This window comes from Thalassospira lucentensis MCCC 1A00383 = DSM 14000 (assembly GCF_000421265.1).
GTDB lineage: Bacteria > Pseudomonadota > Alphaproteobacteria > Rhodospirillales > Thalassospiraceae > Thalassospira > Thalassospira lucentensis.
The window spans coordinates 54018-105639 of sequence record NZ_ATWN01000013.1; the positions used below are offsets into that span (position 1 = coordinate 54018).

A 51622-nucleotide genomic window follows, 5' to 3' on the forward strand; every position below is an offset into this window, starting at 1 on the left:
AAAGCCAGAATTGACCCTTCATGTTACGGAACTCCATATGTTGCGCTCCAGATCATTGAATCTAATAAATGTTAATGAGTTTTGACCCTAGGGCCAATCGACATTTAATTGATGGGATTCCCAAAGCGTCCCAATTTTGATTCACTGTCACCGCTTTAGCGGTTAGTGGAGAATAAATGAAACGCTACGAACTGAGTCCTGATCAATGGCGGAGAATTGACCCCCTCATTCCCGGTAAGGAAGGGGACCGGGCCGGGGCCGCAGCGGCAAGAACAACCTTCAATTTGTCAATGGCGTGCTTTGGGTTTTGCGCAGTGGTGCCCACTGGCATGACTTGCCGGAGCGGTACGGCAAGTGGAAAACAGTCCATAAGCGTTTTACGCGATGGGCCAAGGCTGGGGTGTGGGAAGAGATTTTCGATGCTCTCGTCGAAGCGCCCGATAATGAATATCTCATGATCGATTCAACAATTGTTCGGGCCCATCAGCAGGCTGCGACGGGAAAGGGGGGCAGAACGAGGCTTTGGGGCGTTCCCGAGGAGGACTGAGCACCAAAATCCACATGTGTGTCGATGCTCTTGGACGTCCTTTGCGTTTGATTCTGAGCGGTGGACAGCGTAACGACTGTACAAAAGCTCTTGAACTGATCGACGGGTTCCCTCCCTCGCATGTGCTGGCGGACAAGGGCTATGACACTCAGGAAATACTGGATGCCATCACCGCCATGGAGGCTGTTGCAGTTATTCCACCAAGATCCAATCGCAAGCAGCAGCGGGAATACGACAAGGAAATCTATAAGCACAGAAATGTTGTCGAGCGCACGTTTAACAAGCTCAAGCACTGGAGAAGGCTGGCCACACGATATGACCGCAAGGCCTGCCATTATCTCTCTTTCGTCTATATTGCCGCAGCTACTCTATGGATGTAAATGTCGATTCAGCCTAGGGCTATCTAAAATTACTAAAGATGAAAGACATTTGGATGTAACATTCGCGATATTATAATGGTGAATACTTCGCTTGTTTTTTTTCTGGCGATTTATAATATCAATTATATTTTAATTTTACGTTTAATCCAGTTCAAAAGCGCTTTTGTAGTCTAGCTTGAGGTTTTCATCTTGATCTTCTTTGCGTAAAAAACAGTTTCCGATAACTAAATTATCAAGTTCCGTTCCCATGAAACAACGAAAGGCATCTTCTGGGGTACATACTATTGGCTCTCCGCGAACGTTGAAGCTCGTATTTACCAGCACTGAGCATTCTGTAATTTTTTTAAACTCTGAAATAAGTGCGTGATAACTTGAATTAGTCTGTGCGTGCACCGTCTGGATCCTTGCGGAGTAGTCTACGTGAGTTACCGCAGGAATATCCGAACGTGGAATGTTTAGTTTTTCTATTCCAAATAGAGACCGTTCATCGTCGGACATTTGTCGCTGACGTTTTGTTACGATATCTGCGACAAATAGCATATAAGGGCTGGTGCAATCAATATCGAACCAATCACTTACGTCTTCGGCTAGAACCGACGGGGCGAAGGGGCGGAATGATTCTCGATATTTAACTTTGAGGTTCAAGGTTTTCTGCATACGGGCGGAACGTGGGTCTGCAATGATCGATCTTCCGCCTAATGCGCGAGGTCCAAATTCCATGCGACCTTGCATCCACCCAATAGCTCGTTCATTTGACAGAGCATCAGCTGTTTTCTGAATTACTTCTGTGATATCAAACGTTTCAAATTTTGCGCCAACTTTTTTTAACCGTTCTTCAATGTCATTTTGATCGAACGATGGCCCCAAATACGAGCCTTGCATCGCATCATTGCCAGCTTGTGTCGTTCGTGGCATGCCGAGATGATGAAAATAGGCTGTTTGTGCCGCTCCGAGAGCCCCGCCTGCGTCACCGGAAGCTGGTTGAACCCAAATATTCTTAAATGAGCCGTCTTTTACAATTTTACCGTTTGCTACGCAGTTAAGTGCAACTCCTCCGGCTAGGCATAGGTTTTTGATGTCAAATTCGTTTGCCAGCGAGCGAGTGAGTTTGAGTACAATTTCTTCGGTGACGGCTTGAACAGATGCTGCGATGTCCATGTGGAATTGTTCAAGCTCATCGTCTTCTTTAGTACGTGCAGGTCTTCCAAACAGAGATGCAAATTTATTGTTTGTCATCGTCAGGCCGGTACAGTAGTCGAAATAGCTCATATCCATGCGGAACGAACCGTCATCTTTAATATCAATTATGTATTTTTTTATTATGTCGGCATACTTTGGTGAGCCATAAGGGGCTAGGCCCATTACCTTGTACTCACCAGAATTAACTTTGAATCCGGTGTAGTATGTGAACGCTGAATATAATAGGCCTAAGCTATGGGGGAAGTGAATCTCTCTTATCATTTCTAGCTTGTTGCCACGACCAATAGCTAAAGAGGTGGTGGCCCACTCGCCAACACCATCCATGGTCAAGACTACAGCCTCGTCGAAAGGCGATGGATAATAGGCTGATGCAGCATGACTTTGATGATGTTCACCAAATAATAGTTTATTTTGCCAATCGAAGTTTTCATCGTAGCGCTTCAGCAGTTTGCGCAACATATCTTTCTGGAACAGTTTTTCTTTTAACCAGATAGGTAACGCTTTTTGAAACGACCTAAATCCCTTTGGCGCAAAGGCAAGATAGGTTTCGAGAAGGCGTTCAAATTTCAGAAAGGGTTTGTCATAAAATGCGACATAATCAACATCAGCTAGACTTATTCCAGCTTCTTCGAGGCAGTAACTGATAGCTTGAACAGGAAAGCCTTCGTCATGCTTCTTGCGTGAGAATCTTTCTTCTTGAGCCGCGGCCACGATATGACCGTCAACGATAAGCGCGGCGGCGCTGTCATGATAAAAGGCTGAGATGCCAAGTATGCGCATTCAAAGCTCCTGTTGCTTAAAATAGCGTGTAGATGAATGGAGCAACAGCGGAACCCTGAGCGACTATGAGAAGTCCACCAAACATAATCATCACGATGATGACCGGGAAAAGCCAGAATTTTTTGCGCGCTTTAAGAAACGACCATAATTCGATTAAGAAGCTCATTTGTCTAAATTTCTCTAATTAAAACTGGTTCTTCATAGTTTCAGGCGAGGGGCCTTTCGGCGAGCGCGCAATCCAATAGGTCTTTGCATCTTTATCAAATTTGAGGTTTAGAGGATCTTTACCAAAAGCCCGCATTGCTAAGCCTGTTGTGCAAATCGTCACAACATACAGCAGTAACATCACTACTGGGTTTACAATTTTATGGAGTATCAAGCCAAGTTTCATCCATCCACGATTTAGTGGTGTAAGAATTCGCGGATATAGCACTCCGAGAGTTAACAGCGGCAATGATACGGTCAATAGTATGACGCCTGCGATATCGACAATATTGCTCTGCCAAAATCGATAAGTCTCAATCAAGAGAAAAATGCCGCCGACCGTAAGCCCAAAGCTTCTATTGGTTGGGCTATCAAGCGGTGAATGTTTTGAATTCTTATTTTTCATAGGCTTTGCACCAAAGATTATGTTCGTCTGTATATACGCAATCATACTAAGGGTCGCAACAATGGTATTATCTTCTCATCGAAAAGTTTTCATAACACCTAAAGTTTAAAGTCTATATCGAACTTTTAAACTATAATCGCGTGATGCAACGGCTTGGCCAAAGCGCCGCCCGATGAAGGTGACGCAGGATTTAAACACACATGGCCGGACTGAAAATTCGCAAAGCACGCATCGGCGATGTCGGGGCAATTTTTGCCATCCGAAGCCGCGTGCGCGAAAACCACCTGTCGGCCAGCCAGCTTGCCGAACGCGGCGTGACCAAATCGGCCTTTGGCAAATGGCTGTCTGATGGCTATGGCATCTGGATTGCCGATCTGGATGGGTCGGCAGCAGGCTTTGCCATCGCCATCCCGACAGAGGCCACCCTTTGGGCCTTGTTCGTTGATCCCGATTTTGAAGGACGTGGCGTTGGCGCAGCCCTTTTGCGTATGGCCGAAGAATGGCTGTTTGCCCAAGGATGCGATGACATATCCCTGACAACCGGGGCCGATCCCAAAAACCGTGCGCATGGATTTTATGACATGCATGGTTGGCACAGTACCGGGGATCAGGAAAGCAACGAGGTGGAATATATCAAATCCAACCCGTCGCTCTCGCTGTTTGATTTTACCTGATTGCAAAAATTTACTTCACGGCGGGCAGCATTTGTACCGGTGTGACATCCATGAAACTGTAATATTGATAGATGTGCGTGGCATAGATCAGATTACCGATTTGACTGGCTGGAATCTTTAAATCGGCATCATAATCTGGGTTCGTGACCGTTATCGGATTTTCAAGGGTAAAGGTAGGCCATTCCTGCCATTCCGGATCTATATTGATCACATAGTTCGTGTTTTCCAAAGGATGGGACCAATTGAATTTTCCCCAGTTCTGCGAAAAGTCTTCGGCACCGTGTTTGTTATGCGTGATATTGGCATATCCGACCCCATCAGGTCGGCCTTTCAGTGTGGCTACCATTGCTGTCATCGCTTCTCCGACACCAGAGTAGGTTTTGGATGCCCTGATAACCCCGAAAATGCTGTCGTAATATTCTTCACCTTTTGCAATCCCTGAACCATTGTCAGTCAAGGCGGTTTTGCGTTCCGAGATGATGACGTCAATCTCGTTCCAGCCATGCGGTACGACGTCATGGATATTCATGTAATCTTGAACTGAGGGATATGCACTTTCAAACTTGGTCAGCCATGCTGCGTTACCCGGGGTTGGCCCGGCATAAGGGTAGATTTCGATATTGGCCCATTTTTCTGGCGGGGAAGGATAGAGATGAAATGCCAGACTAGGGGCCAAAGCACCACCCAGGCTGTGACCGGTAAAGACCAACGTGTCAGCAGATGAAGCACTTTGTTCCAGAAATGTATCAACTGTCAGACCTGTGGTCGGGTCTTTCATTTTCGTAAGCAGATTACTGATACCAAACGCGGTGCTTCCTGATACTTGCGGATCTTCTGTTGAATAGTCCTTATGCTTCACGTCAGGGTCGAACGGTAATTGCAGGGGCCATTTCGCCGTCTTGTTTACCTGAACATCAAGGTCTTCCTCGGTCCAATCCGACAGGTTTTTCGGATTGGTTCCCGCAATTGCCAGAACATAGGTTGACCGAGCCGCGCTATAGGCGACATACATTGAATTGGCGGCATATCCGCGAAGACCGAGTTTGTCTTCATTAGGGTGTTCGACATAAACGCTGGGCCCCCAGACCACCTTCCAGTCACCACCATCAAGTATTGCATCTTGTTCGGGAAAGAACCCTTTCCAAACGGGGCCGTTCCAGTCTTTGAAGGCACCGTCCTGCGAAGCAGCTTTCAAATCCCCGCCGCTCAGGGCGATCTTCATATATTCGGTTAATTCCGTCCGGTCGCCGGTTTCCCCTTTGACAGCCTGAATATCTGCAACGGCGTTGGCCGCCATGCACAGGCTGAAAACTGTCTGTTCCCTAGAGTAGCTCATTGCTGTGTTCTCCATTCTCCAAAAAGTGATGGTTTCGCTTGGAAACCGTCGCGGTGGTGTCTGGGGCAATGTTGATATTAAAAGGCACTCTGACGGTGGCTGTCGCGATGCGATTGCCGGTCTGCACAGTTGGCAATGCTTCATGTGCAACCAATAGTATGTGCCGTTTGCCTCTGTTACCACTGCGCTTAAGAGTAGGGCGACGGGGAAATTTGACAGGGCCGCTTGCGGGGCAAGACATCGGGTTCTGTCGGGGAGGCATCCCAAGGATGTGTGCTTTCAATGAAAACCCGCAGATTTTTCAACGATAAGCCTTTTCAAGCGCGTTTAAAGCGCTAGATTAGGGGCAGCATTTTAAACATGCGACGCATGACGTCGTACTGCCCCGAAACATGACAGGAGTCCTGTTCACCATGAAGATCACGTTTACCGATCTCGCCATCCCCGCCAGCGGTGCCGTTATTGCCTTTGCCACCGAAGGTGCCGATCTGATGCCAAGTGCGGTTGCCCTTGATGAAGCAACGGGTGGTCTGATCACCAAGGCGATCCAGTCATCGACCTTTAAGGGCAAAGCAGGGCAAAGCCTGCAAATTCTTGCCCCGTCGAATGTTGATCTGTCGCGCGTGATTGTTTTCGGGATTGGCAAGGAAGCGGAGTTTGACGTGATCGCCGCCCAGAAACTTGGCGGCACGGTGACCACGCGTGCGATTTCGACCGGGGAGAAAGACCTGTCGGTTCTGTTTGATATGGATGGTCTGGCCTGTGATTTCGCAACCGGTGCCATGCTGCGTGATTACCGGTTTGATAAATACCGCACCACCGAAACCAAGGACGACAAGCCGGTTCTTAAGAGCCTGTCGATTGCCGCGCGCGATCACAAGGACGCCAAGAAACAGTTCGATAGCGCCAAAAAGGTCGTCGAAGGCGTGTTCTTCACCCGCGATCTGGTGTCTGAGCCGGCCAACGTTCTCTATCCTGAAAGCTTCATGAAAGAAGTCAGCGCGCTGGAAAAGCTCGGTGTCGAGATTGACGTGCTTGACGAAAAGGAAATGAAAAAGCTTGGCATGGGCGCGCTTTTGGGCGTTGCGATGGGCTCGGCCCAAAAGCCTTATATGGTTGTCATGCGCTGGAACGGTGGCAAGAAAAAAGACGCCCCCGTCGCCTTTGTTGGCAAGGGTGTGACCTTTGATACCGGCGGGATCTCGATCAAACCGGCGGCTGGCATGGAAGATATGAAGTTTGACATGGGCGGTGCTGGTGTTGTGTCCGGCCTGATGAAGGCACTGGCTGGCCGTAAGGCGAAATGCAACGTGGTCGGGGTGATTGGCCTTGTTGAAAATATGCCATCCTCAACCGCACAGCGTCCGGGCGATGTTGTGACCTCAATGTCGGGTCAGACGATTGAAGTCATCAATACCGATGCCGAAGGCCGCTTGGTTCTGTGTGATGCCCTGACATACGTTCAGGAAAAACACGATCCGCGTTTGATTGTGGATCTGGCGACGCTGACGGGGGCTGTGATCATTGCCCTTGGTCATGAAAATGCCGGTCTATTTTCCAACAATGATGACCTGTCACAGCAAATCACCACGGCGGGGCTTTCGGTTGATGAAACTGTTTGGCGTTTGCCACTGGGTGCTGGCTATGACAAGCAGATCAAATCTGACATTGCCGATATGAAAAACGTTGGCGGCCGTGCGGCGGGTTCGATCACCGCGGCCCAGTTCCTCAAACGCTTTATCACCAAGGATCGCCCGTGGGCGCATCTTGATATTGCCGCAACCGCGTGGTCGACATCCGACAAGGAAGTCACGCCAAAAGGCGCGACTGGTTTTGGCGTGCGTCTGCTTGATCGCTTTGTGGCTGATAACTACGAAGCGTAAAGCCACATTGTCCCTAAGCCGCGCCGTCATTCCCGCGCAGGCGGGAACCTATGGCGTGCGTGTTCGGGGGCATGCGTGTTCGGGCATTTGCCCAGATGCATTGACGGGCTGAACGCATTGAAAATTAATCCGGGGCAGGGTGATGATCACCTTGCCCCGTTTTCGTCTTCGGGATAGAAATCCTCTATGGCTGATATCTGGTTCTATCATCTCACCAGCATGCCGCTGGAACGCGCACTCCCGACCCTGCTGTCCAAGACATTGGAGCGGGAAAAGCGTGCTGTGGTGATGACCGGGGTTGAGCAGCGGGTTGATGCCATCAACACCCTGCTCTGGACCTATGACGCGGCAAGCTGGTTGCCCCATGGGGCAAAATCGGATGGCGATCCGGAAATGCAGCCCGTCTGGCTAACGTCTGAAGATGAAAACCCTAATGGTGCCCAGTTCCTGTTTCTGACCGACCGGGCGATCAGCGAAAAGATTGCTGATTATGAACGGGTGGTCATGCTGTTTGATGACCGCGATCATGACGCGGTGGCCGAAGCCCGCACGCGCTGGAAAGACTGGAAAGATGCAGGACACAAGCTGTCCTATTGGCAGCAAACCCCGCAAGGGGCGTGGGAGAAAAAGGCAGAAAGCTGATGCCTTCTGCCTTTTACGTGTTCTACGTGATCAGATCGATTTAACCAGAAGTATCCAGTTTTCACCGGGATTTTCCCACCCCTCCTTGACCATTTTACGCGTCGCACAGGCGGTATAGCCCATGCGTTCATAAAGACGCACGGCACCGGGATTGCCATCCGATGCAATGATGCTGACCGATTGTTTGCCAGCGTCGCGCGCATCGTTTTCCGCTGTTCGCACCAAAGCCGATCCCGCCCCGCGATTGCGAAACGGCGGAAACACTGCGAGCACATTGATGTACCAACTGCCCGGTGCAAGGCTTTCAAGTTCAAGGATCGGCACAAACATCGCCGGAATTTCATCGCGATTAACCGGCTCAACCGTATCAGGCTGGGCATAGGCAATTACCGCCCCCATGATTTGATGTTCGCCAAAGGCAAATTGCGTGTTGCGGTATGAAAACCCGCCCTCTTCACGTTGTGCACGCCTGCGGCCGACATCCCATGCGGTCTCACTGCCCTCGATCATGTTCTGCCACAGATACACCGGCAGGCCTTCGCCCGCGATATTGATCAGTTTGGCCATGGCATCGGCGTCATTTGGCGTGGCGCGCCGTATATCAAGGGGCGGTGTCGTCTGTGGCGCGTCTGACATGGGGGCTGGTTTGAAGCTCATATTCATTGCTCGTGTCCCGTAGTTTTTTGGGTTTTATGTGGGTTTTGTGGCTTAGCGTGCAGCGTGAAGATGCGGCAACGCATGTTCGGCCATGGCGGTAACGTGACGATGATCGGTCCCGCAGCAGCCGCCAATTACCGAAAGGTTCGGCAACACGCTGGCAAGATCACGATACAGGCGGCCCAACTCATCAGGATTGCCATCGTCAAGATGTTCGCAGGCATCAAGCTCCGCATGACTTTGGCGCGATGCATTGGCGCGCACCCCGCAAATGCGGTTTTTCCACGCCCCGTTGCCGTCAAGCTTGTCGCGGAAATGATCGGGATGGGCGCAATTGATCATGTAATAAACCGGATAGACCCCGGTGTGATGGTCAACCCGTGCAATCGCTTCCTCGATGGTTTCCCCGCTTGGCAAATGGCCATCGGTTTCAACGGTAAAGGAAATGACGCAGGGCACTTGTGCGTCCTTGCAGGACAAGGCAATGCCAAGGGCTTCTTCGAGATAATTCATCGTAATGGCGGACACCATATCAATCGCTGTTCCCGCAAAGCTTTCGATTTGCACAGCATGATAATCGCGGGCCTGCTCGGCGGTCATGCGATCTGACGGGGTATAGCCATCACCGCGTGGTCCGACACAGCCACTGATCAGGCAGGGCGTGTCGTCTGTTTGATACTGATCACGCAGATCAGACATCATGGCGATTGATTTGACATTGATGTCGGCCAGTTCAGCGGCGGAATAGCCCGTGCACGGACCCCAGTCGCTGCTTGCGCGCCAGGTTGGACTTTCCAGAATAAAGCCAACTTTGGCCGTGCGGGCGATTTCAAGGTAACGCGTGTAATAGGCATAAACCCGGTCGTAACCGTCCTTCGTCTTCAAAAGATCAAACGACGCGAAATAGGGGATGTCGATCCCGTCGTGAAAAATCAGGGTCGTTTCAAGGCCACCATCGGTGATGAATTTGGTGGGCGCGAGGGGCGGCAAGTTGTGATGGTGGTGGGTCATAACGTCGTATTTCACATTTTTGGGTTTTAAAAATTCTACCCTGACGCTATTTAGGCCGGGGCAAGTTGTGGGCGCGAAGTGTCGCTCTGGTTGGATTTTTCTTCTAGTGCGCACGCGGTGCGGTTTTTGAATTTACTTAAAGTCATTCAAAAACAAATGGATACGCGATTGGATCGGCAATCTGGCGCAATCGGGGTATGCTGTGCGACGAAAAACTGTACCGGTGGTAGGGTAATGTGATGAACCAGATAATAGATCGGCCCGGTGGGAACACCGATGCCGCCAAGGGCAAGGGCGAACGCACGCGCGAACGCATTCTTGAAATTACCGAACAGGCTGTTTTGCAAAAAGGGTTCGGTGCGACCTCAATCGAGGAAATTGTCTGTGAGGCCGAGATTACCAAAAGCGGGTTCTTCTATCATTTCAGGGATAAGAACGAACTGGCACGTGCTCTTCTGATTCGTCATATCGAAAAGGACGAAATCCTGCTGGATCAGGTGTTTGAGCGCGGCAAGGAACTGGCGGATGATCCGTTGCAACAATTCCTGATCGGGTTGAAAATGTTCGCTGAATTGGTCGAGGATCTGCCGCAAGGGCATCCGGGATGCCTTGTTGCCGCGTATTGCTATCAGGAACGGTTGTTTGACCGTGAAATCTACGATTTGAACCAGCAGGCTGTTCTTGGATGGCGCAAACGGTTTCGGGTGATACTCGATAAAATTGTCGAACAGTACCCACCAAACGAACCGGTCGATATTGATGAACTTGCTGATATGGTGGCAACCGTAATCGAAGGCGGCATTGTGATGTCCAAGGCGCTTGGCCGTCCGTACCTTCTGGCAAACCAGATGATGCTGCTGCGCAGTTTCGTTAAGTTGCTGTTCACCAAACAGGCTGGCTAACTCTGTCTGGTTATACAAAAAACATTTGTTAATCAGGGCGCTATCATAAAAGCTATGCGTAAATTGCATGATCATTGCCATTGAAGAACCGGCTTTAGTCAATTATACCAGTTATATCGAACGCGCCGATTTGCTCCTCAGCTTGCGGGCGCGATAAAAATGCGGCTAAAGCGAGAGGGCGTATATGCTCCGTATGTACGACCGCCTCGGTTTCGCCGCGGCGGTTTTTTTGTATGTACGGAAAAGGTTGAGACCGATGATCAGGCTCTCGAACGTTCAGAAAACATATCCTGCCCGACGCGGCAACGATGCCCATGCGGCATTGCGCAGCATTGATCTTGATATTGCGGCGGGCGAGATTGTCGGCGTGATTGGCAGATCAGGTGCCGGGAAATCAACTCTGATCCGCTGCATCAATCTGCTTGAACGGCCGACTTCGGGCTCTGTGATTGTCGATGGGGCAGAAGTCACCACACTTTCCAAGCGCGACTTGCCGTTGTTCCGCCGCCAGCTTGGCATGGTGTTTCAGCACTTTAACCTTCTGTCGTCGCGCACGGTCTATGGCAATATCGCCTTGCCGCTTGAGCTGGCCGGCGCGAGCAAGGCGGAAATTGCCGCCGCCGTTGATCCGCTGTTGCCGCTCGTTGGGCTTGATGACAAACGTGATCGCTATCCCGCCGAATTATCCGGTGGGCAGAAACAGCGTGTCGGTATTGCACGCGCTTTGTCATCCAACCCCAAGGTTTTGCTGTGTGACGAAGTCACATCCGCGCTTGATCCGGAAACCACCCGTCAAATCCTGACGCTGCTCAAAGACATCAACAAACGCCTTGGCCTGACCATGGTGGTGATTACCCATGAGATGGCGGTGGTCAAGGCGCTGTGTGACCGGGTGGCGGTGATGGATCGCGGTGTGATTGTCGAAGAAGGCAATGTGAGTAGCATCTTCGCCAATCCGGTGCATGCGACAACCCAGTCGCTTCTGGCGGATGAATTTATGGAATTTCGGGCGGGTACCGATGCTGCTACGGATGCTGATGCATCCGCCACGATATCTGACGGGCAGGAGGGCTAAGCCATGCTAACAACACTCGCACCAATCCTGCTTCAGGCGACTTGGGAAACCCTTTATATGGTCGGCGTGTCGCTGCTTTTGGCGACGGCTCTTGGTTTGCCGCTTGGCGTATTGCTGGCGACTTCTGGCCGCGGTGAGCTGCTTGAAGCACCGCTGTTTCAAAAGCTTATCGGCCCGATTGTCAATGCGACCCGCTCGGTCCCCTTCATCATTCTGGCGGTTGCGATCATTCCGTTTACCCGGCTGATTGTCGGCACATCCATCGGCACGTCTGCGGCCATCGTGCCGCTGACCGTCGCGGCAATTCCGTTTATTGCCCGCATCATAGAAGGGGCGATCCGCGAAGTGGATAGCGGCCTGACCGAGGCCGCCCAAGCCATGGGCGCACGCCCGTTACAGGTGGTGACCAAGGTGCTGCTGCCTGAAGCCCTGCCGGGGATTATTCATGGCCTGACCCTGACGGCTGTGACCCTGATTGGCTATTCGGCCATGGTCGGTGCTGTGGGGGCTGGCGGGCTTGGCGATCTTGGCATTCGCTATGGTTATCAACGGTTCCGTCCCGATGTGATGGCGCTGGTGGTGATCACGTTGATTGTCGTGGTTCAGGCGGTGCAGATGTTTGGTGACCGGCTGGCGCGCAAGGCAGATAAACGCAACATCTGATCGCAAAATATAGAATTGACGCCCCACATTCGATTTTTCGAATTCCCGCAAAACATCAAAGAAAACAAAGCAACCAAGGAGCTTTATCATGCGGTTTCTACTTAAACTGACGGCTGCGGCCGTTCTGACTGCCGCCCTGACCGGGCAGGCAATCGCCAATGAAAAAATCAAGGTCGCAGTGACCCCGGGTGCCCATGAAGAAGTCATGGAACAAGTCGCCAAAGTCGCAGCTACCAAGGGTTTGGACATCGAAATCATCAGCTTCTCGGACTATGTTATTCCGAACCAGGCACTTGATGATGGCGATCTGGATGCCAACAGTTTCCAGCACAAACCGTATCTGGATAACCAGATCAAGGATCGCGGCTATGACCTTGCGGTGGTCGGCTATAACATCCTGACCCCGATGGGCATTTATTCCGACAAAATCAAAAGCCTTGATGAGCTTAAAGACGGTGCGGAAATCGGTATTCCGAACGATCCGACTAATGGTGGCCGTGCGCTTTTGGTGCTGCAGTCACAAGGGTTGATCAAGGTTGATCCGGATGCCGGTCTTGTTGTCAGCCCGCTTGATGTCATTGAAAACCCCAAGAATATCAAATTCATAGAGCTGGACGCCGCACAGCTTCCGCGCTCGTTGACCGATCTGGATGCCTCGGCGATTAACACCAACTACGCGCTGGAAGCCGGTCTGAATCCGGTTAAGGATTCGATTGTGATTGAAGGCAATGACAGCCCGTATGCCAACGTGATTGTCACCCGCACACAGGATAAAGACAAACCTTGGGTCAAGACCCTGGTTGAGTCGTATCACGATGATGCAATCCGCGAATTCATCGAAACCAAATACGAAGGTTCGGTGCTTCCGGTATTCAAAATTTCTGAATAATCCCAGCTATTATTCAAAATCATTGAAAAATCCCGCAGGGTTTAACCTTGCGGGATTTTTTTGTGCGCAGATGTTCAAAAGACGCCAAATCAAATTGTATGAGGATATGGGTTTGTCAAATTAGGCGCCGGGTGTGTTTTGTTGGTCATTCTGATCTTTCGGTGGCGTGTCATTTTGTCGGGCGAGGACGCGTTGATAGAACAGTCCAATGCAAATTAACACAATGCCCAGTCCGATGAACGACAGGGCGCGCCAGATGCCTTCGAGGCCGGACATGTCAAACAGGAACGCCTTGGCAATCGCCAAAAAGACAAAAGCCGCCGATGCCATGCGCAGATGCAGCGACCCGCGCCAGACGCCATAGGCGAGAAGGGCAATGCCAAAGCCAAGCCATGCGGCCGAATAACTATAGAGTTCAGGCGAGGACCATGGCAGGAGCATACCGATGTACCCGCTGTGAAAAACATGACGTATGGCAAGTGTGATCCAGCTAAATACCAACAGGATCGACAGAACACCTGCAATGCGGCGATAGAGTTCCGGCTTGCCGTCCGACAGCCGGGTTGCGAGCAGGCCGGTCAGGAGAGCAGGCAACAGATAGGCCGAAAGCAGCAGGTTGAAGAACAGCCCGTTGCCAACAAATTCGTTGGTAAACAAAGGGTTGAGGATCACAAGATTCAGGATCCCGAGCAAAAAGAACCCGACAAAGCCAAGGCTGAGGACACATAGGGACATCAGGGGGCTGCCAAATGATCGACCCAGACGTTGCAGTCCAATGGCGGCCGACAGGGCAAGAAGGGCCTGCAGGCTCCATTCCATCAGGGTGTCGGGGGCAGCATAAAATACCCCGTTATTGGTGGCGTGATGAAGGACGACAGCACCTGCCGCAAGGCTTGTGAAAATCGCTACCCCTTCAAAGGCAAGGCGATGACGGACATCACCGATCTGGCGCAGTTTCCAGACACATGCCCAAAATACCAGTGCCGGACCGCCATAGCCCCACAAAAGGGCATTGAAAACCGGTGTGGTGCCTAATTGATCAACCGGGACAATGGTTGGTTGCCAGAAAATCGCCAGCAGAACCAACGCCGCAATACCAAGGGCGGTTTTGGCAAGGCCGGGCAATGGCCAGCGCCCACCAACCCAGATCGTTGCAACCGCAAGGGCGGCAAGCCCCATCAGTAACCAGCCATCGCCGAGCAAAATAAACATCGCGGTGGCAATCATGCCGGTTGTTCCGACGCAATAGGTGGCAAGGGCGCCATCGCGGCCATGGGCCGACGCGGGCATTTTGCGGTCAATGAGGGAGAGTGCGGCAAGAAAACCTGCGGCCAAAGCAAGGGCAAAGCCGCCAAAGAACAAATCGACATCAAGCGTTTGACTGCGCCAAAGCGCAATCAGGAACAGGCCGATGGGGCCAGAAACCCCGGCAATGGCCATAAACAGGCGGGCGGTGGACAACAGGGAACCGGCAAACCCGCCAAGCGCAAGTAGCAGGCCAAAGCCAAACCCGGTCAGCAGGAAAGACTGTGCATCGGGTAGGACGCCGAATTTATCCATCGCATCGGTGATAATCGGTTGATCAAACAAAAGCGGATCAACCGAAATGCGAATATCCCAGCCAATATATCCAATCAGTGCGAGAAGCGGTGCCGCAAGTGCGACTGGACCCAGAACCGGGAACAGCGCCGCCGTTGCCAGCAATAAAGCCAGCGTGATCATCATGGTTGTGGTGCCGGTGGCGTCATACCCACTGTGATGAAGCAGATAGAGAACAAGCCAGCTACTGACGGCGACGAGAGCCGATGATTTCCAGTCAATCCGATCTGGAACCCGTGCAGGATCGCGTGGGTAAATCCCAACGGCAAATGACACAATCGCTGCGACAAGAAGGGCAATGTCATAAAAGGCCAGAGCAGCACCCATATCGGCAGGGGTGGCAAAGGCGAGTACATGCCCCCAGATGAAACCGGCAACCATGGTGGTCATGGCAAACCAATGCCAGCCGCGCATTCGAGCAAGGCCGTAACTTCCGGCTGTTATGATCAAGCCGTAAAATGTCAGAACCCACGGGGCGGGATCATTTGACTGCACTAAAAACGGCACGATGTAGCTGGCCAAAAGCCCGGTCGAGGCCACCAAGGGGCCTTGCAACAGGGCCAGCGCCAGTGTTCCCAGCGCGACAAAAGCCATCAGAACAAACGCCGTTGCCGGACCAATCATGCCATAGAGCATATGGGCCGAAAAGATGGCGGCAAAGGCTGTGGTTGTTCCGGCAAGGGTCAGCACACCGGGAATATAGCCCGCATTGTTGCCGGTTTTGGCCGCAAGCAAGGCAGGCTGACGGCGCAGGTATTCCCCAGCGGAAAACAGGGCCATGGCAAACAGGGCCGCGAGCAAAATGCGGATCAATGGACTGATCAGCCCGGCTTCGATGGAATAATGCACAAGGAAAATGCCGCCGAGAACCAGCGTAAGGCCGCCAACCCAAACGGACCAGCGTGTGCCGATCCGTTCTTCAAAGCCAATGTTGCGTTTTGTCGGAGATGGTGACGCCGGGCTTTGTGCCTTTTGCGTCATCGCGGTTGCGGCCGGCATGGCCGGTTTGGCTTTATCCGCGTCTTGAGTGGTTCGGGCCACTTTGGGAGTGGTTCTACCCGGGGGCGGGGTTTGGGCGTCGTCCGGCATCGCGGTTTGTGGGCCGGTTCGTATCGGAGCATCTTGTGTCGAGGTCACCGTCGGCGTGACTTGCAACAGGCTGAGTTTTTGCTCCAGTACGTGCAGCTTCTTTTTGAAACGTCGCATCTGGAGAAAGGCTATTATGCCCATGACCGATCCGACCAGAATGGTCAGACTGAAGGCGCCGGTGAAAATCAGGTCCATTTAATCCTCTTTTTCGCATTGCTCGTGCGGGTGCGGATTTTTTTATCCGCGATAATTGATGTCATTATACCGGGAAAAAGAGAATTGTCCTGTTTTTGCAAGAGAGTAGGAGGTCGCGCGTCCCGATGATCAAGGGTTCGAAGCTTGATGGGCCGGATCAGGAACGCGCAACCGGAACGCGTAAATACATTTCGTATGTTTTCTCGGACTAGGGTCAGACCCTAGTGACAGCCCGAATCAGTCGATTTGTAATCCTCATACAAATCATGCAGCTTCACCCAGTTCATCACCCCGTCCTCGTTGCGACCAAACGGGGTCATGTCGAGAAATGTGTGCGCACCGATCAGGGCATCCCCGGCGCGGGAATAACTGGAATAGGTGTGGAAAATCTCGCCGGTGTCGGGATCGCGGACAAAGACGCTTTCGCCGTGCAGGTCTTCCATCTTGCCGGTATAAGGGCGGAAGTTATAGGTCGCCGTACCCGCCTTGACATCTTCGGGGCGGAAGGATGCATCAAAATCATAATTGAAGTCTGATCCGGCCGATGAAACCCACGGGAAATCCCAGTTCATGCGTTTTTTGAACGGCTGAAATTCGGCAAGCGGGGCGCGCGAGACGACAACCAGCGACACATCATGATGTTTGAGATGCAGGTTGGCGCCGTCAAAATGATCGGCAAGGAAGGAACAGCCAACGCAGCCTTCTTTCCAGCCCGGCCCGAACATGAAGTGATAGACAATCAACTGGCGGCGTTCGTCAAACAGATCGGCCAGCGATTTTTGGCCATCGGGCGTGTCAAACACATAGTCCTTGTCGACCTTGACCCAGGGCAAAGCCCGGCGTTCTTCGCACAGGCGGTCATAGGCCCGCATGTGTTCCTTTTCGCGGGCGAGTAACGTTTTACGGGCGTCGAGCCATTGCGCGCGGGAGACGATTTCTGGACGTTTCATTGTATCCTCCAAATTGGTCTGGCAAATTGGTCAGGTCGGTCGGCGGTGTTGATCCAAGGGGCGGTAAGGCTATGTCGTTTGGGCTGTTCCAAGTGTTTGTTTTGGCCGTCAGGGCCGCGGGTGCCGCGTCCCGGTTGAGGGGCGAACGATAGAGAAGGTGCGCCTTTCGTCCGCTTGGATGTCGGGCGCGCTTATCGGGGTTACTTCACGGGGCCCGTGGCGGAGACAGCCTGTTTTAAGGTCGGGTCGATCACGGCATCGCCGTTTGCGCCGTCATCGTCATTGCGGTCACTGGTGTCATTGGCATCATTGGTGTCACAGCGGGCATCGCGCAGGGCAATCAGGGTGCCGATGGCCGATAAAACCATCAAAATGGTGCAGATGAGCGAAATCACCTGAAGCCCGTCGGTAAAGGCCGCACGGGCGATGGGCAGGATATCGGATGACAGGGCCAAAGGTAGATTGCTCAGCGCATTGACCGCCCCGCCCAGCGTGCTGCGAATGGCCTCCGCCGCCGTGGCATCAATGCCCGATGGCACGGCGTTGACCATGACATCGCGATAGATCGCGGTGCCGACACTGCCCAGAACGGCAATGCCAAGGGCGCCACCAAGTTCGGCACTGGTTTCAGACATGGCAGCAGCCGATCCGGCCCGATCCGCCGGGGCAGAGGCCACCACCATATCGGTACAGATCATCGCAACCGGGGTAATGCCGAGTGAAAAGATCGTCGCACCGGCAATCAGGATGTAAAGACTGACGACACTGCCGGGCCACGACAGCATGCCAAAGCCAATCCCGGTCAGGATCAGGGCGGCGGTCATCACCTGTCCGGGTTTATAGCGGCCCATCAGAACCGGCGCGCCCATCGAGCCGACAATCCCGGCGAGGGTGGCGGGCAACATCGATAGCCCGGCCTGAATGGGTGTCAGGCCGATGACAAGTTGCAGGGCCTGTGACAGAAACATGAAATAGGCCATGCCAGCAAAGATCACTGCGGTCTGAATGACAATCGGCAACGCGATGGTTTTCTGTTTGAGCAGATCAAGATCAAGCAACGGATCGGCAAGTTTGCGCTGACGGCGATAGAATACCCACGCGCCAAGCAGACCAAAGACAAGGGCGGCAAGCGCATCAATGCCAAAGCCGTAAGCGGCAAAAACCTTAACCCCGTAAATGATCGCAAGAACCGAGCACAGCGACAGGGCGGCACTGAACAGGTCAAGCCGACCAAAGCGTTCGGCCTTATGTTCAGGTAGCAGGATCGGGGCGACCAGCAACAGCAGCGCCATCACCGGCACATTGAGCAAAAACACCGCCCCCCACCAGAAGTAACTGAGCACCACACCGCCCAGAAGCGGTCCGGCCGCCGTGCCGACCATGAATGTGGTCATCCATGCAGCAATGGCAAAGGAGCGTTCCTTGTCATTGTGAAACATGCTGCGGATCAGCGACAGGGTCGAAGGCATAAGCGTCGCCCCGGCAACGCCCAGCACACCCCGGGCGAAAATCAGCATTTCCGGCGTATCGGAAAAGGCCGCAAGTACCGAGGCCGCACCAAAGCAGCCGCCGCCGATCATCAGAAGTTTGCGCCGCCCGATCCGGTCGCCAAGGGTGCCCATGGTGATCAGCGATCCGGCGATGAAAAAGCCATAGATATCGACAATCCACAGCAACTGGTCGCTGGTCGGGTTGAGGCTTGCGGTCAGATGGGGCACGGCAAGATGCAGAACCGTCATGTCCATGGCGATCAGAAGGCAGGGGAGGGTCAGCACCAGAAGGCCGATCCATTCCTTGCTGGTGGCCTTGGCACCGGGTTGGCCGGTGTTGAGTGTGGCATGATCGGGGGTGGCTTGTGGGGCGCTCATGTCTTGTGTTTCCTAAAGTTTCTTGTGGTGGCGTTGTGCCGCGACGGATTGGGGCCAATCGCGGAAATTTATGGGCGGTATCGGCGTTCTGGATTCCCGCCTTCGCGGGAATGACGGGAAAGGAAACCCTCGTTCATCACGCCCGCGCAGTTGGGAGCCCAGTATGCTACGCGGTTTTAATTCGGGGCGATGCTCAGGCCTTAACCATGGTTGAGGTCAAGGGGGTTATTGCTCCTTGGCGCAAAAGGTTTCGAGTTTGTCCAATGTGCTGTTCCAGCCGTTTTGGTGGCCGTCGCGGGCGGCCTGATCGGCGAACTGTTCGTGATGCAGGACCAGGATGGTTGCCGTGCCGTTTGCATCGGGTGTCAGGGTCAGTGTGACATGCGATGTGCGTTCGGGCGTGGTGATCCATTGCCAGCTAAACGACAGTTTTTGATCGGTTTCAACCGCGTCATAGGTGCCGCTGACATCGTGAATTTCCCCGTCTTGGCCGGGTTCCCTGAACCGGATGCGAAAACCGCCACCGACCCGGACATCGACATTGGCATCAATCATTTCGCAGTCATGCGGTGACCACCATTGCGCAAGTTTTTGCCCATCGGTCCATGCGGCAAAAACTGTTGCGGGCGGAGCGGCAAGGCGACGCCGGATCGTCAGGCTTGGTTTTTGTCGTTCCATTACGGGGCCTTTGGTGCGTTTGGATGGGGCGACTTGGCCGACTTGGAGGACTGGGCCGGTTCAGCCGTGGTCTCGGCATCCGGGGCGGCTTCGACAAAGGCGGCAAGCCGGTCGAGGCGTTCTGACCAGAAATGTTCATAGCGCGACAGCCATTGCATGGCGTGCGACATCGGTTCGGCCTGAAGGCGGATGCTGACCGTGCGCCCGGTTTTTTCACGCGTGATCAACCCGGCATCGGACAGCACATTCAAATGTTTCATCACCGCAGGCAGCGACACCTCAAACGGCTGGGCCAGCGCGCTGATGGACAGGGCGTCTTCGCCTTCGAGCCGGGCCAGAAGTGCCCGGCGCGTCGGATCGGCGAGGGCTGAGAATATGTCGTTTAATTCGGCGTCTTGATACTTAACCATAGGGTTAAGTATTTGACCATTTAAACCGGCCTGTCAATCATAAGTTGTTATGCCGAATGTGATCATGCCTTGCCACGCGGTCAGAAGGGCGACACCGATAAATAGTGCCCCCGCCGCGCGTCCGATGAAAATCGTGGTCCCCGGATTGCCGGTCATTAAGGTGCGGCTGGTTCCGGCGGCAAGGGCAAGCCCGCCATATACGGCAAGCTGCACGATGGCGGTCATGATGCCCATGACAAGGGCCTGTGACCAAAGCGGGCCGTAATGGGGGCGGATGAATTGCGGATAGACGGCGAAAATGAACAAGTAGGCTTTGGGATAAGAGCGTCATCCCGGAAATATGGATCATTTTGTTTGGCTTTTGGCGTGCGCTTTGGCAAGGCGCGGCGTGCAGGGCGATGCGGGGCATCGTTCAAGCGCTGCAACGCTGCCAAAGACCGCCAAAACCAAACCCTTCGGGCCGGACCGGAATGCTCCCCCGCAGCGTCGAAATCCTCAACCGTAGCACCGCTACGCTCTTCGGTTTTCTCCTTGCCGGGAAGCATTCCGATCTCGGCAAAATGGTTCATATTTCCGGAATGACGCTCTTGGATGCAGGTGATCATGCCCTGCCGAAAGGCGATCCAAAGCGATGCGGTTTTGGCCGCCCGGATGCGATCCACGGTGATCGCACTGCGCAAAAGCGTGATGCCGATCCAGACCATATAGGCGGCCCCGACAAACAGCATGACGTTCAAAAGCCACGGGGCAATGGCCAAAAGCGCACTGATGCCAATCGCACCAAGCAGCGTGTGATAAACACCGCCCAGCATGATCCCGGCGGTGGCCGATAACCCGGCGCGTTTGCCGCCGGTCAGGGAATTGGCGATGACAAAAAACATGTCCATGCCGGGCACAATGATGATGCCCGAAAGCAGGATAAAGAACAGCCAGAGGTTTTCAGCATATGTCATGGGGCGCTCCTGACAGGCTCATGTCAGGAATGGAGGTGGGGAATGACGAAATGTTGATCAGGCGGCAATGGAGCGCGCACGGTCGATGCGTTCGCGGCGATCAGGGATGTTCAGGGCGTCCCACAGGTCATTGCGGGTTTGGGTATTGATCCAGAATTCAGCGCTATTGCCAAACACGCGGGCAAGAATCAGGGCGGTATCGGCGGTAATCCGGCGACGGTTGTTGCACAGTTCGTTCACATGTTTGCGCGGGACGCCCATGGCGTCGGCCAGGGCGGTCTGGGTTAGTGCCATCGGTTCCATAAACTCGGCGGTAAGCATTTCACCGACGCTGACGGGTTTTCTGGTTGTCATGATCATGGGGTGCCTCATCGATAGCTGTGGTTGTCGAGGTAAAGGTTGGTGGCTTCGCCTTTGTCATCGTCCCAACGAAAGATCAGCCACCATTGGCGATTTATTCGGATAGAATGATAGTCCGCCAGTTTGCCCTGCAAGGCTTCGAAATGGTTGCTGGGTGGTATGCGCAAATCGTTGCTGCATGTGGCATCATCGATCAACTGCAATTTGCGAAACAGCCGGGCGTCAATATCAGCCGGGATTTTCTTTCCCGATTGATCAAGGACGTAAAAGTCTTCAAGCCATTTGTCCCGAAAACTTCCGATCATCCAGCTTTCTCCTTCACATGTGAGTCATTGTACCACCCTATGGTACAATCATCAATGATGATAACTGGAATCGATGCGATGTGCGTGCCTTACAGCTTTTTCCCGGCAACCGGGCGGTTGTCGCATTTTGCCCGTCAGGGGCGGGCGATTTGTTTCAGCACGGCGGCAACGATGGCTTCTGGTCGGTCTTCCTGTACCAGATGTCCGGCACCGGGAATGGGGACGCAGGCAGTGTCAGAGATCAAATTTGCCAGTTTTGCGCCTGTTTCATAGGGGATCCAGTCGTCCTGTTCGCCCCAAAGGACCGTCACGGGGCAGTCCATCGCGGCGTAAAGGCCTTGTACCTCATCGGTGAAACGCTGATCCATTTGGGCGATCTGGCGGTAAAAGGCGGGTTGGCCGACGGGGCCGAGCCACGGCGTGTAATAGATGTTCAAGGCATCCTCGGACAAGGGATTGAAGGCCGCGGTTTGCAGATAGGCCCGCAAAAGCGCGCGGTGCATGTAATCAGGCATCCCGGCAAAGGCGGCTTCGTGGGCGCGGACATGCTGAACAAACGGGGAGCCCCACGGGGCGAGCGCAACCGCATCAAAGATTGTCAGGGACGCATAGCGCAAACCGTTGAGGTAATAGGCCCGCAAGGCCGTCGCACCGCCAAAATCATGGGCCAGCACATCCGGGCGGCCAAGGTCGAGTTCCTGAATAAACGCGCTAAGGACATTGTTTTGAACCGCCAGCGAGACATCCTGACCGTCGCGCATTTCCGACTGGCCATAGCCAACCAGATCAAAATAATAGACAGTGCGGTGATCGGCAATTTGCGGCGCAATCCGACGCCAGACCTGCGACGAAAAGGGCGTGCCATGAAGGGCAACAAGCGGTGGCCCGGTGCCAATGCAGCCCCATTTGATGGCATTTCCAGCGACGTTCAATGTGTTTGGCAGTTCCAGCATGACGATCTCATATTGTCATTTAGCTAAGTTACGATATGATTGATCGATGGACAGGTCAATACAGATTAAAGCGATGGCCAGCGAGGTTCGGATGTCGATCCTTCGGCTGCTGGCGGAACCGCAAAAGCATTTCAAAGATCAATGGTCGGCCGACCCGGTGGCATTCGGGGTGTGCATGACCCTGATTGCCAAGGCGCTTGGCGTGGCACAGCCCACCGCGAGCCGGCATCTTGATATCCTTAGGCAGGCGGGGTTCATCACCGTCAAGAAGCATCATAAATGGTCATATTGCAGGCGTGATGACAGCGCGATCCAAGAGTATCTCGCATGGCTGCAAACGCAGCTTTCAGCCCAAATGTAAGCGGGCTTTAAACAACATGCCGATGGTCAGGGCAGGACGCGGGATGACAGGCTTATGTCTTGATTGTCGATGATGACGTCGTATCCGCGCGGTTTTTCCGACTTAGGTTCTGAGCCTACAGCTTTACACCGGGCAGCCCGATGGCCTGTTTGATCCAGTCGGTGAGTTGGGGTTCGTCAAACGCATCATCCTCGTGGATGTTGAGATAGCGAGTGCCTTGGGTTTTTGAACTTACCGGAGGAACAGGGGTCAGGGATGTGCCCTGCATGAAGGTGATCTGGACGTATTTCTTGTAGCAATACATTGCCAGAAACCAGCCGTCATCCTTGCCATAAAGGGGCGTGTTCCATTTGACGGCCTTGCGTACATCGGGAAATACCTGTCCGACGATATCGTCGATGCGGCGTCCGATGTCTGTTTTCCATTCCGGCATGGCGCTAATATAGGCTTGGACAGGTTCGTTGCCGTCGCCCTTGGGGATTTGCGGATTACCACTTGAAAGCAGCTTGGGTTTATCTGGTGTGCTCATGACCGGAGACTATCAAACTTCATATCGAATAAAAACCGCAAGTTGCATTGGCGGAGTGCTGTACCCCGGCACTTCTTTTTAAGGAGAAAGCGGTTTGCAGGAGGCGGGCGGTATCTGAACGGCGTTATGTCGTCAGCAGATGTCGTAATCTGCATGACAATTACCTATATCTAGGTTCTTACCTTCAAATCATTCCAGAAACATCAGGATACGCTTGTCCGCTGAAATTGAAGTATTTTTTGAGTGCTTGCATCTGACGGAGAGAGTTTTGTGTCTTGTGTCTTGTGTCTTTGGGATGTTGGGTATGATATAGCCAAACTATTCTTGCGCATTAGGGGACTTAGCCGACTGTGCAGGATGTCTGTTTGGCAGACTGTCCCATAACCATCGACAGGATGAGCGATGATCAATCTTGGACATATCAAGTCGTTTCTGGTGTGTTTTGCACCGTTAAGTGCGGTGTTTCTTCTTCTTGTCGGTTTGTTGGCGTGGGATGGCACCTCTGTGCGCGAAAAGTCGATTGCCGATGATCAGCGGTTTGCGCTTGATAAGTCGATATCGAGTTTGCAGGAACGGATTGATATCGTTGTTTCCGATCTGTTGATCCTGTCGGAAAGCACGCATCTTGCGGCGGTGCTTGACGGGCGGGCGAGTTTGGATCAGCTTGCGGACGAATATAAGCTGTTTACGCTGCGCCGGGGTATCTATGACCAGATCCGTTATCTGGATACTGATGGCGATGAAACGGTGCGGGTGAATTACGGCAGCGGCATTCCCTATGCTGTTCCCGGCCGGGATCTTCAGAACAAGGCAAGCCGTCCGTATTTCAATCTTGCGCACACCGCACCACGCGGCACGGTTTATATTTCCGGCATTGACCTGAACGAGGAATTTGGCGAGATCGAAAAGCCGATCAAGCCGGTGATCCGGTTGTCGGCCCCGGTGTTTGACCAGTTTGGCGACCGTCAGGGGGTGGTTGTCCTGAATTTGCGTGCCGCGCCGATCCTTGATGAAGTGATCGCGCCGCTGGCACTTGAGGGGGCAAAACCGTTTGTTCTTGATCACGATGGCAACTGGATCCTTGGCGGGGAGAGCGGTGAGAACTGGGCGCTGGACCTGACGGGGGTGGCGCGGGTTTTTGCCGACCGTTTCCCCAATGCATGGGAAAACATGCGTCTTGGCCTGCAAAGTTTTGAAACCGATACCGGATTTTATTCGGTGCAGCTTCTTGATGCGTCTGATCTGTTTCTGGCGCGCAATGCATCGCGTGCGTTGTCGGTCATCTTTGGGGGGGAGGGCGAAACCGACAGTCGGTTGAACCTGTATGTCGGCACTTATTTGCCAAGTGATACGTTCAGTGCGTTGTTGTGGCCCGAACGCGGGACGCTGATCATTGTGACCGTGGCCTTTATGCTATTGATTGCGCTTGGCAGTGCGGCATATGCCTGGACCCGGCAACGCCAACTGGTCGCAAGCTTTGATGCGCGCCTGTCCGAACAGGTGTTGCGCGCATCCAAAAACAGCGTAGTGGTTGCCGATCAGGACGGGATCATCGCCAAGGTCAATCCGGGCTTTACCGCGATGACCGGATATCTGCCCAATGAGGCGATTGGCAAACCGTTGTCGTTCCTGCGGGCCGAGCGCGAAGACACCGAGCAGCTTGACGAAATCCTGATGGCGGCACGGGCCAACGGCATTTGGGAAGGGGAAGTGCGCAACCGCCGTAAAAGCGGTGACTTTTTCTATTCCAATGTCGTGATCAGCGCGATTACCGATCCGGGCGACAGCAACGTTAATTTCGTCGAGATGGGGCTTGATATTTCACGCCATATGGAAAACGCGCAGGAACTTTGGCGTCAGGCCAACCATGATGCGCTGACTGGCTTGCCGAACCGGTTGCTGTTTGAAGACCGGCTTGAAGTTGCCTGTGGGCATTCCGAAGCCGAAGGTCATTCGATCGCACTTTTGTATATTGATCTGGACGGGTTTAAACCGATCAATGATCGATATGGTCATGAGGTCGGCGATCAGGTGCTGCGCAAGGTTGGCGAGCGGATTAAAAATACCGTGCGCACCGGCGATACCGTTGCCCGACTTGGCGGCGATGAATTTGCCGTCATTGCCGATGACGTCAAAAACAAGGAAGAGGCCGAATGGGTCGCCCAGAAGATCGCCGCATCGGTGCAGCGCCAGATGGAGATGGGGGCGTTGAGCATTTCGGTCGGGGCGAGCATCGGCGTTGCGATGTTCCCGGAAGATTCAGCCGAAACCGTTGCACTGCTTGGGCTGGCGGACGACAAAATGTACAAGCAAAAACGCATCCGTAAATCGGGATAGGGTCTGAACCCATGCGATTTGCCGGGTAGGGGCCCCCTGCCTGACCGGGGAACACATTAAAAAACACAGGCTGGAGATTTCCAGCCTGTGTTTTTTTGATGGGGTCGATGCGCGGATGTGTGGTGTCGACTTTTGTCCTTCAAACGCAAACCGGCTAAAAAGGCCCGTGCTTTTCATCAAGTGTGGGCCTTCTATTCGGGGCACAATGAAAAATGGGCCGCCATAGGGCGACCCATCTTGCTTAGATTGCGCCAATCAGCGCACGTAGACCGTTGGTCAGCCCGGTCAAGGCTTTAATCAGTTCGACCAACTGTTTAACCATCGGCAGCTCCTTTCATAGGTTGCTGCAGATGCCCCAGCGACGTCTGAGGTTATTGACAATACCGTCAACAAGGTCGATATTTGGGATCTCACTTCTAAACACCGACCGCATCTGCGGTTGCCGTAAACGTCCCATCGAAAGGTGGGACGTTTTCGTCGTTATGGGGATTATATGGTGCAATGGGTTGGTGACAAAGAGTTAATTGGTCGATTGAATTTCGATAAATTTGTAAAATGAGTCTTTTCAGATCGCTATCCTATTTATGCGGAAGATTTTTTTTTACTGAGCCTCTTATCGTGTGCTTGGAGCATTGGGCAGGTCATCGGCGTCGATGGCGGGCTTGCGATCCGACAGGGCTGATCGTTTTCAAAACAAAAAAAAGACAGGCTGGGATTTCCTCGCCTGTCTTTTTAATTCTAGTCGATACGTGCGCGCGGTTGCATGGCTTAGGCGACCATGGCGTCGTATTCTTCCTGCTTGGCCATCCATTTGGTTTCGATCTGGGCCAGATCGCTTTCGAGTTTGGCGAGTTCCTGACGCACTTTGGCAAGCTTGTCAGCATTGGCGTCCTCATAGAGCGACTGATCGGCCATATCGAGTTCGATCTTTGCCTTGCGCGCGGTCAGCTTTTCCATATCGGATTCAAGCTTTTGCACTTCGCGTTTGACCGGGGCGGCGATTTTGCGTTTTTCCGCCGCCTTTTGGCGTTCGGCCTTACGGTCACGTTTGGCGTCCTTGCCGCCATTGCCATTGCCGTCTTCGCCGCCGTTTTTATTGGCACGGCGTTCCATGCGGGCACGGTCCAGAAGATACTGGCGATATTCGGCAACGTCGCCGTCAAAGCTTGTGACCGTGCCATCGGCGACCAGAACAAGACGATCCGCACAGGCTTCGATCAAATAGGGATCGTGGCTGATGATGATCACAGCACCTTCGTAGGCGTTGAGCGCATGGTTCAGCGCATCACGGCTATCGATATCAAGGTGGTTGGTCGGCTCATCGAGGATCAGCATGTGCGGGGCGTCAAGGGTCATCAGCGCAAACAGCAAACGTGCCTTTTCGCCACCCGAAAGGTCCTTGACCTTGGTGTCGCCTTTCTGGCCTTCAAACGCAAAGCGACCCAGCTGGGCGCGGACTTTATGTTCGATGACATCAGGCATCAGGGACGCCATGTGCTGATACGGGGTTTCATCGCCGCGCAGCTCGTCGGTTTGGTGCTGTGCAAAATACCCAATGCGCAGTTTGTTCGATGAAGCCTTTTCACCCGACATCAGTTCAAGACGGTCGGCCAGAAGTTTGGCCAGTGTCGATTTACCGTTACCATTCGCACCCAGAAGCGCAATGCGGTCATCCATATCAATGCGCAGGCTGATGTTGCGCAAGACCGGTTTGCCTTCGGCATAGCCAACATCGCCCTCGTGAATGTTGATCAGGGGTGGTGGCAGTTCCTTGGGGCTTGGGAAGTCAAACGAAATGCCGCGGTCTTCGACCACCGGGATCGCCGGGCCCATTTTTTCAAGCATTTTCACGCGGCTTTGTGCCTGTTTGGCCTTACTGGCCTTGGCACGGAAGCGGTCGATGAACGATTGCAGGTGCTTTTGCTGGGCGATTTGTTTGTCGTAATGCTTGGACGCCAGTTCAAGCTGTTCACGCCGCGTCTTGGCAAACTTGTCGTAGTTGCCGCCATAAAGGGTCACGGTGCCGTCATGCAGATGGGCGATGGTTTTGACCACCCGGTTCAGAAGGTCGCGGTCGTGACTGATCAGGATGATGGTGCCGGGATAATTGATCAGATAGTTTTCAAGCCAGATGGTGGCTTCAAGATCAAGGTGGTTGGTCGGCTCATCAAGCAGCAAAAGGTCAGGGCCAAGGAACAGGGTCGCGGCCAGGGCGACACGCATCCGCCAGCCGCCCGAGAAATCATCGCAGGCGCGTTTCTGGGCATCGCCATCAAAACCAAGACCCGAGAGGATAGATGCGGCGCGTGCTTCGGCGGTGTGCGCATCAATATCGGCAAGGCGGGTGTGAACCTCGGCAATGCGGTTGGGGTCGGTGGTGGTTTCGGCTTCTTCGAGAAGGGATGCCCGTTCGGTGTCCGCAGCCAGAACGGTTTCAAGCAGGGAACGGCTTCCGGCGGGGGCTTCTTGCGAGACAACACCCATGCGGGCCCGCTTGGACAGGCGGACATCGCCGCCATCGGTCGCCAGTTCGCCGGAAATCAGTTTCAGCAGGGTGGATTTGCCCGCACCGTTGCGTCCAATCAGGCCGACCTTGTGTCCGTCAGCAATGGTCATGGAAACCTGGTCAAGAATGACACGGCCGCCGATGCGATAGGTCAGGTCGGTAATTTGGAGCATTTTATCGGTCGTTCTCTTGAGTATTTTGAGTTGGGTTTGGTGCGGTTTTCATGCGATTTCGGAGAATCGCAAGGAATTCTGTGCCCTCAATAGGGCAGGAAGCGCTTGGACGCAAGGATTCTTGAAAATGTAACCCTATGCGTTCCAGGGCGGATGTGCGCAGCATAACACGATGGAAAATCGCAGTTTTACGGGTTTTTGGGCGTTTTTGCGCCGCCGCACGGGTGAATGCACCAACCGCAGGTCTGGATTGCGTGGGTAGAACTATGTGTTGCGTTGCGATCCAACCCCGTTTATATAGCGCCAACCTTTGGGTCTGTAGATGATAAGGGAATCCTTATGTATGGTTCCTTTATCTTCTGCAGGCCCGATTTGGGTCCCATTTTTTATTAAGTAGCTAGGTGAAACCAATGGCTGTCGAACGCACTCTGTCGATCATCAAGCCGGACGCAACGCGCCGCAATCTGACTGGCAAAATCAATGCCGTCATCGAAGAAGCTGGCCTGCGCATCGTTGCGCAGAAGCGTGTCGCTTTGACCCGCGCTCAGGCTGAAGGTTTCTACGCAGTTCACAAAGAACGTTCGTTCTTTGGTGAGTTGGTAGACTTCATGATCTCTGGCCCGGTTGTGGTCCAGGCGCTTGAAGGCGAAAACGCTGTTGCCACGTATCGTGAAGTAATGGGCGCAACCAACCCGGCAAATGCCGAGGAAGGCACCATTCGCAAACAGTTTGCAGAATCCATCGAAGCGAACTCGGTCCACGGTTCGGACTCGCTTGAAAATGCTGCAATCGAAATTGCCTATTTCTTCGCGCAGACCGAAATCGTCGGCTAAGCGTCGAAAGACGAAATTCCGGTTACCCGGAACGAAAAACGCCCCGCAGATTTGCGGGGCGTTTTTTTGTGCCGGTCTGGCAGGTTCGATCAATCGATCAGAAATGCGGCCATCAAAAGCAGCAGAACTGCGATGGAGAGCACGCTCCAGAGCATAAATTTGGTCCAGTTTTCCCAGCCGTGCTGATGGTCTTCGACCAGTTTGGTGTCGTAGTCGCTTCCTTGCATTGGTTCCTCCCAGTTGTTGTTTGGGGCCGCCAGTTGGTTGTGCCCAATTGTTGATGCTTTTGCGGCGGACTTTATGCCCGTGCGCCACGGTGATCGCGCACGGCACCTGTGAAACTCTAGCGTGATTTAACTCTGGGGTGAATATCTTTTGTGTGAGTGTTCTTTTTGTGCGCTGCACTATTATCTTTCACCCGTCACCATTTACCCCTGACCGTGGGCCCCGCTGGACATGACAGAAGGGGTGTGCCATGATTTTGCCATGGAAAACGTTGTGACCCCTACCGATGCACGAATTTTTACCGCCAACCATAGGATGGCGGGGTAGGGACGTTTTGACCAAATGAGATCCACCCGCCGGAGAGGCGGGTTTTTTTTATGGCTGTCTCCCGGCCTGTCCAACATGGGAGATGACCAATGCGACATTCCGTTTCAGAACCACACCGACGAACCGTAAACGGGCGGCGCCCCTTAAACGGGGCTGATCAAGCGCCCGCTGTTTTGCATATGCTGTGCGGGAAAATTGCGGCGGGGAAATCAACACTGGCGGCTGAGCTGGCGCGAAAACCGGGCACCATCCTGATCGCGGAAGACGAATGGCTTTCGACACTTTTTGGCGATCAGATGCACTCGGTTGCCGATTATGTCGCGGTATCGGAAAAACTGCGCCGGGTGATGGGGCCGCACATCAGTATGCTGTTGATGTCGGGGCTTTCGGTGGTGCTGGATTTTCCGGCCAATACCGTCAAGCTCCGCTGCTGGATGCGCGATGTTTTTGACGATGTTGGGGCCGATCACAGGCTGCATTATCTTAATCTGCCAGAAGACATTTGCATGCAGCGCCTGCGGGCGCGCAATCAGGCAGGCGCGCATCAGTTTGCTGCCAGTGATGCGCAATTCCACCAGATTTCAGCATGGTTTGAGCCGCCAAGCGATGCGGAAGGGTTTAATGTCGTCCCCTATCAGACCGACATCATGTGAAACACAAAAAAGCTGCCGGTAAACGGCAGCTTTTGAACATCTGGATTTCTGCCGGTTGTGGCAGATTACAGCAGGAAGATGGCCATCAGGATCAGAACGCCGATCACTGAAAGGGTGCCCCACTTCATAAAGACGGTGAAACCGTTATAGATATCAACGTGGGTTTCGGTCAGTTCGTAATCTTTACCCTGCAAACTTGCCTCCTGCGTTTTGGGATTTTTCAAATGTATATCCATCAAGTTGATGCAGTGCAAGATGTCAATTAACTCAAGATATCATTGCGTTGGTTGATCGGTTTGAAGGCCGCCTTCGCAGACAAAGGGCAGGAACGAACCGGTCGCGCCAGCATTCATCATTTTGATCGACATCAGGTTGGCGTACGCAAGTTCAGCCTTGCTGTGCGGGCAGACGTAAATGCGTTCCGTGCAGCCCGATGCGATGAAGGCGTCTTCCTGCTGATTGAACGCATTACTGGTTGCGTTTGCGGGCATGGCCGCACGGGTTTCATCGCGGTTTTCCTGATAGAGCGTACATTTGGTTTCGCGCCAAGTTGCACTGTGGGCATCCGTGGTGGTCAAGAGGGTGGTCGCGGTCAAGATGAGCGACGCGAGCATAATGCCAAGGGAGGTGGGTTGAGCGGATTTCATCGTGGCTGGGGCCTTTGATGTTGCGGCACCTTGGAAGGTGCGACGGGCGTGGCGATGGCCTGCATAATCTGGCCAGACATTGTTTTGGCGCAAATGAGTGTCATAAAAAAGGGGCAGACTTTCGTTCACCCCTTGCTGGCTAAAACCATTTGCGGATCGCCCGCCACGGGTTCTTTCATCCGGGTTCTAGCACCGGATTGATGTCGGCCATTTCAAGCGTTTTGGCGTTGGCAACCGTGACAATGCCCTTGGCATCGACAGAAACGCGCCCGTCAGCGATCCAGCGGATGACCTGTGGGTAAATCTTGTGTTCCTGTTTGAGGATTCGCTGGGCCAGTTTGCCTGCATCATCGGTGGGCAGGACCGGGACGACGGCCTGTGCGATGATCGGGCCGCTATCGACTTCGGGCACGACGTAATGCACGGTGCATCCGGCAAACTTCACGCCGGCATCAAGGGCGGCCTGATGAACGCCAAGGCCCTTAAAGCTTGGCAGAAGGGATGGATGGATATTGATCAGCCGGTCTTTCCAGCGGGTGACGAAGCTGTCACTGACCAAGCGCAGATAGCCCGCCAGGACAACAAGATCGGCACCAGATTCTTCGATCAGGGCACTGACCGCCGCATCATACGCTTCGCGGCCGCCTTCGTATCGCTTGTGCGAGATGGCCTCGGCCCGGATGCCCGCACGGCGGCCCCGGTCAAGCCCACCGGCATCGAGCTGGTTTGAAAAGACCAGCACGACTTCGGCGGGGTAATCGGGCGCATTGCAGGCATCAAGGATGGCTTGCAGGTTCGACCCGCCGCCTGAAATCAGGACAGCGAGTTTCAATTTTCTTACTTTTCCCATGACCGGGCCATGTTTTTGATCACGACTTGTGGGCCATCACCGGCGCGCGGGCCAATGAAACCGATCTGGCTGACGGTTTCGCCGTGTTCACGCAAAAGCGCCTCGGCTTCGTCGGCTTTGTCGGCAGGGACCACAACGCACATGCCAATGCCGCAGTTAAAGGTGCGCGCCATTTCCATGGCCGGAATGCCGCCCTGTTCGCCAAGCCATTTAAAGATCGGCAGGTATTCCCACGTGCTGGCGTCAAAGACAGCCGTCAGGTTTTCGGGCAGAACGCGCGGAACGTTTTCGGTCAAACCGCCGCCAGTGATGTGGGCAAGGGCCTTGATCAGACCGGCCTTATGCGCGGCCAAGCAGCTTTTGACATAGATTTTGGTCGGTTCAAGAAGGGCTTCGCCAACGGTTTTGCCCGGTGCGAACGGGGCCTCGTCGCTATACTCAAGGCCCGCTTTATCAACAACTTTGCGGACCAGTGAATAGCCGTTGGAATGTACGCCACTTGAGGCCAGACCAAGGATGACGTCGCCCTCGGCAACGGTGCTGCCATCGAGAAGTTCGCCACGTTCGGCCGCCCCGACGGCAAAACCGGCAAGGTCATATTCGCCGTCAGCATACATGCCCGGCATTTCAGCCGTTTCGCCGCCGATCAGTGCGCAGCCCGCCTGTTTGCAGCCCTCGGCAATGCCCGCAACCACATCAGCGGCATTATCGACGGACAGTTTTCCGGTGGCAAAGTAATCAAGGAACAAAAGCGGTTCGGCACCCTGAACGACAAGGTCATTTACACTCATGGCGACAAGGTCGATGCCCACCGTGTCGTGTTTGTCGGCCAGAAAGGCGACTTTGAGTTTGGTGCCAACACCATCGGTGCAAGATACCAGTACCGGATCGTTATAGCCCGCCGCCTTAAGGTCAAACAGTGCGCCAAATCCACCAAGGCCACCGGAAACACCGGCGCGCGAGGTTGCCTTTGCCAGCGGTTTGATACGATCGACAAGGGCATTCCCGGCATCAATATCGACACCGGAGTCCTTATAGGTAAGGCCATTGGAGGAGGTCATTTCTGGGGTCCTTGGCAGCAAACATGCATGATAAATGGGCGGGAAAACCCCGCGTTTTTCATCAGTACGTCCTGATATCCAAGTGTCACTTGCGGTCCGGGTCGCAGTTTGCAAGGCTGCTGTTTGACCAATCCGCCATACTGACGCCTTTAATCAGATGCAAGAAACAAGCTGTGTCCTACTGATAAAAAACGCGGGCTTGATAATTTCCGCTGGCCCGAAAATACTCAAACGCGGACAATATGCAATGATCACCTGCGCATGACAGAGTTTTCTTTGCAGAATGCGTTCAACATGCCACAAAGAGCAGCAATAAAGAATCACATACGACGAGATTAGGGCAAAGAGGCATAAGTGCTTACTTCATTGAAAAACATCAAGATGTTGGCTGGCGCTGCGACGGTTTCCGTGATCCTGGCGTTCCCCGCAATGGCGCAGGACATATTCACCGTCAGCGGCGTCCATGTCGATGAAAGTGCAGATACGGCTGCCGCCGCCCGTGAACAGGCGCTTGAAATCGGTCAGCGTCGTGCGTTCGAAGAAGTTGTGGCGCGCCTGACACTGCCCGAAGATCGTCAGACCCTTTCGACACCCAATACGACCGAGATCACCAATATGGTGCGTGACTTTGGGGTGTCGAACGAGAAAACATCGTCGGTGCGCTATATCGCGGACATGACGGTACGGTTCAAGGACAATGAACTGCGTAACTATTTGCGTTTTCGCGATATTTCCTTTGCCGAACTGCAATCCAAGCCCGTGCTCATGGTGCCGGTCTATCGCACGCAAGGGACTGTTACCCTGTGGGATGATCCGAACCCGTGGCGCGATGTCTGGTCGCGCAATGTTGCCGCGTCCGGTTTGGTGCCGATCAAGGCACCAATTGGTGATTTGAGCGACATCGGAACTATTTCGGCCGAGCAGGCGGAAAGCGGTGCGATGGAGCGGCTTTCGGAACTTGCCAAACGCTATGGGGCCAATGTTGCCGTGGTTGCCAGTGCCGATGTCAGTGGCCCGAGTGGCGGCGAAACGGTTGATGTGACCGTGACGCGCTATGACCCGAACGGTGCGCCGCAGGTTTTTGGGGTGCGCGAAGCCACCCAGAGCGGTGAGACGCTGGATCAAACTTTGGTACGTGCGGCCAAGTCGGTTGCCGATCAGCTTTCAGACAGCTGGAAACGCGCCAATCTGATTAATTTCAGCACCGGTGGCAGCCTGATGGTGTTTATCCCGATTACCGGTCTTCAGGACTGGGCGAAGATCGAAGATAAGATGGTTGGCCTGCCGGTCGTGCGTAGTGCGCGTGTTGTGGCGATGTCGCGCCGCGAAGTTCAGCTTTCGCTTGAGTTCGTCGGATCGACCGATCAATTGCAAACCGCCCTTAATCAGCAAAATCTTAGCCTGACCCGTATGGGAGAACTATGGTTCATTCAACCGGTTGGGACAGACCGGCTGGAAGGCCTGTCACTTGGCGGTTAACATCGGGGGAATGGTAGGCCGTGGTTTGCCAGCAACCCAATACATCGCGGTATCTCGACGATTATCGGTTTTGGGCGTCTGGACAAACAGGGGTAACCAGACATGACATTTCGGCAGCAAGCACGTTTCTGGCTGGTTTTCACCATCGGGTTCTTTTTCCTGGTGTGGTTGTTTTCAAGCATCCTGTTGCCGTTTGTTGCCGGGATGGCGATTGCCTATTTCCTTGATCCGCTGGCCGATAAGCTTGAGGCGCGCGGCATTAGCCGCACCGTGGCAACCAGCATTATTACAGCCCTTTTCTTCCTGGTTTTCCTGTTTGTCTTGCTGTTGATTGTGCCGATGATCGGCAGCCAGTTGGCCGGGTTCCTTGAACGGTTTCCGGGCTATGTCGATACATTGCAGGCCAATGTCGGGCCGTATTTGCAGGATGTTCTGGACCGGGTTGCGCCGGAAACCCTGCAAAGTGTTTCTGACGCCATCAAGGGCCAGACCGCCAATGCGCTTAAATGGGTCGGCAATGTTCTGACCAATGTTTTGTCGGGCGGATTGGCGTTGCTGAACTTCCTCAGCCTGTTGTTCATTACCCCGGTTGTGTCGTTCTATCTTTTGCGCGACTGGGACAAGATCGTTGCCAAGATCGACAGTTATCTGCCGCGCCGTTCGGCCCGTGATATTCGTCAGTGCGCACGCGAAATTGACGATACCCTTGCCGGGTTTGTCCGCGGGCAGTCGACGGTGTGCATGTTGCTGGGGCTGTTTTACGGGCTTGGCCTGACACTGGCGGGTTTGGAATTTGGCTTTGTCATCGGGCTTATGACCGGGCTTGTCTCGTTCGTGCCGTATTTCGGAATGATTGCCGGATTTGCCGTTGGTTTCGGGGTGGCCTTGGCACAGTTCGGGGTCGGGCTTGACCTTGGGATTGTGGTTATTGTCTTTTTGATCGGGCAGTTGCTTGAGGGTAATTTCCTGACACCGAAACTGGTGGGCGACAAGGTCGGGCTGCATGCGGTCTGGGTGATGTTTGCCCTGCTTGCCGGTGGTGCCGTGTTTGGATTGCTTGGCGTGATGCTGGCCGTGCCGGTGGCCGCCGTGATCGGGGTGCTTGTGCGCTACGGGTTAAGACAGTATCTCGACAGTCGTTTATATGATCATGGTTCCCACCCCCAAGAGGGTGATGGGTTTGAGAGCACCGAGAATTGAGATCACAGTGACGCGGGCCAAAACGCCACCGGAAAAGGATATCAAGAACCAGAAGGCCAATCTGCCGGGCCAAACCGATGCCATTTCGGCCGAGGTCGCCCCGCAGCAATTGCCCTTGGCCCTTGAAATGCGTCCGGCGTTGGGACGCGATGATTTCATGGTGGCCCAAAGCAACAGCGAAGCGGTGGCGTGGATTGACCAGTGGCCAAACTGGCCTGTGCCGGCCTTGTGCCTTTATGGGCCCAAGGGGTGTGGCAAAAGCCATCTTGCCGAAGTGTGGCGGGCGAGGTCGGCTGCTTTGCGTGTCATGGCGCGTGATCTGGACGGGGTTCATCCTGACGACCTTTTGGGCGATGCCAAGGGATTGGTGATTGAGGATGCCGATAGCGGCCTTGACGAGACCGTCTGCTTTCACATTTACAATATGCTCAAAGAACGCGGTGGGCATTTATTGTTGACCGCGACACAGCCACCGGCCCGCTGGAAAGTGGCGTTGCCGGATTTGAAATCGCGGTTGGGGGCGGCACTTGTGTGTGAAATTTCCCCGCCCGATGATGATTTGATGGTGGGGTTGTTGTTAAAGCTGTTTGCTGATCGGCAAATTCAGGCCGGGCCACAGACCATCAGTTATATCCTGCCCCGGATCGAGCGATCCTTTGTGGCGTTAAGCGAATTGGTGGCCGCAGTCGATCGGCGGGCACTGGCGGAAAAGCGTGCGGTGACCTTGCCGCTTGTGCGTAGCGTTATGGAAGAGCTCTAGGCTGTTAATGGTGGGGGCGATCCCCATATCAATCCAGATTGATAATGCCATACGGGCTTGTAAATTTACGCGAAATTCATAGGTATATTTTACGGTTGCAGGCTATATTCGCAGCAATATCAATTACCGGATAGCACGTGTGAGCCCACAGCAGACCAAAGCCAAACCGTCGTTGAAAATTCAAACCAATGCGCTGATTGACGGCGGTCACGTATTGGGGTGGCGCGAATGGATCGGACTTCCTGATCTGGGAGTGCCGTGGATCAAGGCCAAGGTCGATACCGGGGCGCGGACATCGTCGCTCCATGCGCTTTATCCAAAGCTTGTCACGCAAGACGGTAAGGATTTTGTCCGGTTTGTCCTGCCACATTATCGTGGTGACGGGCATGGGCGGATTGAATGTATCGCACCACTGGTTGAGCTTCGTGAGATTCGCAGCTCGAACGGAAATGCCGAAGAACGGTTTATTATTGCAACCCATATTGCGGTCGGGCACCATCGGCTTAAGGTTGAGATTTCTTTGGCAAACCGCTCAATCATGGGCTTTCCCATGCTTTTGGGCCGCACAGCTATGAAGGCAGGAAGATTTTTGGTTCTACCATCAAAATCTTATCTTGCAGGGAAGCCAGATCAGAGTTAGACGCGGAGCAGAACGATCATGCACCGGAACAATAGACGGGCAGGATCGTTTTTTCTTTCAGACAGTTTTATCGTTCCCGTAAACGAGATTTGATCGTTTGCGAGCCTTTTCATTCCGACTCCGGGAGCTCATTGCATGAAAATCGCGATGCTTGCGCGTAATCCAAATCTGTACTCCCACAAACGGTTGGTTGAGGCCGCCGAATCGCGGGGACATGAGATTGATATCATCAGTACGCTGCGGGTATCGATGAACATCACGTCGATGAAGCCGGAAATCTATTACGGTGGTGTCAAGCTGGTCGGATATGACGCGGTTATTCCGCGTATTGGTGTGTCGGTTACATCATTTGGTCTGGCGGTGTTGCGCCAGTTCGAAATGATGGGGGTTTATCCGCTTAATGAATCGGTGGCGATTGGCCGTTCGCGCGACAAGTTGCGGTGTTTGCAGATTTTGGCGCGCCGCGGTATCGGCCTGCCGGTGACGGCCTTTGCCCACGATCCAAAGAAAACCGATGAGGTTCTTTCGATTGTTGGCGGTGCGCCTGTGGTGATCAAGCTTCTTGAAGGCACGCAAGGCATTGGTGTGGTTCTGGGCGAAACCGAGAAATCGGCGAAATCCGTGATTGAGGCGTTTCGCGGGGCCAGTGTCGATATCATGGTTCAGGAATTCATCAAGGAAGCAGGCAACAGCGATATCCGCTGTTTCGTGGTCGGCGGCAAGGTCGTTGCCAGCATGGAACGCACCGGGGCGGCAGGTGATTTCCGGTCGAACATGCACCGCGGCGGGTCCTCGCGCGCGATCCGCATTACCCCGCAGGAACGCTCAACAGCAGTTGAAGCAGCCAAGGCAATGGGGCTAAATGTTTGTGGTGTCGATATTCTTCGGTCCAACCACGGGCCGGTGGTGATGGAAGTCAACTCGTCACCGGGGCTTGAGGGCATCGAAGGGGCAACGGGCAAAGACATTGCCGGTATGATCATCGACTTCATGGAAAAAGATTTCCGTCCGGGCAAAGTACGGACCAAAGGCAAAGGATAAAAGCATGCGCGAAGCCGAAACAGCCGAGGGAAAACGCAAGTCTTCCAAAACCCCTGATTTTGAAATTGGCGGGAAAAAGGTTGCTCCGGGGACGCGCAAGATCGTTGATATTCCGATCTCGCTTTTATCCAATCACACGCCGGTTAATCTGACGGTCAATGTTGTGCATGGCAATCGACCGGGGCCTGTACTGTTTGTCAGCGGGGCGGTGCATGGCGACGAGATTGTCGGGGTGGAAGTCATCCGGCGGGTTTTAAAATCGCCTGCGTTGCGCGGCATGCGCGGGACGCTTTTGGCGGTGCCCGTGGTCAATGCGTTCGGGTTTTTGAATCATACGCGCTATTTACCCGATCGGCGTGACCTTAACCGGTGTTTTCCGGGGCATTCACGCGGATCGCTTGCGGCCCAGCTCGCACATCTTTTCCTCAGCGAAATTGTCGAGCGGTCCGACTTTGGCATTGACCTTCATTCGGCCGCAGTTAACCGCGTTAACTTGCCGCAAATCCGGGTCAATGAAGATGATCCGGAAATCATGGAATATGCCGAGGCGTTTGGCGCCCCGATCATTTTGACCAGCCCGCTGCGCGAAGGGTCGCTGCGTCAGGCCGGGCGGGAAGCCAAAGTGCCGATCCTATTGTTTGAGGCGGGCGAGGGGCTTCGGTTTGATGAAATGTCGATCCGGGCCGGTGTTTCAGGTGTTTTGCGCGTGATGCGCAAACTTGGCATGACGTCGCAGCGTGCGGTGCGTGAACCACGTGCACCGGCGTTTAAATCATCGAACAGCCATTGGTTGCGCGCACCCGTCGGGGGGCTTTTGCGCACATTTAAACTGGCCGGTGAGTTTGTCCATGCCGGTGATGTGGTGGCTGCGGTGGCCGACCCGTTTGGCCAGACGGATGAGGAAGTCACATCGCGCGAAGACGGGCTTATTATCGGGCGAACCAACTTGCCGATTGTTAATCAGGGCGATGCGCTTTTCCATATTGCATCGATCAAGCGCCCGTCCGAATTGCAGGAACGCATGGACGCCATTGAAACCCACCTGCAGTCCGATCCGTTGTTGGATGAGGACGAGATTATCTAATCACTTATTCTGATCTCTGGCGGTGTTTTTCGCCGTTTTGGTGGTTGTGCGTGCCGTAGATCAGACCTGCGCTGCGGCACTGCATTGCCCACTGGCGATTTGTGGCGTGCAATGCTATAGAAAATCTTATGGAACCAATTACAACTACAGAAGAACTTCGCGTACTTTGCGAAAAGCTGCGGACGTTCGAATATGTCACGGTCGATACCGAATTTATGCGGGACTCGACCTATTGGCCGCAACTGTGTCTTGTGCAGCTTGCCAGTCCCGAACCGGGTGATAACGGTGCGGCGGTTGATCCGCTGGCCGAGGGTATTGACCTTACCCCGATGTTTGATCTGATGCAGGATGAAAGCGTGATCAAGGTGTTTCACGCCGCCCGACAGGACATCGAAATTTTTGTCCATCTGTCGGGCAAGGTCCCCCATCCGGTGTTTGATACCCAGGTGGCGGCGATGGTGCTGGGCTATGGCGATCAGGTTGGCTATGAAACGCTGGTCAATAAGGTCACGCGCAAAAGTGTCGATAAATCCATGCGGTTTACCGACTGGTCGCGTCGGCCGTTGTCGACAAAACAAATCAGTTACGCGCTGTCGGATGTCACCCATTTGCGGGTGATCTTCGAAGAATTCCACGAACGGCTTGAAGCCAATGGACGTGCGATCTGGCTGCGTGAGGAAATGGACCGACTGACCGATCCGTCGATCTATTCAATTGATCCGGCAGAAGCGTGGAAGCGGCTTAAAACCCGATCCAACAGCCCGAAATTCCTGGCGGTTGCCCGTGCCCTTGGCGAATGGCGCGAAACCGAAGCCCAACGCAAAAATCAGCCACGCAATCGCATTTTGCGTGATGATACGTTGCTGGATATTGCCGCGCGTCAACCCATGACCGAAGGCGATCTTGATAAGACGCGCGGTGTCGGGCGCAACTTTGGCAGTTCCAAACCCGGTCAGGCGATTATTGATGCCATCAAGGCCGCCCTTGATAGTCCGCAAGATCAGTGGCCCACTCCAAAGCAGCGTATTGATCTGCCTGCCGGGATCGGCCCGACGGTTGAGCTGCTTAAGGTTTTGCTGAAACTCTGTGCCGAGGAAAAGGGCGTTGCCCAACGTCTTGTCGCATCGAGCGATGATTTGCAAAACATTGCCGCCGATGATGAAGCCGATGTGCCGGCGATGCGGGGCTGGCGCCGTGATTTGTATGGTCAATATGCCTTGCGCCTTAAGCATGGGCAGCTTGGCCTTAAGCTTGAAAACGGTGAAGTGACGCTGGTTGAGCTTGGCGACAATTAAGGCCAAAAACCGACATTCTGACGGAACGCAAAAACGGGGCCCCTTTGGCCCCGTTTTGTGATTCTGGTTGTCGTTCTGTTGTTGCCTTAAGCGGGGAGGGCCGCGTCAAGCAGTCCGGTGGCAATTGTTTTCGCCACTCTGGCCGATTCCGTGATCCCGCGGACATGTGCCGTGACGATGGCACCTTCCTTAAGCAGGGCGAGTTGTTCGGCCAATGTTTCAGGATCAGTCGCACCCGCCTTGGTGCAAAGCTTGGCAAGATGGTCGACGATCTCTTGCTTATGCTGTTTGGCGAGGCGGTGAGCAGGGTGGTCGGGATCAGTAAACTCACCAGAAGCATTGATAAACGCGCAGCCAGCAAATCCCAAATCCTTGAATGCCTGCCCCCGAAACCATTTTTCCAGAGCGTCAAACAGGGACAGGAGTTGTGCGCGGGGATCGGGTGATGCTGTTTCCATCGCATTTGTCAGCCAGTCGAGAAATTGTTCATCACGCCGGGTAAGGGCGGCCAAAATCAATTCGTCTTTCGAGCCGAAATGCTTATAGAGCGTCATTTTGGCGACGCCGGATTCGGACAGGATTTTGTCGATTCCAGTCGCGTTAAAGCCCTGTTTGTAGAACAAACGCAGGGCTGTATCGACAAGTTCGTCGCGGCGCGATTTCAATTTTATATCTCCAGTAGTCAGACCGTTCTGTATGTATATGTGCTATAGGGCGCAGAAAATCAACGGTTTTCCAGTGATGGAATGACCGTTCAAAAATTAATTTGACAAATAGACAGATCGGTCTGTATATATGTTTCCATAGTTGAGAGTTCCTCTCCACACACAAAGGAAAATGACCATGACCCGTATTTCACTTCCTGCTTCTATCGATGCCGCACCGGCAGGTGCCCAGCCGCTTCTTGAAGCTGTTAAAAAGCAGCTTGGATCGGTTCCGAACCTGTTTCGTCTGACAGCAAACAGTCCGGCCGCACTTGAAGGCTATCTTGGTTTGAGTGGTGCGCTTGCAAAGGGGGCGCTTGATGCCCAGACGCGAGAGCGTATTGCCCTTGCGGTTGCCCAGATCAATGGCTGTGACTACTGCCTGTCAGCGCATACCTATATTGGTAAAAACCTTGCCAAGCTTGATGATGCCGAGATCGCGGCAAACCGGAATGGTCGTTCGACCGACGAGGAGGCGGATGCTGCTGTGCGTTTTGCCGTTGCGCTTGTACAGAACCGCGGACAGGTCAGCGAAGACGATGTCAAAGCGGTTAAGGGGGCGGGCTACGGCGACGCCGAACTTGTCGAGATAGTTGCCCATGTGGCCGTGAGTACGTTGACCAACTACCTCAACGAAGCGTTCGGCACCCCAATCGATTTCCCAGCGGTTAGTGCAGCAGCTGCCTAACGTTTGGGAATGCCCTGGTCGATGGTCTCCCCCCCAACCGCATGATTGCTCCTGCGTCGACCGGGGCTTTTTTCCTCCAGCATTTAAGGAAACCAGACAATGTCACGACCACCGTTGCCTCCATTCACTGAAGAAACGGCCAAGCAGAAGGTCCGCATGGCCGAAGATGGCTGGAACAGCCGCGATCCTGAAAAGGTTTCTTTGGCCTATACGCCCGACAGCAAGTGGCGCAACCGCGCAGAGATTTTTGAAGGGCGTGAGAATATTGTCTCCTTTCTGACCCGTAAGTGGCAGAAAGAAATCGAGTATCGCCTGATCAAGGAGCTTTGGGCATTTCGTGAAAACCGCATCGCGGTGCGGTTTGCCTATGAATACAGCGACGGTAGCGGTAACTGGTTCCGGGCCTATGGCAATGAGAACTGGGAATTTGATGAGGACGGCCTGATGCGTCATCGCGTCGCATCGATCAATGACAAGCCAATCACCAGCGAGGAACGCCTGTTCCATTGGCCACTTGGCCGCCGTCCAGATGACCATCCGGGGTTGTCGGACCTCGGTCTTTAGGTGGTGTCATAGTCATTTTCCGGGGGCTGATTGTTCGGGGATGTCAGAACATCAGATGGTTGTTCCTTGAGATAAGAATGGCTTTCTAAGCAGCCAGTTCGGCTTATGCCAAAACAGCCGCCCCTTAAAAAGGGCGGCTGTTTTGGTGTGGGATGCTCGTTGTGGGTACTGGTCCTAAAACATGGTGTTGTCGTTGGCCTGTTCAGCCGGGACGGGCTGGGAGACATCCCAGTGTTCAACGATCTTGCCCGCATCATCGAGGCGGAATATATCCATCACCGCACTTTCGCCTTCGGATGAGGATGATTTGACGTGGGTGACGACCAGATCGCCTTCGGCCACGGTGCGGATGATTTCAACATGGATATTGGCATCTGCATTGAGCCAACCGGTGACAGCATTTCGGAAACCTTCAATGCCGTCAGGCGCAAAGGGATTATGCTGGATATAGTCATCGCCGACATATTTCGTGATCGCGCCGTCAACATCACGCTGATTGAACGACATGTCATAAAATGCCACGACATTGGCGGTGTTGCGGTCTTCGATCTCGCCAGCATGTAAAGGCAGCGTTACCGCAAAGCTGATGGCCATCAGGGTCGATGCGAAAAGGGCTTTGGCATGGATCATTTCAGGGCCTCGGCGAGAAACTTTTCAACAGATTGCGGGGGGCGACCGACAATCGTTTTGAAATCGTTGCTGACGGTTTCGTAGTCGCCTTTTTTCGCGCCGACATAAAGCCCGGATAAGGCTTCGACCAAATGACCGGGCAGACCAATGCTTTGCAGGATGCCGACATGAACTTCGGCCGGAAGATCGACAAATTGGACCGTTTTTCCGGTTGCGGTTGCGACATAGCCAGCGATTTCGGTGTGGGTGACGCCCTTAGTTCCGGTCAGGTCATAGGTGGCGTTGAGGTGATCAGTTGGTTTGGCCAACACAACTGCGGCGGCTTCGGCCAGATCATTGCGCGGGATATAGGTGATTTTTGCATTGCCTGCGGGGGCGCCAAAATCACCGGTTTCAAGCGCATGCGGCACACCGGCCATCAACAGATCGGCATAGAAGCTGTTGCGTAAGATGGTGTAACGCAGTCCGCTTTGTTTGATGTAATTTTCGGTATCAAGGTGAATGGCCGAATAGGTGAAATCGGCATTGGCTTTGGGGTCGATGATGCTGGTATAGACCAGATGTTTGACCCCGGCGGCCTTGGCGGCATCAACCGCAGTGCGGTGTTGGGCAATGCGCGTGGCATTGTCGGCTTCACCCGAAATGATCAGGGCGGTGTCGATATCCTTGAAGGCCGCAGTCATCAAAGCAAGGTCATCAAAGTCGCCATGCCGGACGTCAATGCCCTTGGCCGCCAGATCATCGGCCTTGGATGGTGTGCGGACACTGACCGAGATGTTGCTTGCGGGGATGCGGTTAAGCAGGTGCGTGACAACGAGGCTGCCGAGCTGGCCGGTGGCGCCGGTAATCAATGTTTTCATTTTGTATTCTCCGATGTGTGGTGGTCAGGCTATCGCCTGTTCATGGGAGAAATCTGGACCGAATAATGCATATGATCAATTCGATGAGTGTGATAATATATATGCATGAACATCGATGAATTGGATCTTGATTACCGGTTGCTGCGTTTGTTTCTGACGATCTATGACGAAGGATCGGTGACAGGGGCGGCAAACCGTCTTGGTGTTGGGCAACCTACGGTCAGTCACGGGCTGGACCGGTTGCGTCAGATTATTGGTGATCCATTGTTTGTGCGGTCGGGGCGGAGTATTTCACCAACCGCCCATGCCGATGAAATGGCGGTGCGGGTCCGCGCCTTATTGCAAGACATGCGTAATCTGACGCGGGTGGGGGCATTTGATCCACAAAACCCGGATCATGGCGCACGGTTTGTTTTGGGCACCAATGATTATGAGGTGGCGGTTATCTTACCCACCTTAATAAAGCGCATTCGATCCTGTGCAGCGGACATAAGGCTTAAGGTCATACCGGTGACGGGGGGCGAGCAGGTTGTTGAGCTGTTGCGCGAGGGCAAGCTTGATCATGCGATTTGCCTTCAGCTTACGGGCAAGTTTGGCGATATTGCTCAACAAGCCCTGTTGAGCGAGCACATGAGCTGTTTTTATGATGCGGCGTTTCATCCAGAACCGCCTGATACAGCTGACCGGTTTTGTGCTGCTGCCCATGCCCGCGTGATGCTGGGAAATAATGATACATCGGCGGTCGATGACGTGTTGCACGCCCAGGGTCGATCACGCCGCACAGTGTTGCAGGTGTCAAACTTTGCCAGTGTCGCCAGTTTGATGCGCGGCACGGATGTGATTGCGACCTTGCCGTCGCGTCTGGCCGGGGGCGTTATGCAGGGATTTGGCCAGTGCGATTTTCCGTTTGATTTCGCGGCCTATAAATTCAGCCAGAGCTGGCATGTGCGGAATGCCGAAAACGCCGCACATAAATGGTTGCGCGGCGAGATTTTCAGAGCGACACGCAATTTGCCGTAGCAGGACTTGGGCGATGATCTGCTCTTTGACAGTGCAGTCCAGTCATCTTGGCAGTATCGATGGAGCGTCACGAACACTTAGTCGATGGTTACTTATCTTGAAATGCGTCGAGAAAATTTTGAACATTGCCGTAAAGCAAGGTTTCTTTTTCCTTTAAATCTTCGTCATTTAGCTCCCACCAACGAGTTTCCAGAAGTTTTTCGATTTTGTCATCGTCAAAACGCTTTCGGATCAATCGAGCGGGGTTTCCTCCTACAATAGCGTATGGTGGCACATCTTTTGTGACTATGGCGCCAGCAGCGACAACAGCACCTGTACCGATTTTTACGCCAGATAGAACGATGGCTCTCGCGCCAATCCACACATCGTGACCAAGACTGATTGAACCCTTGGTAATAGCGTCCTTGTTGCTCTTATCGGTATTCCACAACAGCGTTTTGAAGGGAAATGTGCTTGGGAAATCCAGAGGATGATCCACCTTACACAAAAAAAGCACGTCAGGACCGATAGAGCAATAAGACCCAACGTTGAGCTGGGCGTCTATAGATGCCCCAGCGACCATATTCTTTTTCAGTCCGTATGAATGTCGACCGACCGATACATGATCCGGGAGTTTTGACGATTTAGGCGAAACGCCGAAAATCTTTCGCAAACGATCTTTAAATTTCATGGGCTTGCCACCAATCAACGCAGGTTTCTAGTGCAGCTTTCAGATCATACTTTGGACGAAAACCAATTTTTTGTTTAAGGAGGGTTGTGTCGGCGACGAGAAAAGGCGGGTCGTCCGGGCGGTCGGGCATACTGCCCGGGGCGAGCCCCCCCCGGCCGATAATTGTACGAAGCAAATTTGCAACCGACAGGAGGCTGTGGCCTTCGCCACTGGCGATATTGACAATTCCTTTGAAATCGTTGTGTTCAAAGACTTGTGCAAATGCCTCACCAGCATCCGCGACATGCATGAAATCACGGACTTGGTTTCCCGAACTCATCTTTGCTGATTGATCATCAAGGAGGGCATTGGTGATCGCAGGCACAAAACGACCGGGGTTCTCATGCGGGCCACACAACAGGAACAGTCGGCCCCACGCGATAGAGGCGCCTTGTGTGTTCAGGTCGAGGCAGTGATGGGCAAGACGGAGCTTTTCTTGCCCATATAATGTAGCGGGCAGGCAATTGGCACTTTCACCGAGCTTTTCGGTGCAGTTTTGCCAATCGTATTCGGCGCAGCTGCCAGCGATGGTCGCTCTTTTGCCGCCGTGATCATGAAAGCGGTTTAACAAGTCGATGCTTGCATCCCGCCAGTTCGGATTGTCTTTCGCATTCCAGAAATGGCCGTGCGTGGTTTGCCAAGCCAGATGAAGAAGGCCATCGGGTTGTTCTGTGCGAATAACTTTCTTGCGGAATTCTGAGTCAAGAAGATCACCGACGATGTGGTGACTGGCTTTTGCATTTAATTCTGAACGGCTACAGGTGATCACATCATGACCGGCGGAGGTCAAAGCCGCGCAGGCATGCGGTCCAATGAGGCCGCTGGCGCCGGTGACAAGAACCTTCATTTTTGAGGCTCGTAGTCGGGATAATTTGCGTCGCGACCATTGATGATCGTCGGATTTTCCGGCCACGTGATCGCAAATGCCGGATCATTCCATCGAACGCCTGCTGCAAGTTCGGGAACGAATGGTGCACCCATGAGATACAGCACCTCGGTATCTGGTTCCAGCGTCAGGAAACCATGTGCGCAGCCCCGGGGAATGATGAATGATTTGCGGTTGGTCGCAGACAGTTCTTCTGCCGTCCATTTGCAGTATGTAGGCGAGTCTTTACGCAGATCGATCACAATATCGATAATCCGACCGGCAATACAGCGAACGATTTTAGGATCGCCTACGGGGGATTTTTGATAATGCATGCCGCGCAATGTTCCTGCCTTGTAGTTGAAGGACAGGTTGGCCTGCTTTATTTCGAAATCATGGCCGTTTTGGGATAGTTCTTCTGCGCAAAATGTACGTGCAAAGAACCCCCGATCATCCTCGTGTTTTTCGAGATTGATCAGTTCGACACCAGGGACTTCTGTCTTGGTGATTTTCATCCCACAACTTCTACTTCTGGAACTGCCACAAGAAACTGTCCGCCCCAGTCCTTAACATAGGAGACGTCTCTCATGATTTCGTTCTGAAGGTTCCATGGCAGGATCAGAACGTAATCTGGTTTGGACTCTTTAAGTTTGTCCGGGGCATGGACAGGAATATGGCTTCCCGGCAAAAGGGTGTTCTGTTTGTGGGGGTTCGCATCAACAACGAAATCGATTAGGCCGTTATCAATGGCGCAGTAATTCAAAAGTGTGTTGCCCTTTGCTGCCGCACCGTATGCCGCAACGGTTTTCCCCGCAGTTTTTGCCTTTTGAAGGAAGTCCAGAAGGTTCCTACGGATCGCGCGCACCTTGGTGTCAAAGCCGTCATAGCACGCAAGCGTGGCAATACCTGCCTTGGTTTCCTTCGCGCGAAGGTCTCGCAAGTTCTGAGTTTCAGAACGTGTGCCCGCTGCTTTTTGAGCCCAAACACGCACGCTGCCACCATGTGTTGGCAGTTCTTCGACATCAAAGACCTTAAGGCCATTCAGCTCAAAACATTTTTCAACAGCATAGAGCGAAAGATAAGAGAAATGTTCGTGGTAGATCGTATCAAACTGCGTCTTGGCCAGCAGGTTCAAGAGATGCGGGAACTCAAAAGTTGCAACCCCATCGTCCTTGAGAATTGTGGCAAAGCCGGACACAAAATCATTGATGTCAGGAACATGGGCCAGAACGTTATTTGCAGCCGTCAGGTCAGCATAACCATATTCCGCGACAACCTTCTGAGCTGTTTCTTTGCCAAAGAACGCAACAAGGCTGCGCACGCCTTTCTTTTCGGCTTCTTGCGCGACGTTTGCAGCAGGCTCGATGCCAAGAACGGGTACTGACTTCTCTACAAAATGCTGAAGCAAGTACCCGTCATTTGAGGCGACCTCGACGACAAAAGACTGGTCATGCAGCTCCAGTCTTTTAACGGCAGTGACGCAGTAGTTCCGCGCGTGTTCTACCCAACTGCTCGAATAGCTTGAGAAGTAAGCATAGTGACTGAAAATTTCTGACGGCGGAACCACGTCGTCAACTTGAACCAGAAAGCACGTGTCGCAAACACGAGCGTGCAACGGATATCGTGGGTCTTCTGTGTCTGCGCGGTCATGGGAAACATATGAGTTGGCAAGAGGGCTCAGCCCAAGGTCGACGAGGGTATGCTTAAGGTCAGTTCCGCATGCGCGGCAAGTTGGCGTTGTCATTTTATATCCATCATCGATTCAAACGAGGTGATTTGTACCTCGGTTATTTCGCGCATATTCTGCCCGTCTACGTGTGCTTTATGCCAGTCAACAATCCATTGGACGCATGACGGCAAATCAAGGCGTGGTTGCCAAGACAATGTCGACGCTGCCAAGCTTGAGTCCAATGCAAGGGTGAGCGCCTCCTTGCGGGCATTTGACGTATCCTGCTGTGCCGTTCCCATGCTGCTGCCCCATGCAGTGAGTAGCAAACGTGTCACATGTTCAACTGTATGAGAGCCGTTCGGGCCGAAGTTTAATGCGGGCAGAGACGTTTTGCCTTCGACAGCAGCCTGCAAATACATCAGATAGCCTGAAACAGGTTCAATTACATGCTGCCAAGGGCGGGTTGTCGCGGGGTTTCGGAGTTCAACGGCCTGATCATTTATGGCGGCCGCGATGATATCGGTCATTAAGCGGTCTTCAGACCAGTCTCCGCCTCCGACAACGTTACCTGCACGTGCCGTAACCACAGAAATGTGTCGTTCACGGAAATAGCTTTGCGCAAAGCTGCGCGCGACAATTTCCTGGCACCCTTTCGACGCGCTGTAGGGATCACGTCCGCCAAGTGGGTCGTCTTCGCGGAAAATGATCTCGCCTTTGGCCTGATCATAACTATCGTTGTCATAGGCCTTGTCGCTTGTAACAACCAGAACGCCCGTCAGATTTTTACAGTCGCGTAAAGCGTCGAGCAAGTGTGCTGTTCCCATGATATTGGTCGCCATGGTCTCGACCGGCTCGCGGTAGGCGCGGCGTACGAGTGGCTGTGCTGCCATATGCAGAACAAGTTCCGGTTCAACTTTGTCGACCATCTTTTTGACAGCAGCCTGATTTCGAAGATCGGCAATCGTCTCTGAGGCATATGGTAGGTCAAGCAAATCGTGAAGATTTGGGGTTGTTTCGGGAGCAAGCGCAAAGCCGTGAACCTCGGCCCCCATCTGCATCAGCCACGTTGCGGTCCAACTGCCCTTAAAACCAGTATGGCCGGTCAGCAAAACACGTTTTCCGGACCAAAACTGACGAAGGTTTTTACTTGGCAGCATCTTTTACCAGACCTTCCAAGGTGCGTTGCCCGCAGACCAGAGCTTTTCCAGCAGCTGTTTTTCGCGCAGGGTATCCATTGGCTGCCAGAAACCATCATGGCGCCAAGCGGAAAGTTCATCACGCTCAGACAGGTTGCGCAGGGGATCTGCTTCCCAGACAGTTTTGTCTTCAGTGATTTCGTTCAGAACCGATTTTTCGCAGACAAAGAATCCGGCGTTGATTCGTGCGCCATCCCCAAGCGGTTTTTCCTGAAATGCGGAAACCCTGTCGCCGTCAAGGACAGTTGCACCAAAACGACCTGGCGGGGAGACAACCGTCATTGTTGCTTTTCGACCCTGCTTCTTGTGGAACTCGATGCTGGCAGAGATGTCGACATTTCCAAGGCCGTCGCCATAGGTCAGACAGAAAGGTTTGTCGTCATCCAGGTAATCACCAACGCGTTTGATACGCCCGCCTGTCATACTGTCTAAGCCTGTGTCGACCAAGGTGATCTTCCAAGGTTCGGCAGTGGCATTGTGATACTCAAGACTGTTTGAGGCCATATCAATCGTGAGGTCGGCGTGATGCAGGAAGTAATTGGCAAAATATTCCTTGATCACATAGCCCTTATAGCCAAGGCATATAATGAATTCGTTCACACCATGTGCGGAATAGATTTTCATCAGATGCCATAAAACCGGTTTTCCGCCGATCTCGACCATCGGTTTTGGCTTAATCGACGTTTCTTCGCTGAGCCGACTGCCGTAACCGCCTGCTAGAATTACTGCCTTCATAAGAAAAAGGGTCCCACTCATTCAGTTTTATGCGCCAAATGCTGCTATCGAATATTTGCCGGGGGCAGCTTGGATGCTCTTACACCGATCACGGCTGCTAGCGAACCGGCGGACCTTGCCAAATCGCGCCAGCCTTTTTTACGTTGCAAAGTTAGTCCATGCAGTAGTGCCTTACCTGCAAAGCGGGCGCAATATGTTACGCCAAGGTAAGCGCCTGCCAGACGTCCTTTGTACTTAGTTTCAAAGTATATTCTTGACCAAGCAATGTTCCAGAACTTTTCCCAGTAGTACGCGCGGTTCGGTCGCACGGACCCACCGTTCAAATGTGTTACAACCGATGCTGAGACGAGTATAAGGCTGTGGCCTGCCTTGCGTAAACGCATGCACATATCGTCATCTTCAAAGTAAAGATATATCTCGGGATCATAGAAGCCAACCTTCGATAAAACGTTCATACGGACGAGGTTGACAGCACCCGAAAGAAATTCGACACAAGCAGGGCCTTCTGGTGCGCATTCATAGGCCAATTTACCATGTGACCTTCGCTTCCACAGTTCGACATCGTGGCTGAGTTCAAGGTCGCCATTTGCATCCTTGTGGATCGGTCCAAACATCGCAGCTTCGCGGTAGGTGTCCGCGGCATCGACAAGTGCATCAATGGCGCCTTCGGCCATCACAGCATCTGGATTGGCCAAAAGGGTAAATTCAGTACTAACCTTTGCAAGTCCCTGGCTGGCGGCAGCACCGTAGCCAAGCCCCTTGCTGTTTCGAATGATCAGCGCATCTGGCCGAATTTCGGAAACAATATCAAGGCTATCATCAGTTGATGCGTTATCAACAACGATCAATGGAATGTCTTTGGGCAACGACTTCAAAAGGCCACCAATTACAAGGCCGCCGTTATGGGTAATCGTAACTACTGTTGTTCTCGCTGCCATCAATATTCCCTGCAAAATGCGTATTTCTTGCCAATGGCGGTGAACATATTCAATCTGACAATAATGTCCAATGAGAGATTGCGGTCTGCTCCATAAATTGCAGCATTCCTTTGGTCATTCTAGGGTCCAGACTCATTCAAATCCAGTAGCAAACGAGCGCAGCAAGGCATAATGCGGCCATGAAGTTGTTAGCATTCTTGTCGTAGCGAGTGGCAATCCGTCGGAAGTCTTTCAGACGGCCAAACATGCGCTCAATGACATTACGTCCGCGATAGCGCTTCCGGTTGAAGGCATATGGTTGCTTGCGATTGGCCTTGTTGGGGATGACGGGCTTGATCTTTCTCCGTATGAGCCAGGCCCGCCAGTGGTCCGCGTCATAGGCCTTGTCGGCAAGTAGATACCTCGCTGGAGGAAGGTGATTGGCGAGCATCACG

The 51622-nt window shown here is 53.4% G+C and carries 55 protein-coding genes and 2 pseudogenes (1 of these 57 running past the window's edge); 23 read left to right on the top strand and 34 right to left on the bottom strand.

The features are described 5' to 3' along the window. Both K355_RS24675 and K355_RS25465 read left to right on the top strand, forming a co-directional pair. Positions 1–14: the 3' end of a GNAT family N-acetyltransferase gene (locus K355_RS24675; protein ID WP_022734210.1), read on the top strand. The gene continues 415 nt to the left of window position 1, outside the view; 14 of the gene's 429 nt are visible here — the last part of the coding sequence; its start codon lies beyond the left edge, outside the window; its stop codon occupies positions 12–14. Between the two features lie 162 nt (positions 15–176). Continuing rightward, a pseudogene (locus K355_RS25465) lies at positions 177–927 on the top strand (IS5 family transposase). A 141-nt stretch (positions 928–1068) separates the two neighbouring features. Here K355_RS25465 and K355_RS0121370 read toward each other — a convergent pair. The 3 genes from K355_RS0121370 to K355_RS0121380 are packed head-to-tail and all read right to left on the bottom strand — an operon-like array spanning position 1069 to position 3517. After that, positions 1069–2907: a carbamoyltransferase family protein gene (locus tag K355_RS0121370; protein WP_022734211.1), complete on the bottom strand. Its 1839-nt coding sequence runs from the start codon at positions 2905–2907 to the stop codon at positions 1069–1071. Positions 2908–2923: 16 nt separating this feature from the next. Then, entirely contained in the window at positions 2924–3073 is a 150-nt protein-coding gene (locus K355_RS26130; protein WP_022734212.1) for a DUF5989 family protein, read from the bottom strand. Positions 3074–3091: 18 nt separating this feature from the next. Continuing rightward, entirely contained in the window at positions 3092–3517 is a 426-nt protein-coding gene (locus K355_RS0121380; RefSeq protein WP_028791845.1) for an SxtJ family membrane protein, read from the bottom strand. A gap of 200 nt (positions 3518–3717) precedes the next feature. On the opposite strand from K355_RS0121380, the gene K355_RS0121385 reads away from it, so the two are divergent. Continuing rightward, positions 3718–4191, top strand: coding sequence for a GNAT family N-acetyltransferase (locus K355_RS0121385; RefSeq protein ID WP_022734214.1), 474 nt, complete (start codon positions 3718–3720; stop codon positions 4189–4191). Positions 4192–4201: 10 nt separating this feature from the next. On the opposite strand, the gene K355_RS25245 is transcribed toward K355_RS0121385, so the two are convergent. Next, a complete protein-coding gene (locus K355_RS25245; protein ID WP_162142311.1) occupies positions 4202–5527 on the bottom strand; it encodes a lipase family protein in 1326 nt (441 codons plus the stop codon). 413 nt (positions 5528–5940) lie between these two features. On the opposite strand from K355_RS25245, the gene K355_RS0121395 reads away from it, so the two are divergent. Together K355_RS0121395 and K355_RS0121400 are read left to right on the top strand one after the other, a co-directional pair. Continuing rightward, positions 5941–7410, top strand: coding sequence for a leucyl aminopeptidase (locus K355_RS0121395; RefSeq protein WP_022734216.1), 1470 nt, complete (start codon positions 5941–5943; stop codon positions 7408–7410). A gap of 186 nt (positions 7411–7596) precedes the next feature. After that, positions 7597–8052, top strand: a complete 456-nt coding sequence (locus K355_RS0121400; RefSeq protein ID WP_022734217.1) for a DNA polymerase III subunit chi — start codon at positions 7597–7599, stop codon at positions 8050–8052. 30 nt (positions 8053–8082) lie between these two features. Here the strand turns inward: K355_RS0121400 and K355_RS0121405 are convergent, their stop codons facing one another. After that, a complete protein-coding gene (locus K355_RS0121405) occupies positions 8083–8715 on the bottom strand; it encodes a GNAT family N-acetyltransferase (RefSeq protein ID WP_022734218.1) in 633 nt (210 codons plus the stop codon). A gap of 45 nt (positions 8716–8760) precedes the next feature. Then, the gene (locus tag K355_RS0121410; RefSeq protein WP_022734219.1) at positions 8761–9720 is read right to left on the bottom strand and encodes a homocysteine S-methyltransferase family protein; all 960 of its coding nucleotides are present in this window, start codon (positions 9718–9720) and stop codon (positions 8761–8763) included. A gap of 239 nt (positions 9721–9959) precedes the next feature. Here K355_RS0121410 and K355_RS0121415 point away from each other — a divergent pair, with 239 nt between their 5' ends. The 4 genes and pseudogenes from K355_RS0121415 (at position 9960) to K355_RS0121430 (ending at position 13249) form a co-directional block, all read left to right on the top strand. Continuing rightward, a complete protein-coding gene (locus tag K355_RS0121415) occupies positions 9960–10622 on the top strand; it encodes a TetR/AcrR family transcriptional regulator (protein ID WP_022734220.1) in 663 nt (220 codons plus the stop codon). A 256-nt stretch (positions 10623–10878) separates the two neighbouring features. After that, positions 10879–11607: pseudogene (locus tag K355_RS24690) on the top strand (methionine ABC transporter ATP-binding protein); the annotation flags it as partial. Between the two features lie 93 nt (positions 11608–11700). Then, positions 11701–12360, top strand: a complete 660-nt coding sequence (locus tag K355_RS0121425; RefSeq protein ID WP_022734222.1) for a methionine ABC transporter permease — start codon at positions 11701–11703, stop codon at positions 12358–12360. A gap of 88 nt (positions 12361–12448) precedes the next feature. Continuing rightward, positions 12449–13249, top strand: coding sequence for a MetQ/NlpA family ABC transporter substrate-binding protein (locus K355_RS0121430; protein ID WP_022734223.1), 801 nt, complete (start codon positions 12449–12451; stop codon positions 13247–13249). Positions 13250–13369: 120 nt separating this feature from the next. On the opposite strand, the gene K355_RS0121435 is transcribed toward K355_RS0121430, so the two are convergent. The 10 genes from K355_RS0121435 to K355_RS0121480 form a co-directional block, all read right to left on the bottom strand. Beyond that, entirely contained in the window at positions 13370–16132 is a 2763-nt protein-coding gene (locus K355_RS0121435) for a DUF2339 domain-containing protein (protein ID WP_022734224.1), read from the bottom strand. A 221-nt stretch (positions 16133–16353) separates the two neighbouring features. Then, positions 16354–17082, bottom strand: a complete 729-nt coding sequence (locus K355_RS0121445) for a DUF899 domain-containing protein (RefSeq protein WP_022734225.1) — start codon at positions 17080–17082, stop codon at positions 16354–16356. A gap of 200 nt (positions 17083–17282) precedes the next feature. Further along, positions 17283–18950 (bottom strand): MFS transporter, encoded by a 1668-nt coding sequence (locus K355_RS0121450; protein WP_022734226.1) that lies wholly within the window; start codon positions 18948–18950, stop codon positions 17283–17285. A 225-nt stretch (positions 18951–19175) separates the two neighbouring features. Then, positions 19176–19628, bottom strand: coding sequence for an SRPBCC family protein (locus K355_RS0121455; RefSeq protein ID WP_022734227.1), 453 nt, complete (start codon positions 19626–19628; stop codon positions 19176–19178). Further along, positions 19628–20038 (bottom strand): ArsR/SmtB family transcription factor, encoded by a 411-nt coding sequence (locus K355_RS0121460; protein WP_022734228.1) that lies wholly within the window; start codon positions 20036–20038, stop codon positions 19628–19630. Before K355_RS0121460 ends, K355_RS0121455 begins: the two co-directional genes overlap by 1 nt. Positions 20039–20071: 33 nt before the next feature. Beyond that, positions 20072–20344 carry a hypothetical protein gene (locus K355_RS24695; RefSeq protein ID WP_342664641.1) on the bottom strand — a complete coding sequence of 91 codons (273 nt, stop codon included), beginning with the start codon at positions 20342–20344 and terminating at the stop codon, positions 20072–20074. Further along, positions 20260–20991: a LysE family translocator gene (locus K355_RS26135; RefSeq protein ID WP_245562989.1), complete on the bottom strand. Its 732-nt coding sequence runs from the start codon at positions 20989–20991 to the stop codon at positions 20260–20262. The genes K355_RS24695 and K355_RS26135 overlap by 85 nt, the downstream gene beginning before the upstream one ends. A gap of 57 nt (positions 20992–21048) precedes the next feature. Then, complete coding sequence (locus K355_RS0121470) at positions 21049–21345, bottom strand: HigA family addiction module antitoxin (protein WP_240626460.1); 297 nt, start codon at positions 21343–21345, stop codon at positions 21049–21051. A 14-nt stretch (positions 21346–21359) separates the two neighbouring features. Then, a complete protein-coding gene (locus K355_RS0121475) occupies positions 21360–21656 on the bottom strand; it encodes a type II toxin-antitoxin system RelE/ParE family toxin (RefSeq protein WP_022734230.1) in 297 nt (98 codons plus the stop codon). 134 nt (positions 21657–21790) lie between these two features. Further along, a complete protein-coding gene (locus K355_RS0121480) occupies positions 21791–22609 on the bottom strand; it encodes an alpha/beta fold hydrolase (RefSeq protein ID WP_022734231.1) in 819 nt (272 codons plus the stop codon). A gap of 73 nt (positions 22610–22682) precedes the next feature. Here K355_RS0121480 and K355_RS0121485 point away from each other — a divergent pair, with 73 nt between their 5' ends. Continuing rightward, positions 22683–22970, top strand: a complete 288-nt coding sequence (locus K355_RS0121485; RefSeq protein ID WP_258548892.1) for an ArsR/SmtB family transcription factor — start codon at positions 22683–22685, stop codon at positions 22968–22970. Between the two features lie 115 nt (positions 22971–23085). Here K355_RS0121485 and K355_RS0121490 read toward each other — a convergent pair whose 3' ends face one another. After that, positions 23086–23499, bottom strand: a complete 414-nt coding sequence (locus K355_RS0121490) for a DUF1801 domain-containing protein (RefSeq protein WP_022734233.1) — start codon at positions 23497–23499, stop codon at positions 23086–23088. 402 nt (positions 23500–23901) lie between these two features. Between K355_RS0121490 and K355_RS25250 the strand changes: the two genes are divergently transcribed. Then, a complete protein-coding gene (locus K355_RS25250) occupies positions 23902–25836 on the top strand; it encodes a diguanylate cyclase domain-containing protein (RefSeq protein ID WP_022734234.1) in 1935 nt (644 codons plus the stop codon). Positions 25837–26604: 768 nt separating this feature from the next. Here the strand turns inward: K355_RS25250 and K355_RS0121505 are convergent. Beyond that, complete coding sequence (locus K355_RS0121505) at positions 26605–28515, bottom strand: ABC-F family ATP-binding cassette domain-containing protein (protein WP_022734235.1); 1911 nt, start codon at positions 28513–28515, stop codon at positions 26605–26607. Between the two features lie 410 nt (positions 28516–28925). Between K355_RS0121505 and ndk the strand changes: the two genes are divergently transcribed. Next, complete coding sequence (gene ndk, locus K355_RS0121510) at positions 28926–29348, top strand: nucleoside-diphosphate kinase (RefSeq protein WP_022734236.1); 423 nt, start codon at positions 28926–28928, stop codon at positions 29346–29348. An 89-nt stretch (positions 29349–29437) separates the two neighbouring features. Here the strand turns inward: ndk and K355_RS25635 are convergent, their stop codons facing one another. Further along, entirely contained in the window at positions 29438–29575 is a 138-nt protein-coding gene (locus K355_RS25635; protein ID WP_022734237.1) for an aa3-type cytochrome c oxidase subunit IV, read from the bottom strand. Between the two features lie 414 nt (positions 29576–29989). Here K355_RS25635 and K355_RS0121520 point away from each other — a divergent pair, with 414 nt between their 5' ends. After that, complete coding sequence (locus tag K355_RS0121520) at positions 29990–30553, top strand: P-loop nucleotide/nucleoside kinase family protein (protein WP_022734238.1); 564 nt, start codon at positions 29990–29992, stop codon at positions 30551–30553. 65 nt (positions 30554–30618) lie between these two features. On the opposite strand, the gene K355_RS25470 is transcribed toward K355_RS0121520, so the two are convergent. The 4 genes from K355_RS25470 to purM all read right to left on the bottom strand — a co-directional run bounded on the left by K355_RS25470 (position 30619) and on the right by purM (position 33111). Continuing rightward, a complete protein-coding gene (locus K355_RS25470) occupies positions 30619–30777 on the bottom strand; it encodes an aa3-type cytochrome c oxidase subunit IV (RefSeq protein ID WP_022734239.1) in 159 nt (52 codons plus the stop codon). A 51-nt stretch (positions 30778–30828) separates the two neighbouring features. Further along, positions 30829–31200, bottom strand: a complete 372-nt coding sequence (locus tag K355_RS0121530; protein ID WP_147250407.1) for a hypothetical protein — start codon at positions 31198–31200, stop codon at positions 30829–30831. A 175-nt stretch (positions 31201–31375) separates the two neighbouring features. After that, the gene (gene purN, locus K355_RS0121535; RefSeq protein ID WP_022734241.1) at positions 31376–32050 is read right to left on the bottom strand and encodes a phosphoribosylglycinamide formyltransferase; all 675 of its coding nucleotides are present in this window, start codon (positions 32048–32050) and stop codon (positions 31376–31378) included. After that, positions 32038–33111 (bottom strand): phosphoribosylformylglycinamidine cyclo-ligase, encoded by a 1074-nt coding sequence (purM, locus tag K355_RS0121540; RefSeq protein ID WP_022734242.1) that lies wholly within the window; start codon positions 33109–33111, stop codon positions 32038–32040. Before purM ends, purN begins: the two co-directional genes overlap by 13 nt. A 354-nt stretch (positions 33112–33465) precedes the next feature. Between purM and K355_RS0121545 the strand changes: the two genes are divergently transcribed. The 7 genes from K355_RS0121545 (at position 33466) to rnd (ending at position 40610) form a co-directional block, all read left to right on the top strand. Further along, entirely contained in the window at positions 33466–34590 is a 1125-nt protein-coding gene (locus tag K355_RS0121545) for a DUF2066 domain-containing protein (protein ID WP_022734243.1), read from the top strand. A 102-nt stretch (positions 34591–34692) separates the two neighbouring features. Continuing rightward, complete coding sequence (locus K355_RS24710; protein ID WP_022734244.1) at positions 34693–35790, top strand: AI-2E family transporter; 1098 nt, start codon at positions 34693–34695, stop codon at positions 35788–35790. Between the two features lie 7 nt (positions 35791–35797). After that, positions 35798–36550 (top strand): HdaA/DnaA family protein, encoded by a 753-nt coding sequence (locus K355_RS0121555; RefSeq protein ID WP_022734245.1) that lies wholly within the window; start codon positions 35798–35800, stop codon positions 36548–36550. Positions 36551–36689: 139 nt separating this feature from the next. After that, positions 36690–37190, top strand: coding sequence for an ATP-dependent zinc protease family protein (locus K355_RS0121560; protein ID WP_022734246.1), 501 nt, complete (start codon positions 36690–36692; stop codon positions 37188–37190). Positions 37191–37325: 135 nt separating this feature from the next. Next, positions 37326–38231 (top strand): 30S ribosomal protein S6--L-glutamate ligase, encoded by a 906-nt coding sequence (rimK, locus tag K355_RS0121565; protein WP_022734247.1) that lies wholly within the window; start codon positions 37326–37328, stop codon positions 38229–38231. A 4-nt stretch (positions 38232–38235) separates the two neighbouring features. Beyond that, positions 38236–39315: a succinylglutamate desuccinylase/aspartoacylase family protein gene (locus K355_RS0121570; RefSeq protein ID WP_022734248.1), complete on the top strand. Its 1080-nt coding sequence runs from the start codon at positions 38236–38238 to the stop codon at positions 39313–39315. A gap of 128 nt (positions 39316–39443) precedes the next feature. Next, positions 39444–40610 carry a ribonuclease D gene (gene rnd, locus K355_RS0121575; protein ID WP_022734249.1) on the top strand — a complete coding sequence of 389 codons (1167 nt, stop codon included), beginning with the start codon at positions 39444–39446 and terminating at the stop codon, positions 40608–40610. An 86-nt stretch (positions 40611–40696) separates the two neighbouring features. Here the strand turns inward: rnd and K355_RS0121580 are convergent, their stop codons facing one another. Continuing rightward, the gene (locus K355_RS0121580) at positions 40697–41275 is read right to left on the bottom strand and encodes a TetR/AcrR family transcriptional regulator (protein ID WP_022734250.1); all 579 of its coding nucleotides are present in this window, start codon (positions 41273–41275) and stop codon (positions 40697–40699) included. 178 nt (positions 41276–41453) lie between these two features. On the opposite strand from K355_RS0121580, the gene K355_RS0121585 reads away from it, so the two are divergent. Both K355_RS0121585 and K355_RS0121590 read left to right on the top strand, forming a co-directional pair. Further along, positions 41454–42002, top strand: coding sequence for a carboxymuconolactone decarboxylase family protein (locus K355_RS0121585; protein ID WP_022734251.1), 549 nt, complete (start codon positions 41454–41456; stop codon positions 42000–42002). A 99-nt stretch (positions 42003–42101) separates the two neighbouring features. Next, positions 42102–42566 carry a nuclear transport factor 2 family protein gene (locus tag K355_RS0121590; protein WP_022734252.1) on the top strand — a complete coding sequence of 155 codons (465 nt, stop codon included), beginning with the start codon at positions 42102–42104 and terminating at the stop codon, positions 42564–42566. Between the two features lie 174 nt (positions 42567–42740). Here K355_RS0121590 and K355_RS0121595 read toward each other — a convergent pair whose 3' ends face one another. Continuing rightward, positions 42741–43196, bottom strand: coding sequence for a nuclear transport factor 2 family protein (locus K355_RS0121595; RefSeq protein WP_022734253.1), 456 nt, complete (start codon positions 43194–43196; stop codon positions 42741–42743). Then, entirely contained in the window at positions 43193–44056 is an 864-nt protein-coding gene (locus tag K355_RS0121600; RefSeq protein WP_022734254.1) for an SDR family oxidoreductase, read from the bottom strand. The genes K355_RS0121595 and K355_RS0121600 overlap by 4 nt, the downstream gene beginning before the upstream one ends. Before the next feature lie 105 nt (positions 44057–44161). Here K355_RS0121600 and K355_RS0121605 point away from each other — a divergent pair, with 105 nt between their 5' ends. Then, complete coding sequence (locus tag K355_RS0121605; protein ID WP_022734255.1) at positions 44162–45076, top strand: LysR family transcriptional regulator; 915 nt, start codon at positions 44162–44164, stop codon at positions 45074–45076. A gap of 88 nt (positions 45077–45164) precedes the next feature. Here K355_RS0121605 and K355_RS26325 read toward each other — a convergent pair whose 3' ends face one another. The 8 genes from K355_RS26325 to K355_RS0121645 all read right to left on the bottom strand — a co-directional run. Then, a complete protein-coding gene (locus K355_RS26325; RefSeq protein ID WP_022734256.1) occupies positions 45165–45746 on the bottom strand; it encodes a CatB-related O-acetyltransferase in 582 nt (193 codons plus the stop codon). Next, positions 45736–46632, bottom strand: a complete 897-nt coding sequence (locus K355_RS0121615) for an NAD-dependent epimerase/dehydratase family protein (RefSeq protein WP_022734257.1) — start codon at positions 46630–46632, stop codon at positions 45736–45738. The genes K355_RS26325 and K355_RS0121615 overlap by 11 nt, the downstream gene beginning before the upstream one ends. Beyond that, positions 46629–47165: a dTDP-4-dehydrorhamnose 3,5-epimerase gene (rfbC, locus tag K355_RS0121620; protein ID WP_022734258.1), complete on the bottom strand. Its 537-nt coding sequence runs from the start codon at positions 47163–47165 to the stop codon at positions 46629–46631. The genes K355_RS0121615 and rfbC overlap by 4 nt, the downstream gene beginning before the upstream one ends. After that, entirely contained in the window at positions 47162–48394 is a 1233-nt protein-coding gene (locus K355_RS0121625) for a class I SAM-dependent methyltransferase (RefSeq protein ID WP_022734259.1), read from the bottom strand. The genes rfbC and K355_RS0121625 overlap by 4 nt, the downstream gene beginning before the upstream one ends. Further along, complete coding sequence (gene rfbG, locus K355_RS0121630; protein WP_022734260.1) at positions 48391–49476, bottom strand: CDP-glucose 4,6-dehydratase; 1086 nt, start codon at positions 49474–49476, stop codon at positions 48391–48393. Before rfbG ends, K355_RS0121625 begins: the two co-directional genes overlap by 4 nt. A gap of 3 nt (positions 49477–49479) precedes the next feature. Continuing rightward, positions 49480–50250 carry a glucose-1-phosphate cytidylyltransferase gene (rfbF, locus tag K355_RS0121635; RefSeq protein WP_028791857.1) on the bottom strand — a complete coding sequence of 257 codons (771 nt, stop codon included), beginning with the start codon at positions 50248–50250 and terminating at the stop codon, positions 49480–49482. 44 nt (positions 50251–50294) lie between these two features. Then, positions 50295–51203 carry a glycosyltransferase family 2 protein gene (locus K355_RS0121640; RefSeq protein ID WP_147250408.1) on the bottom strand — a complete coding sequence of 303 codons (909 nt, stop codon included), beginning with the start codon at positions 51201–51203 and terminating at the stop codon, positions 50295–50297. 121 nt (positions 51204–51324) lie between these two features. Beyond that, positions 51325–51622, bottom strand: a 298-nt coding sequence (locus K355_RS0121645; RefSeq protein WP_033369237.1) for an IS5/IS1182 family transposase, incomplete at its 5' end; no start/stop codon positions are given.

Bases quoted from the DNA above. Each gene is read 5' to 3' on its own strand.
- K355_RS0121395 (WP_022734216.1), top strand. From the start codon at position 5,941: ATGAAGATCACGTTTACCGATCTCGCCATCCCCGCCAGCGGTGCCGTT.
- K355_RS25635 (WP_022734237.1), bottom strand. From the start codon at position 29,575: ATGCAAGGAAGCGACTACGACACCAAACTGGTCGAAGACCATCAGCAC.
- K355_RS0121435 (WP_022734224.1), bottom strand. From the start codon at position 16,132: ATGGACCTGATTTTCACCGGCGCCTTCAGTCTGACCATTCTGGTCGGA.
- K355_RS0121615 (WP_022734257.1), bottom strand. From the start codon at position 46,632: ATGAAGGTTCTTGTCACCGGCGCCAGCGGCCTCATTGGACCGCATGCC.
- rimK (WP_022734247.1), top strand. From the start codon at position 37,326: ATGAAAATCGCGATGCTTGCGCGTAATCCAAATCTGTACTCCCACAAA.
- K355_RS26135 (WP_245562989.1), bottom strand. From the start codon at position 20,991: ATGACATATGCTGAAAACCTCTGGCTGTTCTTTATCCTGCTTTCGGGC.
- K355_RS0121400 (WP_022734217.1), top strand. From the start codon at position 7,597: ATGGCTGATATCTGGTTCTATCATCTCACCAGCATGCCGCTGGAACGC.
- K355_RS25250 (WP_022734234.1), top strand. From the start codon at position 23,902: ATGATCAATCTTGGACATATCAAGTCGTTTCTGGTGTGTTTTGCACCG.
- purM (WP_022734242.1), bottom strand. From the start codon at position 33,111: ATGACCTCCTCCAATGGCCTTACCTATAAGGACTCCGGTGTCGATATT.
- K355_RS0121520 (WP_022734238.1), top strand. From the start codon at position 29,990: ATGCGACATTCCGTTTCAGAACCACACCGACGAACCGTAAACGGGCGG.
- ndk (WP_022734236.1), top strand. From the start codon at position 28,926: ATGGCTGTCGAACGCACTCTGTCGATCATCAAGCCGGACGCAACGCGC.
- K355_RS0121370 (WP_022734211.1), bottom strand. From the start codon at position 2,907: ATGCGCATACTTGGCATCTCAGCCTTTTATCATGACAGCGCCGCCGCG.
- K355_RS0121490 (WP_022734233.1), bottom strand. From the start codon at position 23,499: ATGAGCACACCAGATAAACCCAAGCTGCTTTCAAGTGGTAATCCGCAA.
- K355_RS0121590 (WP_022734252.1), top strand. From the start codon at position 42,102: ATGTCACGACCACCGTTGCCTCCATTCACTGAAGAAACGGCCAAGCAG.
- K355_RS0121530 (WP_147250407.1), bottom strand. From the start codon at position 31,200: ATGAAATCCGCTCAACCCACCTCCCTTGGCATTATGCTCGCGTCGCTC.
- K355_RS0121450 (WP_022734226.1), bottom strand. From the start codon at position 18,950: ATGAGCGCCCCACAAGCCACCCCCGATCATGCCACACTCAACACCGGC.
- K355_RS26130 (WP_022734212.1), bottom strand. From the start codon at position 3,073: ATGAGCTTCTTAATCGAATTATGGTCGTTTCTTAAAGCGCGCAAAAAA.
- K355_RS0121480 (WP_022734231.1), bottom strand. From the start codon at position 22,609: ATGCTGGAACTGCCAAACACATTGAACGTCGCTGGAAATGCCATCAAA.
- K355_RS0121430 (WP_022734223.1), top strand. From the start codon at position 12,449: ATGCGGTTTCTACTTAAACTGACGGCTGCGGCCGTTCTGACTGCCGCC.
- K355_RS0121475 (WP_022734230.1), bottom strand. From the start codon at position 21,656: ATGATCGGAAGTTTTCGGGACAAATGGCTTGAAGACTTTTACGTCCTT.
- K355_RS0121570 (WP_022734248.1), top strand. From the start codon at position 38,236: ATGCGCGAAGCCGAAACAGCCGAGGGAAAACGCAAGTCTTCCAAAACC.
- K355_RS0121405 (WP_022734218.1), bottom strand. From the start codon at position 8,715: ATGAATATGAGCTTCAAACCAGCCCCCATGTCAGACGCGCCACAGACG.
- rnd (WP_022734249.1), top strand. From the start codon at position 39,444: ATGGAACCAATTACAACTACAGAAGAACTTCGCGTACTTTGCGAAAAG.
- K355_RS0121445 (WP_022734225.1), bottom strand. From the start codon at position 17,082: ATGAAACGTCCAGAAATCGTCTCCCGCGCGCAATGGCTCGACGCCCGT.
- rfbF (WP_028791857.1), bottom strand. From the start codon at position 50,250: ATGAAGGCAGTAATTCTAGCAGGCGGTTACGGCAGTCGGCTCAGCGAA.
- K355_RS0121505 (WP_022734235.1), bottom strand. From the start codon at position 28,515: ATGCTCCAAATTACCGACCTGACCTATCGCATCGGCGGCCGTGTCATT.
- K355_RS0121415 (WP_022734220.1), top strand. From the start codon at position 9,960: ATGAACCAGATAATAGATCGGCCCGGTGGGAACACCGATGCCGCCAAG.
- K355_RS0121600 (WP_022734254.1), bottom strand. From the start codon at position 44,056: ATGAAAACATTGATTACCGGCGCCACCGGCCAGCTCGGCAGCCTCGTT.
- K355_RS0121585 (WP_022734251.1), top strand. From the start codon at position 41,454: ATGACCCGTATTTCACTTCCTGCTTCTATCGATGCCGCACCGGCAGGT.
- K355_RS0121605 (WP_022734255.1), top strand. From the start codon at position 44,162: ATGAACATCGATGAATTGGATCTTGATTACCGGTTGCTGCGTTTGTTT.
- K355_RS24710 (WP_022734244.1), top strand. From the start codon at position 34,693: ATGACATTTCGGCAGCAAGCACGTTTCTGGCTGGTTTTCACCATCGGG.
- rfbC (WP_022734258.1), bottom strand. From the start codon at position 47,165: ATGAAAATCACCAAGACAGAAGTCCCTGGTGTCGAACTGATCAATCTC.
- rfbG (WP_022734260.1), bottom strand. From the start codon at position 49,476: ATGCTGCCAAGTAAAAACCTTCGTCAGTTTTGGTCCGGAAAACGTGTT.
- K355_RS25245 (WP_162142311.1), bottom strand. From the start codon at position 5,527: ATGAGCTACTCTAGGGAACAGACAGTTTTCAGCCTGTGCATGGCGGCC.
- K355_RS0121385 (WP_022734214.1), top strand. From the start codon at position 3,718: ATGGCCGGACTGAAAATTCGCAAAGCACGCATCGGCGATGTCGGGGCA.
- K355_RS0121455 (WP_022734227.1), bottom strand. From the start codon at position 19,628: ATGGAACGACAAAAACCAAGCCTGACGATCCGGCGTCGCCTTGCCGCT.
- K355_RS0121595 (WP_022734253.1), bottom strand. From the start codon at position 43,196: ATGATCCATGCCAAAGCCCTTTTCGCATCGACCCTGATGGCCATCAGC.
- K355_RS0121380 (WP_028791845.1), bottom strand. From the start codon at position 3,517: ATGAAAAATAAGAATTCAAAACATTCACCGCTTGATAGCCCAACCAAT.
- K355_RS0121410 (WP_022734219.1), bottom strand. From the start codon at position 9,720: ATGACCCACCACCATCACAACTTGCCGCCCCTCGCGCCCACCAAATTC.
- K355_RS26325 (WP_022734256.1), bottom strand. From the start codon at position 45,746: ATGAAATTTAAAGATCGTTTGCGAAAGATTTTCGGCGTTTCGCCTAAA.
- K355_RS0121425 (WP_022734222.1), top strand. From the start codon at position 11,701: ATGCTAACAACACTCGCACCAATCCTGCTTCAGGCGACTTGGGAAACC.
- K355_RS0121460 (WP_022734228.1), bottom strand. From the start codon at position 20,038: ATGGTTAAGTATCAAGACGCCGAATTAAACGACATATTCTCAGCCCTC.
- K355_RS0121470 (WP_240626460.1), bottom strand. From the start codon at position 21,345: ATGACAACCAGAAAACCCGTCAGCGTCGGTGAAATGCTTACCGCCGAG.
- K355_RS0121485 (WP_258548892.1), top strand. From the start codon at position 22,683: ATGGCCAGCGAGGTTCGGATGTCGATCCTTCGGCTGCTGGCGGAACCG.
- purN (WP_022734241.1), bottom strand. From the start codon at position 32,050: ATGGGAAAAGTAAGAAAATTGAAACTCGCTGTCCTGATTTCAGGCGGC.
- K355_RS0121625 (WP_022734259.1), bottom strand. From the start codon at position 48,394: ATGACAACGCCAACTTGCCGCGCATGCGGAACTGACCTTAAGCATACC.